Raw genomic sequence first — 55,909 nt, forward strand, 5'->3', positions numbered from 1 at the left:
TCGATCACCCCCAGGGCATGCCCATGCCCTGGGGGTGATCGACGTTCCGGACCGTGCGGCCGCAGCCCCGGTCAGTCGTACAAGAAACCCCTTCAGTCCGCGAGACCCTTGAGCCGCTTCGCGATCCGCGTCAGGCGCGCGCCCTGGTAGCGGGCGGCCTGGAGGACGTTCTCCTCCGGGGCGCCGTTGGCGGCGGGGTGCGAGGTGCCGTAGGGGTTGCCGCCGGCCGCGTAGACGGACGGGTCGGTGAAGCCGGGCGAGACGATGACCGAGCCCCAGTGGTGGAAGGTGTTGTAGAGCGCGAGCAGCGTCGACTCGTTGCCGCCGTGGACGTTGTGGGCGCTGGTGAAGGCGGTCGCGGGCTTGTCCGCCATGACGCCGCGCTGCCACAGGCCGCCCGAGGTGTCGACGTACTGCTTGAGTTGGGCGGCGACGTTCCCGAAACGGGTCGGGGAACCCAGCGCGTACGCGTCGGCCCACTCCAGGTCGTCCAGCGTGGCCGTCTCCACGTCACCGGTGGCGTCGACGTGGGCGCGCCAGGCCGGGTTCGCGTCGATGGCGGCGTCCGGGGCGAGCTCGGGGACCCTGCGCAGGCGCACCTCCGCACCGGCCTTCTCGGCACCCTCGGCGACGGCCTGGGCGAGCTGGTGGACGGCACCGGTGGCCGAGTAGTAGATGACGGCGACCTTCACGGACATGACGAACTCCCTCAACCGGATTACTTTCCGTTTCGATGGTTCGAGGTTAAGCGGATTGCTATCCGCTTTGCAAGGGCGGCAGGTATGCTCACATCGAGGACCTACCGAGGGGGAAACGGGCGACGGTCACACGGGCGTACAGGCGACAGGACAGGAGCCGGCAGATGAGCACGAGAGAACCGCGGACCGGGGACGCGGCCGCGACCCCGCCGCCCCCTGCACCCGCACCCGCACCCGCACCCGCACCCGCACCTTCCGCGTCCGCGCCGACTCCCCCGCCCGCGCCCCTGCCGGCCCTCGGCCTGCTCCCCACCGTCGGCGACGGCCCCGCCCCCGAGCGCGCCGATGCCGCCCGCAACCGGCGGAAGATCCTCGACGCGGCCGCCCGGATCGTCGCCGAGGACGGCCCCCAGGCCGTCACCATGAACCAGGTCGCCCACGCCAGCGGGATCGGCGTCGGCACCGTCTACCGCCGCTTCGGCGACGTCTCCCAGCTCCTGTGGGCCCTGCTCGACGACCGCGAGCGCCGGTTCCAGGAGGCCTACATGAGCGGCCCGCCGCCGCTCGGGCCCGGCGCCCCCGCCGCGGAGCGGCTCGACGCCTTCCTCGACGCGCTCGTCGACCGGGTCCGCGCACAGCGCGAGATCCTGCTCGCCGCCCACTCAGCCGCACCCCGGGCCCGCTACCACAGCGGCGCCTACCGGGTGATGCACACGCACATGACCCTGCTCATCGGCGAGTTGAGGCCCACATCCGACGCCACCCTCCTCGCGCACCTGGCACTCGCACCGTTCTCGCCGGACGTCATGCACCACCTGACGGTCGAGCAGGAGCTGTCGAGCGAGCGCCTCAAGGCCGGGGTACGGGAGCTGCTGACCCTGAGGGCCTGAGACGGGTTCCGACGCGTGGACGGCGCTGGACCCGGAGCGGGCCGCGGGCGCAGGATCGCGGCATGACCACGTACCTGATCCTGCACGGCTTCCAGAACCACCGTCCGCCGGGTCACTGGCAGCACTGGCTCGCCGGGGAGCTGCGGGCGCGCGGGCACGAGGTGCGCTATCCGCAGCTTCCCGAGGCGGACGCGCCCGTGCTCGACGACTGGCTCGCCGCGCTGACGGAGCACGGACAGCGGCCCGCCGACGGGGAGTTCGTGGTGCTCGCGCACAGCCTGTCGGTCCTGCTGTGGCTGCGGGCCGGGGCGCGGCGGCCGGAGGCCGACCGGGTGCTGCTCGTCGCCCCACCCTCGCCGGGCGTGACGGCGTCGATCCCGGAGATCGCGGCCTTCGCCGACGGCCTCGACCTCGCGGAGGAGGGTGTGCGCGCACGGCTCGTGTACGGGGACGGGGACCCGTACTGCCCCGAGGGCGCGGACGTCCACTACGGCACCCCGCTCGGCCTCGACACGGACCACGTCCCGGGCGGCGAGCACCTCAACCCCGGCTCGGGGTACGGGGAGTGGGCCTCGGTCCTGGAGTGGTGCGAGGACCCGGCCGTACGGATCAAGGGCCGGTAGCCCCACCGCAGGAGCGTCGCCGCCCGTAGGCTCGGGCGGATGCACCCCGAGACCGCACCGTACGACCAGGGCCTGCTCGACGTGGGCGACGGCAACCTCGTCCACTGGGAGGTCTCCGGCAACCCGGCGGGCCGGCCCGCGCTCGTCGTGCACGGCGGGCCCGGCTCCGGCTCCAACCCCCGCAGCCGCCGGTTCTTCGACCCGGAGGCCTACCGCGTCGTCCTCTTCGACCAGCGCGGCTGCGGGCGCTCCACCCCGCACGCGAGCGACCCGGCCGCCGACATGTCCGTGAACACCACCGCGCACCTGGTGGCCGACATGGAGCGACTGCGCGAGCACCTGGGCATCGAGCAGTGGCTGCTCTACGGCGGCTCCTGGGGCTCCACGCTGATCCTGGCGTACGCGGAGGCCCACCCCGAGCGCGTCACGGCGATCGTCGTCGCGGCCGTGACGACGACCCGCCGATCCGAGATCGCCTGGCTGTACGAGGGAGCCGGCCGCTTCTTCCCCGAGGCCCACGAACGCTTCCGCGCCGGGGCGCGGGCACGGCACGAAAGCGGTGACGACACCGCGCAAGGCCTGGTGGAGGCGTACTCCGCCCTGATGGGCCACCCCGACCGGGCCGTCCGGGAGAAGGCCGCGGCCGACTGGTGCGCCTGGGAGGACGCGGTCCTGTCCATGGAGGGCCAGGGCACCCCGTACACCGACCGGGTCGACGACACCCGGCTCGGCTTCGTACGGATCTGTGCGCACTACTTCGCCCACGGCGCCTGGCTCGCGGAGGGCGCGCTGCTCCGCGCCGCGCACCGGCTCACGGGCATCCCCGGCGTCCTGATCCAGGGCCGGCTCGACATGGCCGGCCCGCCCACCACCGCCTGGGAGCTGTCCCGCGCCTGGCCGGAGGCGGAACTGCACGTGGTCGAGGACGCGGGGCACCTGGGCGACCTGCGGACCGGCGAGCTGATCCTCGCGGCCCTGGACCGCTTCGCGAAGGAGGTCCCGAGAGGCTCCGAGCGCGCGGGAGGGTGAACCCACCGGGCGCGAGCCCGGCACCGGCGGGATGATCGAAGGATGAGTCCCAAGGCAGCCCCTGAGATCCATCTGGCCCAGCAGCCCGAGGCCGACGAGTTGCTCGGCCGCTCGCCGCTGGCCGCGCTCGTCGGCATGCTCCTGGACCAGCAGGTCCCGATGGAGTGGGCCTTCTCCGGCCCGTACACGATCGCCTCCCGTCTCGGGGCGGACGATCTCGACGCGCACGAGATCGCCGCCCGCGACCCGGAGGAGTTCGCCGCGCTGCTCTCCGAGAAGCCGGCCGTGCACCGCTATCCGGGGTCGATGGCCCAGCGGGTCCAGCAGCTCTGCCGCTTCCTCGTCGAGGAGTACGGGGGCGACGCCGAGGCCGTCTGGGCGGACGCGGCGAGCGGGAAGGAGCTGCTCGCGCGGCTCCAGGCGCTGCCGGGCTTCGGGAAGCAGAAGGCGCAGATCTTCCTGGCGCTGCTCGGCAAGCAGTACGGGGTACGGCCCCCGGGCTGGCGGGAGGCGGCGGGGGCGTACGGCGAGCAGGGCTCGTACCGCTCGGCCGCCGACATCACCGGGCCCGAGTCGCTGGCGAAGGTGCGCGCGCACAAGCAGGAGATGAAGGCGGCGGCAAAGGAGGCAAAAGCCGCCAAGGCGGGAAAATCGTCCGGGAATTGATAATTCCAGATGTCAATCCTGCTCAAGGCGAGAGGAATTACGCAGAACCTGTTCACAGAACCCCCCCGAGATCGCTAACTTCCCCTCAACCTCGTCCGTACCGGGAAGGACTTCTGTGAACGCAACCCAGCGACGCGCCGCAGCCATACTGGCCGCCGCCGCCATCGCCACCCCGCTGGTCCTCGCCTCTCCCGCCACCGCCGGCCAGGACCCCGCGGCCGCTCCGGCCCGCGATGCCGCAAAGCTGGCGAAGAAGCTGGTCCGCGAGACCACCGCACAGGGCGCCTTCAAGCACCTGCAGAAGTTCCAGGCGATAGCCGACTCGGCCGGCGGCCACCGCGCGGCCGGCTCGCTCGGCCACGACGCCTCCGCCGCCTACGTGTACACGCAGCTCAAGAAGGCCGGCTACGACGTCCGGTACCAGAAGTTCGAGTTCGAGTACACGCAGACGCTCGCCGAGAAGGCCTCCGTCGTCTCGCCCGCGCCCCGCACGCTCGACATCAAGGCGATGACGTACACCAAGTCCACCCCGGTCGGCGGCATCACCGCGGCCCTCGCGGCCGTGCCCGTCGACGCCGACGGCACCACCGGCTGCGAGCCGGGCGACTTCGCCTCCGGTACCTTCACCGGCAAGATCGCGCTGATCAAGCGCGGTGGCTGCACCTTCGCGGTCAAGCAGCAGAACGCCGCCGCGGCCGGTGCCGCCGCCGCCGTCATCTACAACAACACCGACGGCGCCCTCTCCGGCACCCTCGGCGACGCGACGGCCGGCAAGATCCCGACCGGTGGTCTCACCCAGGCCGAGGGCGCCCAGCTCGCCGCCGACCTCGCGAACGGCCCGGTCTCCCTCTCCCTGGAGATCCGCCAGCTCCAGGAGAAGCGTTCCACCAACAACGTCATCGCGGAGACCCGGGGCGGCAACGCCGCCAACACCGTGATGCTCGGCTCGCACCTCGACTCCGTCACCGCCGGCCCCGGCATCAACGACAACGGCTCGGGCTCCGCCGGTCTCCTCCAGGCCGCCCTGGAGCTGGCCGAGTCGAAGGACAAGGTCCGCAACAAGGTCCGCTTCGCCTGGTGGTCCGCGGAGGAGAACGGCCTCCTCGGCTCCGAGCACTACGTGAACACCCTCACGGAGCTCGACAAGAAGGAGATCAAGCTCTACCTCAACTTCGACATGATCGCCTCGCCGAACTACGGCCTGTTCGTGTACGACGGCGACAACTCCGACGGCGTCGGCGCGGGCGCGGGCCCCGAGGGCTCGGCCCAGCTGGAACGCGACATCAACGACTTCATGGACAAGCGCGGAGTCCCGCACGAGGGCACCGACTTCACCGGCCGCTCCGACTACGGCCCGTTCATCGAGGTCGGCATCCCCTCCGGCGGCACCTTCACCGGCGCCGAGGGCATCAAGACCGCGGGCCAGGCCGCCAAGTTCGGCGGCCAGGCCGGTGTCGCGTACGACGTGAACTACCACGCCAAGGGCGACGACATCAAGAACGTCAACATGACCGCCTTCGACGTGAACATCGACGTCATCGCCAACGCCGTGGGCACCTACGCCCACGACATCTCGTCCCTGCGCAAGCCGGTCGTCTCCGTCCCGACCACGGGCGACGCGGGCAGCGGCGGCGGCCTGCACGGCGACCACCACGAGGTCACCGAGTAGTCGGCCCCGTAGCCGTCCGGGCAGCCACCCGGCCGTCACCGCCTCCGGCGGGCCGTCCCGAAGATCGAGCGACTGATCTCCCGGCCCAGCTGGGTGCCGACCGACCGGGCCAGGGACCTGAAGATCCCGCTGCCCACCACCTGTTCGGTCAGCGAGGGCTCCTCCTTCTCCCGAGGAGCCCTCGCTGCGTCCCGCCGCCCCGCCTTCTCGGCCCTGGCCGCCTCCTCGGCGGCCACCTTGGCGGCCTCCTTGGCGTCCGCCGCCTCCAACGCCGCCTTCTCCGCCGCGAGCTGCTCGGCCGTCAGCTTCTCGTACGCCGACTCCCGGTCCACCGCCTCCGCGTAACGCCCGTACAGCGGCGACCCCTTCACCGCCGCGTCCAGGGCGGCCGCGTCGACCGGCCCCATCAGCGACTCCGGCGCCCGCAGCCGCGTCGCCGCCACCGGCGTCGGGGCGCCCCTCTCGCTCAGTACGGTGACCACCGCCTCGCCCGTGCCGAGCCCGGTGAGCACCTCCTCCAGGTCGTACGGCGACTTCGGGAAGGTCCGCACGGTCGCCTTGAGCGCCTTGGCGTCGTCCGGGGTGAAGGCGCGCAGCGCGTGCTGCACCCGGTTGCCGAGCTGGCCGAGCACGTCCGAGGGGACGTCCTTCGGGGTCTGCGTCACGAAGAAGACGCCGACGCCCTTCGAGCGGATCAGCCGCACCGTCTGCGTGATCGACTCCAGGAACGCCTTCGACGCCCCGTTGAACAGCAGGTGCGCCTCGTCGAAGAAGAAGACCAGCTTCGGCTTCTCCAGGTCGCCGGCCTCGGGCAGGTCCTGGAAGAGGTCCGCGAGCATCCACATCAGGAACGTCGAGAAGAGCTGCGGCTTGTCCTGCACCGCCGGCAGCTCCAGGACCGAGACGGTCCCCCGCCCGTCCGCCGCCGTCCGCAGGAACGCGGCGGTGTCGAAGTCCGGCTCCCCGAAGAAGTCGCCCGCACCCTGCTGCTCGAAGGCGGTGATCGACCGCAGGATCACCCCGGCCGTCACCGTCGACAGCCCGCCGATCCCCTTCAGCTCGGCCTTCCCGAGGTCCGAGACCAGGAAGGCCACGACCGCCCGCAGGTCCTTGAGATCGACCAGTTCGAGGCCCTTGGCGTCGGCGTAGTGGAAGATCAGGCCGAGCGACTGCTCCTGCGTCCGGTTGAGCTGGAGCACCTTCGACAGGAGCACAGGGCCGAAGCCGGTCACCGTGGCGCGCACCGGGATGCCGGGGCCGAGGCCCCCGAGCGCGTAGAACTCGCAGGGGAAGCCCGTACCCCGCCACTCCTGGCCGACCTGGGCGGCCCGCTCCCGCACCCGCTCGCCGTCCTCACCGGGCGCCGAGATCCCGGAGACGTCGCCCTTGACGTCGGCGAGGAAGACCGGCACCCCGTGCGCCGAGAGCTGCTCCGCGATCAGCTGGAGCGTCTTCGTCTTGCCGGTACCGGTGGCGCCGGCGACCAGACCGTGGCGGTTGAGCATCGGCAGCGGGATGCGGACCGGCGCGTCCGGGTGACAGACGCCGTCCCAGAGAAGCGCCCCCAGATCGAGCGCGGCGCCGTCGAAGGCGTACCCGGCGGCGATCTCGGCTGCGGGCCCCGCAAGGGGGGCGGGCGGCTGTGCGCTCTGCTCGCTGACGCTCATGACGACACCTTGATTTCGCTTTTGTCACGGTTCGCACCAGCATCCCATCGGCCTCGCGTGGCTGCGCCGGGAGCCGCTCGCCCGGTAGGCTTTCCGTGTGATCTTCAAGCGCATCGGAAACGGAAAGCCGTATCCCGACCACGGCCGGGAAAGCACCCGGCAGTGGGCGGACGTCGCGCCGCGCCCGGTCCGCCTCGACCAGCTGGTGACCACCAAGGGCCAGCTGGACCTGGAGACGCTGCTCGCCGAGGACTCCACCTTCTACGGCGACCTCTTCGCGCACGTCGTGAAGTGGCGCGGCGACCTCTACCTCGAGGACGGACTGCACCGCGCCGTCCGCGCGGCACTGCAGCAGCGCCAGGTGCTGCACGCCCGCGTCCTGGAACTCGACTGACGTTCCACCGCCGCTGACCCTTTCGGGGTCAGTTCGCCCCCATCCGGACGCGATCACATGATCATCAAGTAGGCATCGCCGACGGGCGGTATTACGCTGCGTTCATGAGCATGCTCACACCCCCCGGAATGGGCGGAAAGTACCGCATCACGGGGGATGTCTACCCGCGCATGCGCCGCCCCCACCGCCGGCGCAGGATCATCCTCGCGGCCGCGGCCTCCGTGGTCGTGCTCGGCGCGGCCGGCTGGGGCACGCTCCAGCTCGTCGACGTCTTCTCCGGCGACGAGGGCAGGAAGACGACCGCCGGGAAGCAGACCGACTGCAAACCCGCGCCCAAGGCGACGACCCCGCCCGCAGCGGCCCTTCCGAAGCCCGGCCAGATCACGGTCAACGTCTACAACGCGACCCCGCGCAGCGGACTCGCCAAGACGACCGCGGACGAGCTGAAGAAGCGCGGCTTCAAGGTCGGCAAGGTCGGGAACGCCCCCGCGGCCTTCGACAAGAAGGTCCCCGGCGCCGGACTGCTGCTCGGCGCGCCGACGGCCACCAAGGGCGCCTTCCCGGTCCTCGGCACCCAGCTCAAGGGCGCCACGACCAAGACGGACACCCGCGGCACGGCGGACGTGGACCTGATCATCGGGACGGCGTTCAAGACGCTGACCCCGAAAACAGCGGCGGACGCGGCCCTGGTCGCCCTGACCAAGCCCGCGCCCGTACCGACCGGAAAGTGCTGAGGGACTGCGCGTCCGCTGTTCGGCGGAGCCGGCAGCGTGACTACTCGGCGGAGCCGGCAGCGTGACTACTCGGCGGAGCCGGCAGCGTGACTACTCGGCGGAGCCGTACATGCGGTCGCCCGCGTCGCCCAGGCCCGGGACGATGTAGCCGTTCTCGTTGAGCCGCTCGTCGACCGAGGCCGTCACGACGGTCACCGGCGTGCCCGCGAGCTCGCGCTCCATGATCTCGACGCCCTCCGGGGCGGCGAGGAGCACGACCGCGGTCACGTCGTCGGCGCCGCGCTTGATCAGCTCGCGGATCGCCGCGACCAGCGTGCCGCCGGTCGCCAGCATCGGGTCCAGGACGTACACCTGGCGGCCCGAGAGGTCCTCCGGCATCCGCGTGGCGTAGGTCGACGCCTCCAGCGTCTCCTCGTTGCGGATCATGCCCAGGAAGCCGACCTCGGCCGTCGGGAGCAGCCGGACCATGCCGTCGAGCATGCCGAGCCCGGCACGCAGGATCGGCACCACCAGCGGACGCGGGTGCGAGAGCTTCACACCGGTCGTGGGGGTCACGGGGGTCTCGATGTCGACCTGCTCGGTCCGGACGTCCCTGGTGGCCTCGTAGGCGAGCAGGGTGACCAGCTCGTCGGCGAGACGGCGGAAGGTCGCGGAGTCCGTGCGCTTGTCGCGCAGGGTGGTGAGCTTGTGGGCGACCAGAGGGTGGTCGACGACGTGGAGACGCATGACTCAACAGTAGCCCGCCGCGCACTGGCGTCGACCCACGCCACTGGGGGAAGGTGGGGGCACAGGGACCCAGCGATGGGGTGGTGTGGCAGATGCCCGACCTGGAAGAACCGGCCGAGAACGCCGCCGAGGGGGCGGCCGACCGGCAGGCACCGGAGACCGACGCGGAGCGCCGCAGGCGCCGCGCCCAGTTCCTCCGCGAACTGAACGAGGCCAAGGCGCTGCGCGAGCGCGTGCAGCCACGGCGAGCCCGCGCCGCGCGGATGCGCCAGGCGATGCGCATGAGGACGTTCCGCTGGTGAGGCCGCCGGGCGCGGCCCGCCGTGCGCCCCCCGTGTGCGCCGGGGTCGCACGCCCGCCCGATGGCGGTGCCCTTCAGACTGATGCACGACTCAAGAGCCGAAGACCTCTCCTGATCGCCCTGTTTCTGTCACGATGCCGATTGGGCGGGGCATCAGGAGCGCGCCGCCGGAACGTCACACCTCTGATCAGTGGGAGAGAGTCAGGTGTACTTCGCCGCACTGCTCGCGCGCACCGAAGACGGGTGGGAAGCGAGCGACACGGAGCTCGACGACGTGGAGACCCTGTCGGATCTGGCCGAGCTCGCCCGTGAGGCCTCGGACGACGACACGGTGATCGTCTACATCGAGCAGGAGGACGCGTGGTTCGGGATCGTCCGGATCGAGGGTGAGGAAGACCCTCGGATCTACGTCTCGGACGGCGCCGCCGCCGCCCGTTCCTCGTACGGGGAGATCCTCACCCGGGAGATCCTCGGCGACGACCTCGACGCCGAGCTCGACGAGCTGGAGTCGCTGGACCTGGACGGCACGGAGGACGGGGAACCCCTCGCCGACGACGCCGACCACGACGACGAGCCGGCCGGTGCCGCGGCCGAGGCCGTGCCGTCCGCGCCCGTGGGCGACGTGCTGGTCCTCGCGGACCTCGGACTCTCGGAGCGCGAGCTCCGGGCGCTCGACACCGACGCGCTGGCGGTGATCGCGGACGCGCTGGGCGCCGCGGAGGTCCTGGAGGCCGTCCGCTAGTGCCGCACGCCGTACCCGCACACGACCCGTCGACCGCGCACGGGCCCGGACCCGGGCCCGAACCGGTGCGCGATCCCGTACGCGATCCCTGGCGGGACGCCATGCGGCTCGCTCTCGCCGAGGCCGACGCGGCCGTGCCCGCCGGTGACGTACCGGTCGGCGCGGTCGTGCTCGGCCCGGACGGCGCCGTCCTCGCCCGCGCGCACAACGAGCGGGAGGCGGCCGGCGACCCGACCGCCCACGCCGAGGTCCTCGCCCTGCGGCGGGCGGCCGCGGCGACCGGGGAGTGGCGCCTGACGGGCTGCACGCTCGTCGTGACCCTGGAGCCGTGCGTGATGTGCGCCGGCGCCCTCGTCCAGTCGCGCGTCGAGCGGGTGGTGTTCGGCGCGCTCGACGAGAAGGCGGGCGCGGCGGGCTCGCTCTGGGACCTCGTACGGGACCGGCGTCTCAACCACCGCCCCGAGGTGATCCACGGCGTGCTCGGCGAGGAGTGCGCGGAGCAGCTGACGGCCTTCTTCCGCACCCGCTGACCCCCGCTCCGACCTGGTCTTCGATACGGATTTCATCGCAGCGCCAACTTCGGCTAAGCTCTCTCTCGGTAGCGTGTCCGAGCGGCCGAAGGAGCTCGCCTCGAAAGCGAGTGTGGGGAAACTCACCGAGGGTTCAAATCCCTCCGCTACCGCTTCGATCGAAGGGCCCGGTGCATCAGCACCGGGCCCTTCGGCGTACCCCGGGCGCCTGTGGGCGCGGAGCTTCGTGGGCGCGTACGGGAATGGCCCCGGTCCGCGCTCGGGGCGTGGGCCGGGGCCTTCTCCGTAGGACGGGGGGAACGGCATCGGGGGGACAAGCCGCTCCCCCCGACGAGAACCGGTCCTACAAGCCCTGCGCCGCAGTCAGGGGGAAGCTCGCGGCGCGGACCCCGCAGTGCGGGCCGGTTCCGGCAAGCCCTGCGGATTCCTGCCAGATCCGCCGGGCTCGACATCCATCCTGCGCGCCCGTCACTCTTCCGGGGGGCGGCAAAAGGCCTCGATCTCCGGGCCCTTGGTCCATAAAGGCTCGGTTAGAGTGGCGCGGTCGTACGGCGGGGGACAGGGGAGGGCTGAGCAGTGGTGCAAGCGAAGAAGGTCGCGCTGTACGCGGTCGTGGTCTTTGTGCTGTACACGATCGTCACGTCCCCCTCCAGAGCGGCCGATCTCGTCCAGGTAGGGTTCGAGGGCATTTCCAGCGCCGCCCAGGGTGTCGGCGAGTTCATGACCGAACTCATCAACTAGGAGCCCTTCGTGATCCGCCATCTGGTCCTCTTCAAGCTCAACGAAGGAGTCGAGCGCGACGAGCCGCGCGTCGTCGCCGGCGTCGAGGCCTTCCGCGCTCTCGGTGAGCAGATCCCGGAGCTGCGGTTCTGGGAGTGCGACTGGAACATCACCGACCGGCCGATCGCCTACGACTTCGCGATCAACTCCGCCGTCGAGGACAAGGACGCCCTCCAGCGCTACCTGGAGCACCCCGCGCACCAGGCGGGTGTCGCCCAGTGGCGCGAGTTCGCCACCTGGGTGATCGCGGACTACGCCTTCTAGCCACACCTCCACCGGGGCCCCCCGCCGTCATGGCGGGGGGCCTCGCGGGTTTCTGGCCTCCCCTTTTTGCTCCAACATGCCCTCAACACGTGGCTATACGGTGCTTGCACACAGTGGACATGTCTTGTGATGCTATGACCGCTTTTGACGGATGAGTTGACCGTTGTTGACCCAGTCGACCAGCAACACCAGCCAAAGGGGTGGCGTGAACGTGCCGGCCAGTACAGCGCCTCAGGTCCCGCCCCAGCACGAGGCAGGTGCGGCGGAGACCCCGCGCCCCCGCCCACAGAGCACCCGCGGCGCCGACACCCGCGCCCTCACCCAGGTGCTCTTCGGGCAGCTCAAGCACCTGGAACCTGGCACCCCGGAGCACCACCGGGTGCGCGGGGCCCTCATCGAGGCCAACCTGCCGCTCGTGCGGTACGCGGCGGCCCGCTTCCGCTCGCGCAACGAGCCGATGGAGGACGTCGTCCAGGTCGGCACCATCGGTCTGATCAACGCGATCGACCGCTTCGACCCCGACCGGGGCGTGCAGTTCCCGACCTTCGCCATGCCGACCGTCGTCGGCGAGATCAAGCGATACTTCCGCGACAACGTCCGGACCGTGCACGTGCCGCGCCGGCTCCACGAGCTGTGGGTCCAGGTGAACGGCGCCACGGAGGACCTCACGACCGCCCACGGCCGCTCCCCCACGACCGCGGAGATCGCCGAGCGGCTGCGGATCGGCGAGGACGAGGTGCTCGCCTGCATCGAGGCCGGACGGTCGTACCACGCGACCTCCCTGGAGGCGGCGCAGGAGGGCGACGGGCTGCCCGGGCTGCTCGACCGGCTCGGTTACGAGGACCCCGCGCTCGCCGGCGTGGAGCACCGGGACCTCGTACGGCACCTGCTCGTCCAACTGCCCGAGCGCGAGCAGCGGATCCTGATGCTGCGCTACTACAGCAATCTGACCCAGTCTCAGATCAGCCAGGAGCTCGGCGTCTCGCAGATGCATGTGTCAAGGCTCCTCGCCCGCAGCTTCGCGCGTTTGAGATCCGCAAACAGAATCGAGGCGTAACCGGAACGGGTAGACCACTTCGAAACGATTCTGCGGCGCCCCAAATGCCGTACACCCCTTGTTTCCTGCGGAAATGCGCCGTCTTCTTGTCGACAAGTCACTACAGCGTGTTGCCGACATGTGACATTCTGCTGGAACCGAGTTTGCCGCAGCCCCGCCGCCGGTATTCAGGTGGAGGCTGCGTTCCTCAGATGGTCGCGGCCACCGCGACCGTCCGCGACCTCAAGGGGGTGGCATGTCCACAGAACTGGGCAGCTCGAAGGTGCTCACGCTCACGCCCGTTCCCGTGCCCACGCAGACGACGGCTCCGACCGCGGCCGAACGCCCCGCGGCGAGCTCCGCGGAGACCGTCGCGGAGAGCGCCGTCGACACCGTGGCGACCACGGCTCCGCCGCTGCCCGCCACGCCCGGCGCCCTCGACACCCGCACCCTCTCGCGCTCCCTGTTCCTGCGGCTGCGCGCCCTCGACACCGAAGGCGCCGCCGCCGACAGCCCGGAGCGGACGTACGTCCGCGACACCCTCATCGAGCTCAACCTCCCCCTCGTGCGGTACGCGGCGGCCCGCTTCCGCTCCCGTAACGAGCCGATGGAGGACATCGTCCAGGTCGGCACCATCGGCCTGATCAAGGCGATCGACCGCTTCGACTGCGAACGGGGCGTGGAGTTCCCGACGTTCGCCATGCCGACGGTCGTCGGCGAGATCAAGCGCTTCTTCCGCGACACCTCGTGGTCGGTGCGCGTGCCGCGCCGGCTCCAGGAGCTGCGGCTCGCCCTCACCAAGGCCAGCGACGAGCTCGCGCAGAAGCTCGACCGCTCCCCCACGGTGCCCGAACTCGCCGCCGTGCTCGGGGTCTCGGAGGAGGACGTCGTCGACGGCCTCGCCGTCGGCAACGCCTACACGGCCTCGTCCCTCGACTCCCCCTCGCCCGAGGACGACGGCGGCGAGGGCTCGCTCGCCGACCGCCTGGGCTACGAGGACACGGCCCTCGAAGGCGTCGAGTACCGCGAGTCCCTCAAGCCGCTGCTCGCCAAACTGCCGCCCAGGGAGCGGCAGATCATCATGCTGCGCTTCTTCGCCAACATGACCCAGTCGCAGATCGGCGAGGAGGTCGGCATCTCCCAGATGCACGTCTCGCGGCTGCTCACCCGCACGCTCGCCCAGCTGCGCGAGGGCCTCATCTCCGACTGAACTTCTCGAAAGTCCGGCATTGTTGACGGTTCGTCAGCCAGACTTGGCCCATGAGGCGAAGGAAGCCGGGACCGGGACTCGTGACGGTGGCGCTCTGCCTCGGCGGAGCGCTCACCGCCTGCGGCGGCGGCGGAGACGGCGAGGGGTACGCGGCGGTCGGCGCCGGCCCCTCCCCCAAGGGCGCGGTCACCCCCTCGGGCGCGGTCACCCTGGTCCCCCTGGACGGCCCCACGGCGAGCGGGACGACCTCCAGCACCTCGTCGCCGGCGCCGGCGCCCTCGTCGTCGGATGCGGCGGGCGGGGGTGGGACCCCTCCCTTCGGCGGTCCGGGCTCTTCCGGTACGAGGCCGGGTACGGCTCCGACCACCTCGGCACCGGGCCGCCCCGACACCGGCACCGGTTCCGGCTCTGATTCCGGATCCGGGTCCGGCTCTGGTTCCGGCTCTGGTTCCGGCTCCGGTTCCTCCGGTACGGCTCCGGGGTCCGGCGACGGTGCCCCGCCGCGTACCCCCACCACCGCCCCCGGGACCAGGCCCGCCCCCGGCACAGGCGGTCCCGGCCCCGGCCCCACGTCCGCCCCGCCCTCGACGCCGGGCCCGACGTCCCCCACTCCCCCGGCGACCACGCCCGCGCCCGCCTCCCTGACCGTCTCCGAGCCCGTCCTCGCCGACGGCGACCGGCGCTGGTGCGAGCGCGTGACCGTCACCTTCCGCAACACCGGTGGCACGGCGGCCCGTTCGGGCACGGTCACCTTCGACACGCACATCATCGGCGCCCTCGGCGTCGACTGGCGGACGATCACCTCCCACCAGCCCCTGCCCGGCCCGATCGCCGCGGCGGCGGCACGGACGCAGACGTACACCGTGTGCGTGGAGTCCTGGCGGGTGCCGCTGGGCATGCGGATCGACACCCAGCGGGTCACCGTCAGCTGGCAGTGACCGGGAAGCTCACCCCGGTCAGGCTCTCCGACACCTCCCACAGCCGTCGCCCGGTGGCGGCGTCGGCCGCCGCGTCCGAGAGGCGCACGCGGGCCGGGGCGCCGCGCAGCTCGCCCATGCCGCCCGGACCGATGAACTCGCCGCCCACCACGGTCGGGTCGGTGGCCGCGTACAGCTGGGACAGCGCGCCCCGCTCCGGGGACTGGGCGATCAGCGGGTTGCCGATGCCGCCGAAGAGCAGCCGGGTCAGCCCGCTCGTGTCCCGGGTCTGAAGCCTCGTGGCGGTGTAGCCGGGGTGCGCGAGGACGCTGCGGACCGGGCTGGCGTACGCGGTGAGGCGGCGGTGGAGCACCCGGCCGAAGACGGCGTTCGCGAACTTCGACTGGTTGTAGAAGGCCATGGGTGCGTAGCCGCGCTCACCGCCGAGGTCGTCGAAGCGCAGGCTGCCCCGTCGGTGGTTGATCGAGCTGACGGTGACCACCCGGGGGTCGCGGCCGGCGGCGAGCAGATCGAGGAGCAGCCCGGTGAGCGCGAAGTGGCCGAGGTGGTTCGTGGCGAACTGCAGCTCGTGACCCTGTGCGCTCAGGGTCCGGGGCGGCGCCATGACGCCCGCGTTGTTGACGAGCACCTCGAGGTGGCGGTGCTCGTCGCGCGTCCGCGGCGACGGGGAAGCCTGCACGCGTCGGAAAAGCAGAGGTGGGCCGGGTCCGCGTGACGCGGATCCGGCCCACCGGAGTGTGCGGGGGCGGAGAGACGAGCGGTCGGCCCAGGGCCGGAGGCCACGGGCCGAGCGGTCAGCCCAGGGCGAGCCAGGCGACGGCCGCCAGGATGACGATCACCGCGACGACGCCGGCGATCAGGCCGACGCGCGGCCCGGCCGAGGCGGGGGCCGCGGTCTGCGGCTGGCGCTGCTGCGGAGCCTCGTCGACGAAGGCGCGGAACATCTGGGTGCTGCCGGCGGGGTCGTAGCCGCCCTCGGGGCCCTGCCCCTGGGGGGCGTGACCCTGCGGGACGTAACCCTGGGGGCTCTGGTGGTCGTAGCCCTGCGGACCCTGACCCTGGGAGCCGTAGCCCTGAGGGGCCTGGCCCTGGGAGCCGTAACCCTGCGGGGCCTGACCCTGGGGGCCGTAACCCTGGGGGCCCTGGCCCTGGGAGCCGTAACCCTGAGGGCCCTGGCCCTGGCCGTACGGTGCTTGGGGGTTGTGTGCCATGAGCCGGACCCTAGCGAAGTCCAGGTGGGCGGCCCAAGCCCGTCGCCCTCACCCTCGGCCCCGACCGCCCTTTGCCGATTCTTTAGCGCCGTTTGACCGATTTAGTTTGCCTGAAGCAACCATCCATCTCTATCGTTGCCCTAAGCAACAACATCCATGGAGTGTCCGATGGGTCCGATGGACAGAGGCAAGCGCTACGAGAACCTCGCCCGCCAGGTGAGCGCGATCGGAGCGGTGAAGCGCGGACTCGCGCGTACCCTGCCCGCCGAATGCCCCGGCGGGTCCGCCGTCGTCCTCGCCCTGCTCCACCACCACGGGGACATGCGGATCGGCCGCATGTCCGAGCTGATGGCCGTCGACGTGTCGGTCAGCAGCCGCCACGTGGCCCACACCGTGGACCGCGGCTGGGTCGAGCGACTGCCCGACCCCGCCGACAGACGCTCCCGCATCCTCCACCTGACCCCCGCGGGCGAGTCCATGCTCGCCGTCCTCGACCGACGGCTGACGGACATGCTCGCCCACACCCTCGCCGAGTGGTCCGACGACGACGTCGAACTGCTCACCGACCTGCTCGCCCGCCTCCGCGACTCCTTCGGGGACTGCCGGGCCCACCACGCTTGAGAACGAAGGAAGTTGATGGCAACCACCACACCTGCCACCGGTGTGCGCGGCGAGAGCGCCCCACCGGGGGACACCACCACCGGAGCCCCGATGACGCACCGGCAGATCATGGAGGCGCTCTCCGGTCTGCTGCTCGGCATGTTCGTCGCCATCCTGTCCTCGACGATCGTCTCCAACGCCCTCCCCCAGATCATCACCGACCTGGGCGGCGGCCAGTCCGCGTACACCTGGGTGGTCACGGCCGCCCTCCTGGCCATGACCGCGACGACCCCGCTCTGGGGCAAGCTGGCCGACCTCTTCTCCAAGAAGCTGCTCGTCCAGACAGCCCTCGTCATCTACGTCGCGGGCTCGGTCGTCGCCGGACTCTCGCAGAGCACCGGCATGCTCATCGCCTGCCGTGTCGTCCAGGGCATCGGCGTCGGCGGTCTGACCGCCCTCTCCCAGATCATCCTGGCCGCGATGATCGCCCCGCGTGAGCGCGGCCGCTACAGCGGCTACCTCGGCGCGACCTTCGCCGTCGCCACCGTCGGCGGCCCGCTGCTCGGCGGCGTCATCACCGACACCGACTGGCTCGGCTGGCGCTGGTGCTTCTACGTGGGCGTGCCCTTCGCGATCATCGCGCTGATCGTCCTGCAGAAGACCCTGAACCTCCCCGTCGTGAAGCGCCAGGTCAAGGTCGACTGGGCGGGCGCCTTCTTCATCAGCGCCGCCGTCTCCCTGCTCCTCGTCTGGGTCACCTTCGCGGGCGACAAGTACGACTGGATGTCCTGGCAGACCGCCGTCATGGTGCTCGGTTCGCTGGCGCTCGGCGGCATCTTCGTCCTCGTCGAGTCGAAGGCGAGCGAGCCGATCATCCCGCTCCGCCTCTTCCGCAACCGCACGATCACCCTGGCCTCGCTCGCCTCGCTCTTCGTGGGTGTCGCGATGTTCGCCGGCACGGTCTTCTTCAGCCAGTACTTCCAGCTGGCGCGGAACGAGTCGCCGACGATGTCGGGCGTCCTCACCATCCCGATGATCGGCGGCCTGTTCGTCTCCTCCACCGTCTCCGGCCTGATCATCACCAAGACCGGCAGGTGGAAGGCGTGGCTGGTCAGCGGTGGCGCCCTGGCCGCCGGCGGGCTCGGGATGCTCGGCACGATCCGCTACGACACGACGTACTGGCACATCGCCGTCTTCATGGCGGTCCTCGGCCTCGGACTCGGCATGATGATGCAGAACCTCGTGCTCTGCACCCAGAACCAGGTCGACCCCGCCGACCTCGGCGCCGCCTCCTCCGTCGTCACCTTCTTCCGCTCCCTCGGCGGTGCGGTCGGCGTCTCGGCGCTGGGCGCGGTCATGGCCCACCGCGTCACGGACTACGTCAAGGAGGGCATGGCCGAGCTCGGCCCGAAGGCCGCGGCCGCCATGGGCCAGAGCGGCTCGGGCGGCGGGATCCCGGACATGGACAAGCTGCCGGTCCCGATCCGCACGGTCATGGAGAGCGCGTACGGACACGGCGTCGGCGACGTCTTCCTCTACTCGGCACCGTTCGCGCTGCTCGCCTTCGTGGTGACCCTGTTCATCAAGGAGGTCGCCCTGAAGAGCAGCTCGGTGACGGCCGACGAGGCCTGAGGCCCGGAGCCTGAGAGTTCAGGTCTTACAGAGACTCCCGGCCGCGCTTCGAGCGGAGGCGCGGCCGGGTCGGGTACGGAGCGGCGGGCAGGGGACGGCCCGCCGCTCCGTCATCTCTCCGTACGGTCGTCGGCGCGGTGCTCCGCCTCCTCGGCCTCGCGCGCGACCATCACCTCGATCCCGGCGATGAGGACGTCCAGGGCGTAGGCGAAGTCGCGGTCCCAGATGGCGGTGACACTGCCGTGCGAGGCCCGCTCGTCGAGGACCTCCTTCAGGCCCTCGGCCCGCGCCTCGAACTCGGGATCGTCCCGGAAGGCCTTGATGGAGTCCACGTAGAACTCGTCCTGCGACATGCCGGCCTCCGCCGCGCGCCGGCCGAACTGGGACTCGATCGTCCCGTAGCCGTACACGAACTGGAAGACCGCCGACATCGCGCTCGGCCGGCGCTCCAGCGGGAGGCCGGTGTCCCGGATCGCCTCGTGGATCTTCTGCCCGACGGCGACCGAGTTCGGGCCGATGTTCAGGTACTGCCCCGCGCTCGGCGACATCCACGCGTGCCGGACCAGCATCCTCCGGTACTCCATGGCCAGGACGCGGACCCGCTCCCGCCAGTCCCGGGCGGCGTCGACCGCCGCGAGGTCGACCTCGCCGTAGACGCTGTCCATGGCGAACTCGATGATGTCGTCCTTGGTGTCCACGTACCAGTAGAGGGACATGGCGGTGACGCCGAGCTCGGTCGCGAGCTTGCGCATCGACAGCTTGGCGAGGCCCTCCTCGTCGAGCATCCGGATCGACGTGGAGACGATCCTGTCCCGGTCGAGCCCGGCGGGGCCGCCCCCACTGCGGGCGGCCCTCTCCTCCAGCCAGACGCTGGAGCGCGCCGGGTCCTTGGCCCGATCGGCTGCCTTGACCATCGCGTTCCTCCGTCTGTCAGCTGTCCGTGACCATGCTAGGCAGCGATGGGCTGCTCGGCGGCCGGGTTCCCCTCGGCCTGCTCGGCCCGTTCGGCCCGCCTCAGGAGGGCCGCGGCGAGCAGTCCGCCGGCGAGCACGGCGATCGCGCCGACCAGCTGGCTGGTCTGGAGGCCGGAGGCGAAGGCCTCGGAGATCTCCTGGCGCTCGGCCTCGCTGCCCGCGGCGGCGAGCGCGGCCGGGAGGGAACTCGCGGTGACGGCGACCAGCGCGGCGAAGCGGGCGTTGAGCACGGCTCCGAGGACGGCGACGCCGAGGCCGTTGCCGAACTCGGCGAGGGTGCCGTTCACCCCGGCGCCGACGCCCGCCTTCTCCGGCGGGATCGAGCTCATGATCGCGTTGGCCATGGCGGGGTTGGAGACGGCGAGGCCGGTGCCCATCAGGACCAGGCCGAGGAGCATGCCCCAGTAGGTGCCCTCGGTGCCGCCGCCGATCAGCGCGATCGAGCCGAGTCCGGCCGCCACCAGGGTCATGCCGACGACCACGGTGACCGGGGTGCCGAGCTTCATCACGATCCGCGGACCGACACCGGTGAGGTTGAGCGCCACGACGGTCAGCGCGAGCGGCGCCATGCGGAGGCCGGCTTCGAGCGGCTCGTAGCCGAGGACGAACTGCAGGTGCTGGGTGAGCAGGAAGAGCGAGCCCCCCATGCCGAACATGACCAGGATCGCGCCGGCGACCGCGCCCACGAACTTCTGGTTGCGGAAGAAGTGCATGTCGAGCATCGGGTACGGGGTCCGCAGCTCCCACAGGGCGAAGGCGGCCAGGACGACGACGCCGATCGCGGCCGGGACCAGCACCTCGGTGGAGGTCCAGCCGTGCTCCGGTCCGGTGATGATCGCGTACACGGCGGCGGTCATGCCGATGGTGGAGAGCAGCGCGCCGAGCAGGTCGGGGCGGTCGCCCTGCGGGTTCTTCGACTCCGGTACGAGCTTGAGGACGGCGACCAGGCCGACGAGCGCGACCGGGATGTTGATGAGGAAGATCATTCCCCACCAGAAGTGCTCGATGATGACGCCGCCGATCAGCGGTCCCGCGGCGAAGCCGAGCGAACCGACGGTGGCCCAGAGCGCGATGGCCTTGACCCGCTCGGAGTCGTCGAAGATCTGCATGACGACGGCGAGGGTGGTGGTCATGAGGAGCGCGCCGCCGACGCCCATGCCCGCGCGGGCCGCGATGAGCTGGGTGGTGGAGTCGGCGAGGCCGGCGGCGAGCGAGCCGAGGCCGAAGAGCGCGAGGCCGGCGGCGAGGAGCTTCTTGCGGCCGTAGCGGTCGGCGGCGTTGCCCGCGCTGAGCAGGAGGCCGGACTGGACGAGCGAGTACGCGTTGATCATCCACTGGATGTCGGTGGTGCTTGCGTCGAGCTCGGAGGTCAGCGAGGGGATCGCGACGCTGAGCACGGTGTTGTCGAGCAGCACGGTGAGCTGGGCCAGGCAGATGACGCCGAGGATCAGCCAGCGCTGAGGGTGGCCGCCGGTGGGCTTGGCCGGGGCGTTCGACGCCGTCATGGGCAGGACTCCTTGTACGGTGTACGGGGCTTGTGTCGTACACCGTACAAGGACTCTCGTACGGTGTATAGCGATTACTTCGACTTGGTCAGGTCGTAGAAGGTGGCGCCGCCGACGGTGACCTTCTCGAAGGACTCCGAGACCCAGGCGGCGATCTCCGAGTTGCCGCCGCCGGGGCCGCCGCCCATGCGGCCGGCGCCCGTCCGGGCGCCGGTCTGGTCACCGCCCGTCTGGCCGGCGCCTTCGCCGGTGCCGCCCTCGCTGCCGCCGATGAAGTAGTGGATCTTGCCTTCGGCGACGTACTGCTGGAACTGGGCGAGCGTCGGGGACGGGTCGCTGCCGTTGAAGCCGCCGATCGCCATCACGGGCTTCTCGGTGGCGAGCTGGTAGCTGGCCGCGTTCTGGGCGCCGACGGTGGCCGCGACCCAGGTGTAGTCGCCGGCGTCCGCGAGGAGCGCGGCCCTCGCCTCCGCGCCGACGGAGGCGCCGTTGAGGAGACCGCCCATGCCGCCACCGCCGGGACGGCCTTCACCGCGGGAGGCGCCCTGGGGCATGCCGGGCATGCCCTGGGGGACGCCCTGGGGCGGGGTGCCGCCGCCCGTACCGCCGGGCATCCACCCTTGGCCCTGACCCTGCCCGCCGGGCATCTGCCCCTGCCCACCGGGCAGCTGACCGCCTTGGCCTTGGCCTTGGCCTTGGCCTTGGCCGTCCTGTGGCATCGCCCCCATCTGGAACATCCGGCCGCCGCCCGGACCGCCCCGGCCGCCCATCGCGCCGCCCGCCGGGCCGGCCGTGACGATCGAGCCCTGGTGTCCGGAGCCCAGCGTCTCCCAGGTGTACGCGAACGGGCCCGCGAGTCCCGCCGCGAGGCCGAGGCCCGCCAGTGCGAGCCCGAACCGGCGGTCGGTCCGTCCCGCGAACAGCAGCCCGAGCGCGGCCACCGCGCCCGCCACCAGAACCGTCCAGCGCAGCCACGGCAGCCAGTCGGGCGTCCGGCCGAGGAGCGACCACGACCACCAGGCCGTCACCGCCACCGTCAGCGCGAGGGCCGCCGAGGCGGGCCACCGCGTGCGCTCCTCCCAGAGCACCGCCGCGCCCATGCCGACGAGCGCCGCGAGGTACGGGGCCAGGGCCACCGTGTAGTACTCGTGGAAGATGCCGGCCATGAAGCTGAAGACGGCGAGCGTGATCAGCAGCGAGCCGCCCCACACGAGGAACGCCGAGCGGGCCGTGTCCGTCCGGGGCGCCCGCCGGGTGACGACGAGCCCCGCGACGAGCAGGATCAGCGCCGCCGGGAGCAGCCAGGAGATCTGACCGCCGACCGCGTCGTTGAACATCCGGCCGATCCCGGTCTCGCCCCAGCCGCCGCCCTGGCCGCCGCGACCGCCGCCGCCGACGCTGCCGGTCTCGTTGCCGTTGATCCGGCCGAGGCCGTTGTAGCCGAAGGTCAGCTCAAGGAAGCTGTTGTTCTGCGAGCCTCCGACGTACGGGCGGGAGGCCGCCGGCCACAGCTCGACCAGGGCCACCCACCAGCCCGCCGACACGAGCATCGCGAGCCCGCCGAGGGCTAGCCGGCCGAGCCGCTTCCCGAGCCCGCCGGGCGCGCAGACCAGGTACACGAGCGTGAGCGGCGGCAGGATCAGGAAGGCCTGGAGGGTCTTCGCGAGGAACGCGAACCCGAAGGCCACGCCCGCCCACAGCAGCCACTTCGCCGCGCCCTCGTCCTGCTCCAGGGCGCGCAGCACGCAGTACACCGCGACCGTCATGAGCAGCGCGAGCAGCGCGTCCGGGTTGTTGAAGCGGAACATCAGCGCGGCGACGGGGGTCAGCGCGAGGACCGCGCCCGCGACGAGCCCGGCGCCCGCGCCGAACCGGCGCCGGACGGCCGCGTAGAGCACGGCGACCGTGGCCACGCCCATCAGCACCTCGGGCACGAGGATCTGCCAGGAGCCGAGGCCGAAGAGGCGGACGGAGAGCGCCATCGGCCAGAGGGCGGCCGGGGGCTTGTCGACGGTGATGGCGTTGGCCGCGTCGAGGGAGCCGAAGAAGAAGGCCTTCCAGCTCTCGCCGCCGGCCTGGACGGCTGCGGAGTAGAAGGAGTTGGCGTAGCCGGAGGCGCTCAGGTTCCCGAGGTAGAGCGCGGTGGTCACGGCGAGCAGGCCGAGGAAGGCGGGCCGGACCCAGGGGGCGTCCTCGGGGCGGCCGCGCCACAGCCGGGTGAGCCGGCCGGTGCGGGGCGCCGAGTGGACGGCGGTCGACAGGGTGGTCATCGTTCGTTCCTTGCTGAGGCGCGGTCCGGGAAGACCCAGAGCCGGAAGAGGAGGAAGCGCAGGACCGTCGCGGCGAGGTTGGCGACGATCAGGACGGCGAGCTCCGTGGAGTGCGCCGGATCGCCGGTCGCCGCGCCGAGGGCCGCGAGCGAACCGCTCGTCAGGGCCAGGCCGACGGCGAAGACCACGAGCCCCTGCGCCTGATGGCGGACGGCCCGGTCCCGGCCCCGTACGCCGAAGGTGAGGCGCCGGTTGGCCGCCGTGTTGGCGACGGCCGAGACCAGCAGGGCGGCGGCGTTGGCGAGCTGCGGGCCCAGACCGAGCCGGAAGGCCGAGTACAGGGCGAGGTAGAAGAGCGTGGACAGCGCGCCGACCACGCAGAAGCCGACCAGCTGCCGTGCGAGCCCGCCCGGCACCCCGCTCAGCTCGCGGTCCCGCGGGTCGTCGCCGAAGGGGCGGGCGAGCCGGTCGAGCGGCAGCGAACCGGTCGCGAGCGCCCGGCCGACCCGGAGGACGCCCTTCAGGTCGTCCGTCGCCGTCCGCACGATGTGCACGGTCGAGTCGGGGTCGTCGACCCAGTCGACCGGCACCTCGTGGATGCGGAGCCCGGCCCTCTCGGCGAGGACCAGCAGCTCGGTGTCGAAGAACCAGCCGGTGTCCTCGACCATCGGGAGGAGCCGCTCGGCGACGTCCCGCCGTATCGCCTTGAAGCCGCACTGGGCGTCGGAGAAGCGGGCGGCGAGCGAGCCGCGCAGGATCAGGTTGTACGCCCGCGAGATGAACTCCCGCTTCGGCCCGCGCACCACCCGCGAGGAGCGGGCGAGGCGGGAGCCGATCGCCAGGTCCGAGTGGCCCGAGATGAGCGGCGCGACCAGCGGGAGCAGCGCGTTCAGGTCGGTCGACAGGTCGACGTCCATGTAGGCGAGGACGGGTGCCTCGGAGCCCGACCAGACCGTCCGCAGCGCCCGGCCGCGGCCCTTCTGCTCCAGCCGTACGGAGCGCACCTCGGGCACCTCGGCGGCGAGGGCGGCCGCGACGGCGGGTGTCGTGTCGGTGGAGGCGTTGTCGGCGACCGTGATGCGGAAGCCGTACGGGAAGGTCCGGACGAGGTGTTCGTGGAGCCGGCGGACGCACGGCTCCAGGTCCTTCTCCTCGTTGTAGACGGGAATCACCACGTCCAGGACGGGCCTTCCGGCGACGCTCACCGGCAGGTGCTCCCGGGCGGGAAGGGCGCCGGGGGTCCGGGACGCGGGGCCCGCGATCGTTGGGGTTCGCATACCCAGGACACTCGCCGGGGCCGCTGTCACGGCTGTGTGACGAGCCTGTGCCCCGCCTGTGAGTGGGCCGCCGGCGCGGGGATCGGGCGGGAGCGGGACGCCTACACGAGGGCCGGGTGGGAGTGGGCCTCCTGCGCAGGGGCCGCGTGCGGCAGCCGGACGGTGAAGACGGTCCGGCCGGCGGTGCTGTCGACGGTCACGTCACCGCCGTGCGCGAGCACGACCGCCCGGACGATGGCGAGCCCCAGGCCGGTGGATCCCGCGTTCCGGGAGCGGGAGGCGTCGCCGCGCGCGAACCGTTCGAAGACGGCGGGCAGGAGCGCGGGCGGGATGCCGGGCCCGTCGTCCTCGATGTCGACGAGCACCGCACCGGGCTCAGTCCGGACGCGGGCGGTGACCTCGGTCCCGGCCGGGGTGTGGGTACGGGCGTTGGCGAGGAGGTTGACGAGCACCTGCTGGAGCCGGGCGCCGTCGGCCCGTGCGGTCACGGCCTCGCCGTCCGCGGGAAGTTCGAGGCGCCAGTGGTGCTCCGGTCCCGCGGCGCGGGCATCGCTCACGGCGTCCACGACGAGCGGGACGACGTCGGTGCTCTCGTACGAGAGCGGGCGCCCGGCGTCGAGCCGCGCGAGCAGCAGGAGGTCCTCCACCAGGCCCGTCATCCGGGTCGCCTCGGACTCGATCCGGCCGAGCGCGTGCCGGGTGTCGGGCCCGCACTCCTCCCGGCCCCGCCGGGTCAGCTCCGCGTACCCCCGGATCGAGGCGAGCGGGGTGCGCAGCTCGTGGCTGGCGTCGGCGACGAACTGCCGGACGCGGGTCTCGCTCTGCTGGCGGGCGTCGAGGGCCGAGTGGACGTGGTCGAGCATCCGGTTGATGGCCGCGCCGACCTGGCCGACCTCGGTCCGTGGATCGGCCTCCGTCTCCGGGACCCGCTGATGGAGCGCCACCTCGCCGCTGTGCAGCGGGAGCCGGGCGACCTGCCCCGCGGTGGCGGCGACCCGCCGCAGCGGCCGCAGCGCCACCCGGACCAGCACGGTCCCGGCGATCGAGGCCGCGACGAGCCCGGCGCCGGTGACGCTCAGCTCGACCAGGACGAGGGTGGAGAGGGAGTCCTCGACCTCGGCGAGCGGAAGGCCGATGAGGAACGTGCCGCGGCTGCCCTCCGCGTACGCGACCCGGTAGGAGCCGAGGCCGCCGGGCAGTTCGACGGTGTGCGGACGGCTGTCGCGGGGGACGGCGGCGAGGGCGGCCCGCTGGGCGGCGTCGAGGTCCTGGTACTCCGGCCCGTCGAACCCGCCGTCCTCGGTCTTCTCCTCCACCGAGTGCCCGGCCGAGGTGATCTCCCCGCCCACCAGTTCCGCGCCGAGCGTGCCGACCGGGGTGCCGCCGCGCAGGACGAACGCGAGCCGGTCCTTGCCGGGGCCGGGGTCGGGCCCGAGGGGCATGTCGGCCGGTGGCCCGGCGGCCCGCTTCGACACGTCCCGCACCTGCTCGTCGGCCTGGTCGTACAGGTACGAGCGGAAGGCGATGGTCGTCACCGTCCCGATCACGGCCGCGACGACCGCGATCAGCGCGACCGCAGAGACGACCAGCCGGGTGCGCAGCGACCACGGCCGCCTGCCACGTCCACGCACGGGGGCTACTCCCCCGGCTTGATGAGGTACCCGGCCCCGCGCCGGGTGTGGATCATCGGGGCGCGGCCCGCGTCGATCTTCCGGCGCAGGTAGGAGATGTAGAGCTCGACGACGTTGGCCTGGCCGCCGAAGTCGTACGACCAGACGCGGTCGAGGATCTGCGCCTTGCTGAGCACCCGGCGCGGGTTGCGCATGAGGTAGCGCAGCAGCTCGAACTCGGTCGCGGTGAGGTGGATCGAGTCCCCACCCCGGGTGACCTCGTGGCTGTCCTCGTCGAGGGTCAGGTCCCCGACGACGAGCTGCGACTCGCTGCGCGCCTGCGCCGCGCCGGACCGGCGGATGAGACCGCGCAGCCGGGCGACGACCTCCTCCAGGCTGAAGGGCTTGGTGACGTAGTCGTCGCCGCCGGCGGTGAGACCGGCGATCCGGTCCTCGACCGCGTCCTTCGCGGTGAGGAAGAGGACCGGGACCTCCGGCTGCTCACGCCGGATCGAGCCCAGCAGGCTGAGCCCGTCGGCGTCGGGGAGCATCACGTCGAGGATCACGGCGTCGGGCCGGAACTCGCGTACGGAGCGCAGGGCGGCGGCGCCGTCCCCGGCACTCCGCACCTGCCAGCCCTCGTAGCGGAGTGCCATGGAGAGGAGCTCGGCGAGCGAGGCCTCGTCGTCGACGACGAGGACGCGGACGGCGGTGCCGTCGGCACGGAGCATGTCGGCGCGGGTGCCGGGGCGGCGTGTGGTGACGGTCATGCGCCCACGCTCGCCGCCTCCGCTGAGATCCCTCTTTCCCTTTCCTGTGAATTCCCTGAGAAAGCCCTCGAAGGTCCCGCGAGGACCCGACGGTCCTCGGAGGCCTCTCGAAGGTCAGGGGGAGAGGGTCGGTTTCACGTGAAACAGCGCGGCGCCGTTCTCGTACAGGACTCGCCGCAGCCAGTCGTCCCCGAGCCCGAGGCGTTCGAGGGCGTGGAGCTGGTGGGCGTACGGGTAGGGGATGTTCGGGAAGTCGGAGCCGAGGAGGATCCGGTCTCCGAGCTCGGCGAGCCGTCCGAACTCCGTCTTCGGGAAGGGCGCGAGCCGCTCGCTGAAGTCGGTGAACGCCATGGTGGTGTCGAGGCGCACGCCCTCGTACCGCTCGGCGAGGGTGAGGAAGTCGCCGTACTCGGGCATCCCCATGTGCGCGACGATCACCCGCAGCCTCGGGTGCCGCGCGAGCAGCCGGCCCATGGGTCCGGGTCCGGTGAACTTCCCCGGGGTGGGCCCCGAGCCGCAGTGGACGACGGCGGGAGTACCGCTGTCCGCGAGGGTTCCCCACACGGTGTCGAGCAGCGGGTCCGTCGGGTCGAAACCGCCGACCTGGAGATGGACCTTGAAGACACGGGCACCGGCGTCGAGCGCCTCGCGGACGTACGTGTCGGCGCCCGGCTCGGGGAAGAAGGTCGCGGTGTGCAGGCAGTCGGGGGTGCGGGCGGCGAAGTCGGCGGCCCAGGCGTTCAGCCAGGCGGCCATGCCGGGCCTGTGCGGGTAGAGCATCGCGGTGAACGCGACGGCCCCGAACCCCCGGAGGATCGCCAGCCGGCGGTCCTCCTCCTCGCGGTAGGTGATGGGCCACTCCAGGCCCGTCAGGGGGCCGGCGGAGTCGAAGTAGGCCCAGACCTTGTCGAGGACGTTCTGCGGCATGAAGTGCGTGTGCACATCGACGAGCCCGGGAATCCCGAGCCGCTCGATCAGCGCCGGGACGTCGCTCTCGCTACTCCCGCTCAAAGCTGTAGCTCCGCTCGACCCTGCCGATGTGGAGGCTGTAGCTGTCGTACCACTGCTCCCGCCCGCGCGCCTTGGCGGCCATGTGCTCGGAGTCGAGGCGCCAGGCGTCGAGGGCTTCCAGGTCACGGAAGTAGGCGACGGTGATGCCGATTCCGCCGGGATTGCGGGCGGACTCGGAGCCGAGGTACCCGGGGACCTTCTCGACGAGCTCCTCCATGCGGTCCGAGGTCTCGGCGTAACCCTCGGGGTCCTCGGGGCGGAGGGAGGTGAACACGGCGGTGTAGTAGGGCGGTTCCAGGCCCGCCACCAGCTTCGGAGTCATGTGATCACCCTCGCCGGGGCCGGACCGAGATGTCCACGGTCGCAGGCCAAAGGGATCCAGAACTTTACGAAGTGGCCGACGGGCGAGGGACGTCCGACGGGTCCTGCGAACCGTCAGAAGAGCTCCCCCTGAGCACTCTCCGGCTCCGCCGCCGCGACGGCCGCCACAGGCACCGTGAACCCGGCCCCTTCCCCCTCCCCCGCTCCCTGGAGAGCCCAGCCGCCCATGAGCCGGGTGTCGAGGACGACGCAGCGCCCGTCGGAATCGAGCAGGTGCAGGTCGGGACCGGCGGCGGCGAGCAGCCGCCCGGTGACGACGCCGCCGTCGACGAGTTCGGTGACCGTGCCGTCGAGCGGCGGCAGCCCGTCGAGGTGGAAGGCGCCGACATGGTCGCGGGGGACGAAGTCCAGCGGTTCCAGGGTCTCCGTCCACCCCCCGACCGCACGCGCGCGCCGGTGCAGCTCCGCCACTTCACGGGCACGGTCCTCGGTGTCCGGCAGGACGTGCCGTACGGCCCGCTTCCGCTCGTACGCGATCCGGTCGGGCACGCCGAGGGCCTGCCGCAGCACCTCCTCGGTCCGGCGCGCGGCCATGAGGGGCCCCCGCCCGAGCCAGCTGAACGCGACGGCGCCCTGCTCCAGGAGCCGGGCCTCACCCCGGGCCTCGGCGGTGATCCCGACCTTGGTCATACCGGGCCCGAACCAGGCGAGGTAGACGCGGTACGGCTGCGGGTCGTCGAGCAGGGTGTCCGCGGCGACCGAGTGGGCCCGGTCGAGCCGCGCGCACTCGGCGCACCGCCCGCCGGTGGCCCGCCCGGACACGGCGGCCTCCAGGGGGCAGGGGTTGCCCCGGGCCCCGGGGCAACGCCGCACGCCGACGGCTCGGAACCCGAGCTCCTGCCCGTACGCGAGGGTGCTCACGCGACCACCGCGCCATCGCAGCCCGGGCACGCCACCGGCCCAGCCGAGCCCCCGACACCACCACTCCACCGGCCCACGCCTCCCTGCCCCGCTCCTCCGACCAGTCTCGGCCAAGAGGCGCGCCGCCCCGACCACCCCCCTCAGGGCAGTACGTAGATCCGGGCACCGTCGGGGTCCGGGATGCCCACCTCCCGCATGCAGCCGCGCTCCAGGAGGATCCGGACGCAGTCGCTGACGCGCTCGCCGGACAGACCGGTGCGGAGGGTGACGTCCTGCGCCCGATAGCGGACCCCGCCCCGCACGAGCGCGGGCGCGAGGCAGCAGGCGACGGTGCGGGTGTCGCCGGTGATGGCCCAGGACTCGACGAGCTGCTGCGGGGTGAGCGCGGTGTAGGCGACGCCGGTGCGCTGCTGCGGCACCGCGAGGCGCGCGAGGGAGTCGGCGGCCCTCGCGAGGTTCTCGCGTGTCTCCCGGAGCAGCTCCGCGCGGTCGGTGTGCTCCTCGTAGGCGGCGTGCGCGGCGGCCTGCTCGTCGAACTCGCCCTCCAGCCGTACGAGGGCGTCGAGAAGGTCCGGCGGGAGGAGGAAGCCCGTGTGGACGGGCGAGGGTTCGAGCGCGTAGCCGCCGTCCCGCTGGACCGCCGCCACGACCTCCGCGACCCACGCGCGGAACGGCCCGGCCTCGGGCCTCCGGCAGGCGGAGACGAGCTGGACGAGCCCGGGAAGGTTCACCATGCGCGCCGAGGCTCTGACGCCGCTGAGGGCGAGTATCGCGGTGCTCCCTGCGAGCTCCCCGGCCCTCGCGAGGCAGCCCTCGGGCAGCACGACCGTCCGCAGCGCCGCCCGCGTCCCGGGGTACCCGAGCCGCTTCGCCACGTCCACGACCGGGAACCAGTGCGTCCCGTCCGGCGCGGTCAGCCGCCTCAGACGCGCCCCGGTGGCGACGTGCACCATGTCATCGATGTCGATCGCGTCCATCGATCATCACCTCCACCTCGCAAGCTAGGCCGAGGGCATATTCAACTGACATTCAAATCAGACAGGTTCACCCAAAATGGGGAAAGCCCCCGGAAACCCGGGGGCTTTCCGCTCCGTCCCCTACTTGGCGACGAACTGCGTGAGGATCGCCTGCACCTCGTAGATGTCGACGCCCTTGGTGAAGGTCTTCTGGACGGGCACGGCGTTGCCCGAGATCCAGATCTTCAGCTCGGCGTCGAGGTCGAAGGTGCCGGCGGTCTCGACGGCGAAGTGCGTGATGCTGCGGTACGGGATCGAGTGGTACTCGACCTTCTTGCCGGTGATGCCCTGCTTGTCGACGAGCACGAGACGCCGGTCGGTGAAGAAGATCGTGTCGCGGATCAGCAGGTACGCGGCGTGCACCTGCTCCCCCTGCCCGAGCAGCCGCGCGTAGTCCTGCTGCGCCTGAGCCGGGTCGATCGCGTGCGCGTTCCCGAAGAGTGCCATGTCCGAACCCCCACTGATGATGAGAAAACACGATCATCAGACCTCGCCGCACCATGACGCAAGGGACCGCAGATGAACACTGCATCGACCGGTCACCGCCCCGGACTCGACGTCATGCCACCGCCGTCCGCCGCCGCAGGGCCACGCAACGCAAGAGGCCCGGACTCTCGTCCGGGCCTCTCACCTGTGTGCACTCGGCAGGATTCGAACCTGCAACCTTCTGATCCGTAGTCAGATGCTCTATCCGTTAAGCTACGAGTGCTTGTTCTGTTTTCTGTCTTCGCTCCCCGGCCTTTCGGCCCGCTCGCGGCGACAGGAAGAACATTACATGACTGCCGCCGTCATGTGAAATCCATTCACCCCACCCCTTGTGACCTGCGAAAACGTCGCTCAGCGGCGTGGTGGGGAGCCTGCGGACGGAGCGGGCGCAGCGGGGTTCGCGGGGCAGAAACAGGCAGAAAGAGACCGGGGTCACACGCGCCCCGTGTGCAGGGCCGGAAACGGCCGAAGCCCCGGCCGTGGGGCCAGGGCTTCGGTAGGGGCGGAGGCGGAGGGATTTGAACCCTCGATGGGCTTTAAGACCCAAACCGCATTAGCAGTGCGGCGCCATAGACCGGACTAGGCGACGCCTCCATGCACCTCGCGCATACGCGGTTGGTGCGTGCAGATGATGACACAGGCGAACCGGCTGTCACCAATCGATTCTCACCGTACTAGGCCTCCGGGGTCCAGGGCAAAGCACTGCGCGCCCCGGCCACGCCGCGCGCCCCGTGGTCCACGACCGCGCCGCCCACCCGGCGCACCCCGCTTGCGCAACGCCCCGGCGCCCGGAGCGTTAGAGGGGGAGGGCCGTGTCCTACGCCTCGCACCGCCGTTCCAGGAGATCCGCATGCTGCGCCGCCTCGTCCTCGCGACCCTCGCCACCGCCGCCGCCACCGCCGGGACCTCCGGGTTCGGCCCCCTGCCGCCGCTGCCCCTGCTCTCCCCGCCCGACACGCTGACCGTGACCGTCGCCGAGAGCGGGCATCCCGGCGCCGACGGCACCTTCGAGCTGACCTGCGACGACCCGGCCGGCGGGACACACCCGGCCGCCGAGGACGCCTGCGCGCGGCTGGAGGACCACGCGAAGGCGGGCACGAACCCGTTCGAGGCCGTCCCGCAGGACGCCCTCTGCACCCAGGTGTACGGCGGCCCCGCCGTCGCACACGTCACCGGAACCTGGCAGGGCCGCAAGATCGACGCCCGGTTCTCCCGCGTCAACGGCTGCGAGATCAACCGCTGGACCGAGCTCCAGCCGGTGCTCCCCATCCTGGGGCGATGACTCCGGGGACAACTCCGGAGATGTCTCCGGCATCGGCTCTCGCAACGAACGGCGGGCGGCGGCTCCCTTAGACTCCCTCAGTGACAGGCTGCGGCCCGAGAGGCAAGATGGGGCCCGCCTGCCGACAGGCAAGCACGTGCAGTGGGTCAGGGAGGAACCGTCGTCGTGAGCAGCAGGCCATCCCGAGGCGCTGCTCGCCTCGCAGCCATACTCGACGCCCTCCCCGACGGCCTCGTGCTCGTCAATTGCAACGGCACGGTCGTCAACGCCAACACGATCGCCCTCGGCATGTTCGAGACGCCCGGCACCGCACTCGTCGGCCGTGGTCTCCTCGACCTGCTGCCCGACTTCGACTCCCGCCTCATTCCCGGCTCCATGCGCCGCCCCGAAGGCACCGACGAGCGCGGCCGCACCAAGCCGACCCGGATGATCGCCCGCCGGACGGACGGCGGCGAGTTCCCCGTCGAGGTCACCAGCGCCAGCCTGGAGGACGGCCGCGAGGCCTACGACTCCTACAGCGGCTACACCGGCGACGAACTCCTCATGCTCGTCGTCCGGGACCTCACCGGAACCCTCGACACCGAGGCCGAACTCGCCCGCTCGCAGCGCCAGACCGAGATGATCCTGCGCGCCGCCGCCGAGGGCGTCGTCGGCACGGACACCGACGGCCGGGTCGTCCTCGTCAACCCCGCCGCCGCGCAGATCCTCGGCTACCGCGCCGGTGAGCTCGGCGGCCAGGAGCTGCACCCGCTGATCCTCGCCACCCGCGCCGACGGCGAGCCCTTCCCGTACGAGGAGTCCCCGCTCGCCGACACCCTCAAGTCCGGGCGCAAGCACCGCGTCCGCGGACAGGTGCTGTGGGCGAAGAAGGGCGACCGGGTGCCGGTCGACCTCACGACCGCGCCCGTGCGGGACGGCGACCAGCTCGTCGGCGCCGTGATGACCTTCACCGACCGCAGGCCGTACGAGCAGCTCGTCGAGGAGCACACCGCCGAGCTCGCCGAGCGGACCGAGCGCCACGCCGCCGAGCTCGCCGACCGCGCCGAGCGGCACGCCGTCGAGCGGGAGGAGCAGCAGGAGCGGTACGCCTCGCTGGCCGCCCGGCACGAGCAGCTGACCGCCGTCCTGGCCGAGTCGCTGCGCGGCCCGCTGGAGGAGCTGCGCGGCCGGCTGGGCGCGCTCGCCGCCGACGACGCCGGGCAGCTGTGGCCCGAGGCCAACCAGGTGCTGCACCACCTGACCGCCGGGTACGCCCGGATGACGGCTCTCGTGGACAACGTCCTGGCCTACCAGCGCCTCGACGCGGGCACGGAGGAGCTCGACCGGCGCGTCGCGCTGCTCGACGGGGTCGTGACCGCCGGCATCGACGCGGCCGTCGAGCTGATCGGGCCCGGCCGCGCGCAGTTCGCCGTGCACGCGCCGCCGATCGAGGCCGAGGTCGACCCCGAGCGGCTCGCGACCGCGCTCGCGCACCTCGTCGCGGACGTCGCCGGCGTCGACGCGACCGGCCAGAACCGGGCCGCCGCGCCGGGCGCCGGGCCGGCCGACTCCACGATCGTCGTCGCGGCCGCCCAGCGCGGAGACGTCGTACGCATCGAGGTCCGCGGTCCGTACACGGGCGGCGACCCGGTCCACGGGCCCGTCGTGCGCGGGATCGTGGCGGCGCACGGCGGTGTCGTGCAGACCCACGAGGTGCCGGGGACGAGCGGCGGCGCGTATGTCCTGGAGGTCCCGGTCGGGGCCGGGCGGGGCACGGTTCCCGCGGCCGCCCGTACGCCCGACGCTCCCTCGTCCGACGTTCCGCCCTCCGACGCCGCCTCGCCCGCTTCCTCCTCGTCCGCTCCCGGTGCGGAAGCACAGGACTCCGGTGCACGGGAACTGCCCGCCCTGCCCGCGCAGGCCACGGGTGCGGAGGCCGAGACCTCGGGCGGCGGACGGCGGCGTGCGCGGCGCGCCTCCACCGACGCCTTCCTGGAGAGCCCGGTCGCCCCTGAGGGCGCCGAGCAGCCGGGCGGGCGCCGCCGTGCCCGTACGAGCGAGGCGTCCGGCAGCGCCGAGCTGATCCCGGCCCAGCAGAACGCCGGTGCCGACGGCTCCGCCGTGCCAGCGCTCCCGGCCGCCGCCCTGCCCTCCGGGGGGCCCGTCGCCCTGCCCTCCGCCCCGCCCGTCGAGCCCACCGGCCGGCGCCGGGGCCGGCCCGCCGAGGGCTCCGTGGTGACCGCCGCCGAGGGCGCTCAGGGGCGGGCCGCACTGGGCGCCGCCGTGCCTCCGCAGGGCGTCGCCGCCGCCGAGCACCTGGTCGCCGCCGTGCCCGCGCCCGCGCACGGCCCTGCCCTGGCCCTGCCGGCCGTCGCCTCCGAAGCGGACGCACCGGTCGCCCCGCCGAGCGGGCGCCGGCGCCGGGCCCTCGCCGCCGCCCAGGAGCGGGCCGCCGCGGCCGACGCCGGTCCCCGCACGCCCTTCGCGCTCCCGCCGGCCGACGCGGACCGCCCCGAGTCCGCCGACCCGGGCATGGTTCCCGTACCCGCTCCGATGCCGGCGCCCGCGCCGCTTCCGGCTCCGGTTCCGGGTGCCGTCGCGCTGCCCGTCTCCGACGAGGCGCAGCACGAGGCCGTACGCGGCGTCCCGGGCTCCGACCACACGCCCCCGCAGCCCCATCCGCACCTCGCGCAGCAGCCTCAGCCGCTGCCCGAGCCGAGCGGCCGGCGTCGCGCGATGGCACCGCCGGCGCCCGTACCGGCGTCGTCGACCCCGCTGCCGGGCGCGGTCCCGGCCGCGCTCCCCGCGCCCGCACCGCAGTCCGGCACCGGTTCCGTACCGCTGCCGCCCGAACTGCCCATGCCACAGGAGTCCCGGGACACGAAGGACTCGACCCAGGGGCGGGCGTTCAGCGTGCGCACCCTCGGGCAGGGCGTTCCCTTCGTCCCGCCGACGGCCACGCCCGCCACGCCCGCCGCTCCCGTCGCGTCCGTCGTGTCCGCCGCGCCCGTCACTCCGGTTGCTCCGGCCGCGGCCCCCGCCGCACCGGCCGCCCCCGCCCCCTCCGGGCGGCGGCGCAAGCTGGCGACCCCGCCGGAGGTCGACCCGCCGGTGCCGGCGGCGATCCCCGTACCGGCGGCCGCCGACACCACGGCCAAGCCGCACCCGCAGTCCGCACCCGAGGCGGCGCTCGGGCTCGCCCCGGCCGCGCCCGAGGGCCGCGCCTACGCCATAGGGGCGCCCGCCGAGGGCTCTGCCGAAGGGCCCGAGCCGCTCGACGGTCCCGGCGGCGCGATCGAGGTCGCCAACCGGCCCGCGCCGCGGCCCGTCGACGACGAGCTGCCGCCCGAGCCGCTCGACAACCCGCGCCGGCTGCTCGTCTGGCCCGCGCCCGACGTCTCCACCCAGCAGGCGCTCAGCGACCGCGGCTACCGCCCGGTGATCGTGCACTCGCGCGAGGAGGTCGACGCCCAGATCGCCGCCTTCCCCGCCGCGCTCTTCGTCGACCCGCTGACCGGGCCCATCACCCGTACCGCGCTCCAGTCGCTGCGTCAGGCCGCCGTCGCGGCCGAGGTGCCCGTGCTGCTGGCGGCCGGCCTCGGGCAGGCGACCCGGGAGGCCGCGTACGGCGCCGACCCCGCCGTGCTCCTCAAGGCGCTCGCGCCCCGCGACAGCGAGCAGCACCCGTCCCGGGTCCTGCTGATCGAGGAGCACGACGACATCGCGGCGGCGCTCGCCGCCACCCTGGAGCGGCGCGGGATGCAGGTCGCGCGGGCGGCGACGGACACCGAAGCGGTCGCGCTGGCCACGGAGACCCGGCCGAACCTCGTCGTCATGGACCTGATGCAGGTCCGTCGCCGACGGGCCGGGATCATCGACTGGCTGCGCGCGAACGGGCAGTTGAACCGTACGCCGCTCGTCGTCTACACCTCGGCCGACCTCGACGAGGAGGAGCTGCCGAAGCTGTCCTCCGGCGAGACGGTCCTCTTCCTCGCCGAGCGGTCGAACAGCACCGAGGTCCAGGCCCGGATCGTCGACCTGCTCGCGAAGATCGGCACCAACTAGGGCCTGTCTTTTGGATCAGGCCGGATCAGGGAGCGGGTCTGGTGCGTGCGATCGCAAGGCGGAGGAGGGAGTCAACGCGGTGGGGGCACCCCCGTGCCCGAAGGGCTGCGGGGGACGTGGACGACCGACGACAACGCGGCGAGCGTGCGTGCCAGACCCCGCGAGCCCGGCCTGATCCGAAAGACAGGCCCTAGCGGTACGGCGGCAGAGGAGCGGGGGAGGGCAGCCGCCCTCCCCCGCTCCTCGTCCGCTGCCGGCCTCGGCTACAGCTCCGTCACTTCCAGCTCGCCCTCCGCGTACTGCCTGCGGATGACCTTCTTGTCGAACTTGCCGACGCTCGTCTTCGGCACCGCCGGCACGATCGCCCAGCGCTCCGGAAGCTGCCACTTGGCGATGCCGCCCTCGGCGGCGAGGAAGGACCGCAGCGTCTCGTAGTCGGCCGTGGCGCCGTCCTTGAGGACGACCGTCGCGAGCGGGCGCTCGCCCCACTTCTCGTCCGGCACGGCGACGACGGCGGCCTCGGCGACCTCCGGGTGCGCCATGAGCGCGTTCTCCAGGTCGACGCTCGAAATCCACTCGCCGCCGGACTTGATGACGTCCTTCGCGCGGTCGGTGAGGGTGAGGAAGCCGTCGGGGCTGATCACACCGACGTCACCCGTCTTCAGCCAGCCGTCCTCGCTGAACTTGTCGGCCGGGCGGATCTCCTCGCCGTCGACGCCGCCGAAGTACGAGCCCGCGATCCACGTGCCGCGGACCTCCAGCTCGCCCGCCGACTCTCCGTCCCAGGGCAGGTGGTCGCCGCCGGGGCCGACGAGCCGCGCCTCGACGCCGGCGGGGAAACGCCCCTGCGTGACGCGGTACGGCCACTCCTCCTCGGCGCTCAGCCCGGCCGGCGGGTGGGCCATCGTGCCCAGCGGGGAGGTCTCGGTCATGCCCCAGGCGTGGCAGAGGCGGACGCCGAGCCGGTCGTACGCCTCCATGAGGGAGGGCGGGCAGGCCGCGCCGCCGATGGTCACCTGGGTCATCGAGGAGAGGTCGCGGGGGTTCGCGGTGACCTCGGCGAGCAGGCCCTGCCAGATGGTCGGGACGGCCGCGGCGTGGCTCGGCCGCTCGCGCTCGATCATCTCGGCGAGCGGGGCCGGCTGGAGGAACCGGTCCGGCATCAGCATGTTGATGCCGGTCATGAAGGTGGCGTGCGGCAGGCCCCAGGCGTTGACGTGGAACTGCGGCACGACGACGAGGGTCGTGTCCCGGTCGGTCAGGGCCATCGACTCGGCCATGTTCACCTGCATGGAGTGCAGGTAGATCGACCGGTGGGAGTACACGACGCCCTTGGGGTCGCCGGTGGTGCCCGAGGTGTAGCACATGGCCGCGGCCGAACGCTCGTCGAGCTCGGGCCAGTCGTACGTGGTCGGACGGCCGGCGATCAGCTCCTCGTAGTCGTGGACGCGCGGCGCGACGCCCTCCAGGCCGGAGCGGTCCCCGGGGCCCGCGACGACGATGTGCTCGACCGTCGGAAGGTGCGGGAGCAGCGGGACGAGGAGCGGCAGCAGGGAGCCGTTGACGAGGACGACCCGGTCGGCGGCGTGGTTGACGATCCACACGAGCTGCTCGGGGGGAAGGCGCAGGTTGAGGGTGTGGAGGACCGCGCCCATGGAGGGGATCGCGAAGTAGGCCTCGACGTGCTCGGAGTTGTTCCACATCAGGGTCGCGACGCGCTGGTCGCCGGTCACCCCGAGTTCGTCGCGCAGGGCGTTGGCCAGCTGGTGCGCGCGGGCGCCGGCCTCCGCGAAGGAGCGGCGGTGCGGTTCGGGCTCACCCGTCCAGGTGGTGATGGTGGACTTTCCGTGGATCGTCATCCCGTGCTTGAGGATGCGGCTCACGGTCAGCTGTACGTCCTGCATGGTGCTGTACACGGGGCGTCCTCCCGGTGGGCGCTACGTGGCGTGGCAGAAAGGGTGTGGAGATTCTGCGCACGTACCGCGCGGTATGTCACTACCCGGGAGTACGTGAATTGCCAGTGATCACTGGCGGAAGCGGCTCTTCCCTCCGCTTCCCCTGGTCCGGCGCCGTCTCTTACGCCGCTTCGTACCGTACGGGGGTCAGTTCCGGGTCCTCACGGAGCTTGCCGAGCGCCCGGGACACCGCGCTCTTGACCGTGCCGACCGAGACCCCGAGGACCTCGGCGGTCTGTGCCTCGCTGAGGTCCTCGTAGTACCGCAGGACCACCATCTGGCGCTGGCGCTCCGGCAACTTCATCACCGCGCGCCACATCGCGTCGTGCAGCACCTGCCGTTCGGCCGGGTCGGGCTCCGGAAGGCCGGCCGGCTCCGGCAGCTCCTCGCAGACGAACTCGTCGACCTTCCGCTTGCGCCACTGCGACGTACGGGTGTTCAGCAGCGCGCGGCGGACGTAGCCGTCCAGCGCGCGGTGGTCCTCGATGCGCTCCCAGGCCATGAACGTCTTGGCGAGCGCCGTCTGGAGAAGGTCCTCGGCGTCACAGGGGTTGGCGGTCAGGGAGCGCGCCGTCCGCAGCAGCACGGGACCGCGCGCCCGGACGTACGAGGAGAACGACGGGTACGGCACATGGCCGAGGGCGGCCTTCGAGGCGCCGGTGCAGACGGGGCCAGAGGGTGGCGGAGTCATGACTCCACGCTAGAAGCGGACCGTGCCCGGCAAATCGGCCCCAGGTCCCGAACCGGGGTCCGCCTCAGGTTGGAGGAGGGACGACGGCCGGACCTCCTCTGGGTGGAGTCGCCCCGCACCGGAGTCAGGGTCGAGGCCAGGCCGATACCGGGCCGAACCGGTGGTTTCCGCCGCCGTCACGCGGGCGACCGGAGCGTCCACCGCGTTCCGGTCGATCAGGACGCGGTGTCCTCCGTACGACTCGGCGACGTTTCCCGCGTACTGGTGGATGCGGGCGTGCGGCATCCAGGCCTCCGGGTGCAGCGAGGTCTCCGCGTACAGCGCGGGCGCGCCCCGCCAGCGCGCGAACCACATCACGGACGGCAGGTCCTGCGTGCCCGCCTTCCGCTCCTCCTCGATCTGCCGGATCCCGGTGTCGGCGCTGCTGTAGTAGCCGGGCACGTAGCCGAGGCGCCGCACCTCCCGGTTCCAGCCGCGGACGAAGGAGAGGGTCGTGGCGGCACAGCGCGTGTCCTCCAGCCGGAACGCCTCGATGTCCAGGTACAGCGGGCTGCTCGTGCCGATCCCCAGGGCCCCCGCCGCCCGCACCGCCTCGCCCGCCTCCTGCACGCCCTGGGTCCAGGGACGGCTGCCGATGGCGTACGGCCGCTTCGCCGCGGAGTGGACGCACGGCGCCTGGGAGCCGACGAAGAGCGGCAGCAGCCGCCAGCCCATGGCGTGGGCCGAGGCGACCCAGGCGGGCGTCAGCTCCTTCTGCCGGGGGCACCCTCGGCCCCGGCCGCCGAAGTAGACCCCGACGGCCCGGTACGGGGACCTGAGCCACGCCCTCATCACCGCGAGGGACGGCGCCTCACAGGTGTCGAAGGCCTTGCCCGCGAAGCGCGGCGCGGCCGGGGGCGGCACGGGCGCGTCGGCGGGGGCGGCCGCACCGGGGGCGGGGGCGACGGGCGCGGGGGCGGGGGCTGCGTCGGGCCTGGTGGTGTCGGGTCCGGCGGGGGCGGCAGGCGCGGCGGCCTCGGGTCCGGTCGGGGGGAGGGCCGGGGACGCCGGGGCGGGCGGCGCCACGGCCGAGGCCCCGGCCGGACCGGTGAGGAGCGCCACGCCGGCCATCGCCGCCAGCAGGGCGGCGGCCACGGCCCGCGCCCCGGGAGGCGGCGCGGACCGTGCGCACGGCGGCCGGACGGACGAGGACGACGGCGGGTGCGGGGTCGAGGACGAAGGCGACGGCGGGTGCGGGTGCGGGGTCGAGGACGAAGGCTCGGGCGAGGGCGGTGCGTTTGTGCTCATGGCGCGAGTGAAGAGCCGCCCGCCCCGCCCGGCCACCGCTGGGGCCGTCGGGTCAGCCGTCCGTGCCCAGGATCAACCCGGACGTGGGAACCCCGGTGCCCGCCGTGACCAAGGTCCGGGCCGCGCCGGGTATCTGGTTCACGGACGTCCCGCGCAGTTGCCGCACCGCCTCCGCGATGCCGTTCATGCCGTGCAGATAGGCCTCCCCGAGCTGCCCGCCGTGGGTGTTCAGCGGGACCGCGTCGGCCGCGACGAAGTCCGCCGCCTCCCCCGGACCGCAGAAGCCGAACTCCTCCAGCTGCATCAGCACGAACGGCGTGAAGTGGTCGTAGAGGACGGCCACGTCGATGTCGGCCGGCGCGAGGCCGGAGGTCCGCCAGAGCTGCCGGGCGACGACGCCCATCTCCGGCAGCCCGGTCAACTCGTCCCGGTAGAAGCTGGTCATGGCCTCCTGCTTGCGTCCGGCGCCCTGCGCGGCCGCCAGGATCACGGCGGGCGGCTTGGGCAGGTCGCGGGCGCGCTCGACGGAGGTGACCACGATCGCCTGGCCGCCGTCGGTCTCCTGGCAGCAGTCGAGGAGCCGCAGCGGCTCGACGATCCAGCGCGAGGCGGCATGGTCGGCGAGGGTGATCGGCTTCCCGTGGAAGTACGCGGCGGGGTTGCTCGCCGCGTGCCGCCGGTCGGTGACGGCGACGTGCCCGAAGGCATCCGGGGTCAGCCCGTAGGTGTGGAGGTACCGCTGGGCGGCCATCGCGACCCAGGAGGCCGGGGTGAGCAGCCCGAAGGGAAGCTGCCAGCCGAGCGCGGCGCCCTCGGCGGAGGGCTCACGCTGCTGGACGCCGGATCCGAAGCGGCGACCGGACCGCTCGTTGAACGCCCGGTAGCAGACGACGACTTCGGCGACCCCGCCGGCCACGGCGAGCGCGGCCTGCTGGACGGTGGCGCAGGCGGCCCCGCCTCCGTAGTGCACGCGGGAGAAGAAGGACAGCTCGCCGATCCCGGCGGCCTGGGCGACGGTGATCTCGGGGTTGGTGTCCATGGTGAAGGTGACCATGCCGTCGACGTCGCCGGGGGTGAGTCCGGCGTCGTCGAGGGCGGCCCGTACCGCCTCGGCGGCGAGGGAGAGCTCGCTGCGGCCCGAGTCCTTGGAGAACTCCGTCGCCCCGATGCCGACGACGGCCGCCCGCCCGCCGAGGCCGTCCCTGGTGCGGACGCTCATCGCGCCACCTCCACGGTGACGGTGACCGTCCCGGTGACGTGGTTGCCCAGGTCGTTCGCCCCGACGACCCGGACCGTGGCCGTGTCCCCGGCCACCTCGGCGACCGTCCCGGTCAGGGTCATGGTGTCCCCGGGGTAGTTGGGGGCGCCGAGCCGGATGGCGACCCTGCGGAGGACCGCGCCGGGGCCGAAGTGGTCCGTGATGTACCGACCGACGAGTCCGTTGGTCGTGAGGATGTTCATGAAGATGTCCGGGGAGCCCTTCTCCCGGGCCAGCTCGGCGTCGTGGTGCACGTCCTGGAAGTCGCGTGAGGCCACGGCCCCGGCGACGATCAGGGTGCGGGTGATCGGGATCGTGAGCGGCGGCAGCTCTTCCCCGGGCTTCATGACGGGTCTCCCTTCGCGAGCAGGTCGCCGAGTTCGGCGAGGAGTTCGGTGCCGCAGCCCAGGTACGCGTCGAGCTGCCGGCCCCACAGGAAGTGCCGGTGGACGGGGTGGTCGAGGTCGGCGCCCATGCCGCCGTGGAGGTGCTGCCCGGTGTGCACGACCCGCTTGCCCGCCTCGGACGCCCACCAGGCGGCGGTCAGCGCGGCCTCGCCGGCGTCCAGGCCCTCGTCGTGGCGCCAGGCCGCCTCGTAGGCCGTGACCCGGATGGCCTCGATGTCCATGTGGGCGTCGGCGGCGCGCAGCTGGACCGCCTGGTGGGTGGAGAGCGGGCGCCCGAACTGCTCGCGGACGGAGGTGTACTCCACGGCCCTGGCGAGCGACCCCGCGCACACCCCGGCCTGGAGCCCGGCGAAGGCGACCCGCGCGGCGGCCAGCACGTCCGCATAGGCCCCGGAGCCGGCACCCGCCCCCGGGTCGGGGCCCAGCCGCTCCGCCGTCGTGCCGTCGAGCACGAGCCGCCCCGCGGACCAGGGCGCGGTCAGCTCGACGGTCCCGGTGCCGGCCGCGTCCTCCGTCCGGACGAGCCACAGCCCGTGCTCCGCGTCCGCCACGAGGACGTGGGTGGCGTCCCTGAGCCACGGCACCCACGGCACGGCCCCGCTCAGCCTCCCCTCGTGCGCCACGACCCCACCGGTCGCGGGGAAGGCGCCCGTCGTCACCGCCGTGCCGTCGCGAAGACCCGGCAGGAGCCGGGCGCGCTGCTCCTCGGTGCCGTGCCGGGCGACGGCGAGGATCCCGTACACACAGGTCGCGGCGAGCGGGACCTGCGCGGTCCTGCGCCCCTGCTCCTCCAGGAGGAGCACGAGCCCGAGGAGCCCGGTCTCCTCGACGGCTCCGGGGAGTCCGGCGGCGCAGAGCGCCTTCCACAGCTCGGGGTCGCTGCCGGTGCCGGCCGCCGCGAGCCGCTCGTGGGTGGCGAGGTCGCCGAAGATCCGCGCGGCCAGGTCCCGGGCGGCCTCCTGCTCCTCGGTCGGGGTGAAGTCCATGTCAGCCCTCCCCTCCCGCACGGAAGACGGGAAGCTCCAGCTCCTCGTCGACCCGCAGGAACTCCAGCCGCACCGGCATCCCGATCCGGACCTTGTCGTACGGCACGCCCACCACGTTGCTGATCATCCGTACGCCCTCGGCCAGTTCGATCAGCCCCACCGCGTAGGGAGGGTCGAAGGCCGGGAAGGGAGGGTGGTGCATGACCACGTACGAGTAGACGGTCCCGGCGCCGCTCGCCTCGACCGTGTCCCACTCCGGCGAGCCGCACTCGGCGCATCCCGGCAGCCAGGGCAGGCGCAGGCTCGCGCAGCCTCCGCAGCGCTGGATGAGCAGCCGGTGCGCGGCCACGCCCTCCCAGAATCCGGCGTTGTCCCGGTTGACGACCGGGCGGGGCCGTCGGGGCGCCGCGGCGGCGGGCTCCTGGGGGAGCGGGGCGGGCTTCGAAGGGCGCCGCGCGGGCGCGTACTTGAGGATGCGGAAGCGGTGCGTGCCCGCGAGCTCGCCGTCCGCCCGGACGTCCATGCGGGTCGTGACGAAGTGCCCGGTCCCGAGCCTGGTCGTCTTGCGCGGCGACACGGACTCGATGACGGCGTCAAAGGTGATCGCGTCCCCCGGTCGCAGCGGCCGGAGGTACTCCTGCTCGCAGTCGGTCGCGACGACCGAGGTGTACCCGGCGCCGTCGAGGAGCGCGAAGAGCTCGTCGTACGCCTCGGAGCGGTCGCCGTGCCCGGAGAGCCCGCCCATCGTCCAGGCCTGGAGCATGGTCGGCGGCGCGACCGCCCCCGGCCCCTCGTACGCCGGGTGGACATCACCCATGGCCTCGCACCAGTGCCGGATCATGGGCAGGTTGACCGGGTCCTTGCCGACCCCCGCGGTGGCGGCGGGCCGCCCCTCGAAGGCGACGATCCGCTCGTACAACGCGTCCGCCGCGGAACCCCCGCCGGTCCGCGCCGTCCGCTCCCCCTCGTTCATCGCCGCCCCCTCCCCTTCATGCCGAGCCGCATCCTCGCGACGATCTCGCGCTGCACCTCGCTCACCCCTCCCCCGAAGGTGTTGATCTGCGCGGCCCGGTTCATGCGCTCCAGCTCGCCGCCGTCGAACTCCCCCGGCGAACCCGCTCGCACCGTCCCCGCCCCGCCCGCGATCTCCTGACATATTCGATACACCTCGACCGCCGATTCGGTTCCCGCGAACTTCACGCCGCTCGCGTCCCCCGGGGCCAGCCGGCCGGCCCCCACGTCCCCCACCAAACGCCAGTTGAGCAGGCGTGTCGCCGCCAGCCGGGCATGCGCTTCGGCGGCCCGGATCCGTATCCACGGCTCGTCAATGCGACGCCTGCCCGTCACCGGATCGGGGGTACTCGCCCGGTCGAGCGCCGCCGCGAAGAAGTCCTCGGCCTGCATGCCGATCGCGGCGAGGGCGACCCGCTCGTGGTTGAGCTGCTCGGTGATCAGTCCCCAGCCGCCGTGCTCCGGCCCGACGAGGTTCCCGGCGGGGACGCGTATCCCGTCGTAGTAGGTAGCGGTCGTCGTCAGCCCGCCGACCGTCACGATCGGCGTCCAGGAGAAGCCCGGCGAGCCGGTGGGGACGAGGACGATGGAGATGCCGCGGTGCGGCGGCGCGTCCGGGTCGGTGCGGCAGGCGAGCCAGATCCAGTCGGCGTTCTGGGCGTTGGAGGTGAAGATCTTCTGCCCGTCGATCAGCCACCCCTCGTCCTCCCGGACCGCCCGGGTCCGCAGCGAGGCGAGGTCCGTACCGGCCTCGGGCTCGCTGTAGCCGATGGCGAAGACGGTCTCGCCGCGCAGGATCCGGGGCAGGAAGTAGGCCTTCTGCTCGTCGGTCCCGTACTTCATGAGGGTGGGTCCGACGGTGTTGAGGGTGACCATGGAGACGGGTGCGCCGGCCCGGTAGGCCTCGTCGAAGAAGACGAACTGCTCGTCGGGGCCGCGGCCCTGGCCGCCGTACTCCTCGGGCCAGCCGAGGCCGAGCAGGCCGTCGTCCCCGATCCGGCGGAGCAGCCGGCGCTGGGCGGCGGCGTCGTCGGGGGGAGGGGGGCCGTCGGGCATCACCTCGCGGAAGTAAGCGCGGAGTTCGGCGCGCAGCCGCAGCTGCCGCTCGGTCGGGGCGAGGTGCACGGCGACGGCCTCCCGTGGGACGACTGAGGTTTCTGACTGTCCGTCAGATTCAGGACCCCTGTCAAGGTCGGCGACCGCACGCCCCCCGGGTGCGCGGGGCGCGAAAACGCGGACGGCCCGCACGCCCGGTACCGAAGTACCGGCGTACGGGCCGTCGTTCACACCGCGGTCACACCCCCCTGCGGGCCGGCTCCCGTGCTGCTGCCGGCTACCACCACGGGAAGAAGTTCACCACCGCGTTCGACTGGTCGATGTGGGTGAACGCGGAGCCGTTCACGCTCGCGGTGTTGTTCTGGTTGGAGGCACCGGAACCGGTCGCCACCTGCTGCGTGGTGGTCGAGTTGCCGAAGTTGTCCCCGCCCACACCACTGCCGATGATCGTGGCGACGCTCGTGTTCGATCCGTCGTCCGCGAACCCACCGTTGTCGGCCTGGGCCACCCCGGTGAAGAGCGCGGCGGCGAGGGGCAGGGCGGCGGCAGCGGCGAGGACGCGGGCGGTACGGATGCTTGCCATGTCTGTTCCTCCGGGAACTGAAACTGGTGCTTTGCACGGAACTGCTTCGAGAACTTCTCTGAACTACAGCCATTACCAAGGCAGTTGGCCGACCGCCTCGGTCGTTGTGCTCGACGTCGCGAATCCAGAGTTGCCCACCGAATCCCCGGCGAACCACCCCGGAGCGGGTTATTCCCCCGCAAGCGTGAGGACAGCTTGATAAACCCCGGCGAAGTGAGAAAGGCGCAGCTCAGCCGGTTGCGGAGGGGCCTGCGGCCGAGGGAGTCCGGGCGCGGCAAGGGAGGAAGCGTTCCGGCAGATTTTCCGCCAATCTTTCTCTCGGAAAGACGCCCCGGCGCGTCCCGGAATCGCGGAATTCGAACTCACGGTCCGCCATGGCGGAAATGTTCTGCGATCTTCCCTACGGAAGGTCGGGCATGCCCACCGCCGCCTCGAAGGCCGCGTACGCCACCGCGTCGAACAGCACGAAGCGCACCTCCTCCACCTCGGTACGGGCGGCCCGCACGGTCTCCACGGCGATCCTGGCCCCGTCGTCCATGGGCCAGCCGTAGATCCCGGTGGAGATGGCAGGGAAGGCGACCGTCCGGTCACCCAGCTCGTCGGCGATCCGCAGCGATTCGCGGTAGCAGGATGCCAGCAGGGCCGAACGGTCCTCGTCCCGGGACCAGACCGGCCCCACGGTGTGGATCACATGCCGGGCCGGCAGCCGTCCCGCGGTCGTCGCCACGGCCCGCCCGGTCGGCAGGCCCTTGCCGTAGTGCGAGCGCCTGAGTTCCTGACAGGCGGCAAGGATCTCCGGCCCGCCCTTCCGGTGGATGGCCCCGTCGACGCCTCCGCCACCGAGCAGCGACGAGTTCGCGGCGTTGACCACCGCGTCGGCCGCCTCGGCGGTGATGTCCCCCTGAACCAGCACGATCCGCACCATGCCGAGAACCCTCTCACCCGGCGAGGCGTCCCGCGCATCGGGCGTCCGCGCATCGCCCCCCGGCAGGCCGAGCGGAAAGGGGCGCCTCTGACGAGAGGCGCCCCTTCCGGTCGACGCGCGCGCCGACCTGCTGCGGTGGGTGTGGGATTTGAACCCACGGTGACATCGCTGCCACGACGGTTTTCAAGACCGTTCCCTTAGGCCGCTCGGGCAACCCACCTTCGCCCCGGCCCACCTGGGGCGGAGCGGGCTACAGCGTACCGGCTGGGGAGCGGGGTGGGGCGGGGTCGACCGGGGAGGCGGCTGGGTTAGAGTCCCTTGTTCACAAGATCTCCACATATATGGGATTCGCGGCATTCGCCGTGTGATTCCCGAAGGGTTGCAGGGTGCACGGCACGATCGACGGCTTCAGCTACGGCATGGTCACGCCCTTGGTGGGTTATGTGATGGCCTGTCTGGGAAGCGCCCTGGGACTGCGCTGCACGGTCCGGTCCCTCAGTACCCGCCGGGCGCGGAAGCCCGGTTGGCTGGCGCTCGGCGCGGCGTCGATCGGATGCGGGATCTGGACGATGCACTTCATCGCCATGCTCGGCTTCCAGGTGCGGGAGACGCCGATCTCGTACGACTCCTCCCTGACGTTCCTCAGCCTCCTCGTGGCCGTGGCCGTCGTGGGCATCGGCGTCTTCATCGTGGGCTACCTCGGCACCAGGCCGGCCCCGCTGCTCATCGCGGGCCTGCTCACCGGGCTCGGCGTCGCCGGCATGCACTACCTCGGCATGGGGGCCATGCGCATGAACGGGCAGCTCGACTACTCCCCCGCCGTCGTCGCCGTCTCCGTGGTCATCGCCGTCGTCGCGGCGACCGCCGCGCTGTGGGCGGCCGTCTCGGTCCGCGGCTTCCTGGCCAGTCTCGGTGCCAGTGCCGTCATGGGCGTCGCCGTGACCGGCATGCACTACACGGGGATGGCCGCGGTCAGCGTGCGGGTCGACGGCACCGCCCACACCGCCGAGGGCTCCTCGCTCCTGAACGTGCTGCCGATGCTCGTCGGCCCGCTGATCTTCCTCGTCCTGGCCGCGGCCGTCGTGATGTTCGACCCGCTGCTGATCATGGGCGACGACGAGCCGCGCCGCCGCCCCGCGCACCGGAACGGGCCTCAGGGAGGCGAGTTCGGGGAGTTCCGCGGGAACGAGCTCCGCGAGTACGGCACCTCGCGGATCGACATCGCGGACGTCGCGAGCGACGAGGTGTGGGACGCGCGGGAGTCGCGCACCGAGACCCTCGCCTCTCACGGCGGCCGACGGTCGTAGACCCCGAGGACGAGACCGAGACCGAGACACGAGATGGGGGAGGGGAGCGCCTGGTGTCGGCGCTCCCCTCCCCCCGTTCCCGTTCCCGTTCCCGTTCCCGCCCTCGTTCTCGTCCTCGTCCTCGTCCTCGTCCGGGCAGGTTCTGGCTTTCTAGCTGTCGCCCGTGCGCTCGCCGAGGGTGACCGTGGCCGTCGCCGTCTTCCCGTCGCGCTCGTAGGTGATCTTGACCGAGTCTCCGGGCTTGTGGGTCCAGATCTCGCTGATGAGCGTGGGACCGCTGTCGATCACATGGCCACCGAAGCCCGTGATCACGTCGCCGGCCTTGAGGCCCGCCTTCGCCGCCGGGCCGTTCGGGGTGACCGAAGCGGTGCCGCCGGTGCCCTGGGTCGCGATCGTCGCGCCCTCGCCCTGCTCGGTCATGTTCACGGTCGCGCCGATCACCGGGTAGACCGGCTTGCCCGTCTTGATCAGCTGCTGGGCCACGTTCTTCGCCTGGTTGACCGGGATCGCGAAGCCGAGGCCGATCGAGCCCGCCTGGGACTGGCCGAAGCCGTTTCCGGTGGACTGGATGGCGGAGTTGATGCCGATGACCGCGCCGCTCGCGTCGAGCAGCGGGCCGCCGGAGTTGCCCGGGTTGATCGAGGCGTCCGTCTGCAGGGCGCTCATGTACGAGTTGCCGCCGCCCTGACCGTCGCCGGAGGCCACCGGGCGGTTCTTGGCGCTGATGATGCCCGTCGTCACCGTGTTCGAGAGGCCGAAGGGCGCGCCGATCGCGATCGTCGAGTCGCCGACCGCCACCTGGTCGGAGTTGCCGAGCGGCAGCGGCTTCAGCCCCTTCGGGGCGTTCGTGAGCTTCAGGACGGCCACGTCGTAGCCCTGGGCGCGGCCGACGACCTCCGCGTCGTACGTCTTGCCGTCGGGGAACGTCACGGAGAGCGTGCCACCCTCCGCCGCCGAGGCCACCACGTGGTTGTTCGTGACGATGTGGCCTTCCTGGTCGTACACGAAGCCGGTGCCCGTGCCGCCCTCGCTCTCGCCGCGCGCTCCGCCGGACTTCGCCTGGATCGTGACCACGCTCGGCAGCGCCTTCGCCGCGACCGCGGCGACCGTGCCCGGGTCGCGCTTGAACGAGGCCGGGGCCTCGCCCGAGGAGACCGTCGTCGAGCCCGTGCTCTCGCTGTCGCCCCGCTGGGCCGCCCAGTAGCCGATGCCGCCGCCGACACCGCCCGCGACGAGCGCCGCGACCAGGACGGCCGCCACGAGGCCTCCGGTCCGCTTGCGGGGCGCCTCGGGAGCGGCGGGTACGGGCGCACCCCAGGCCGGTACGGCCGGCGGGGGCGGGGGCCAGCCACCGGCTCCGCCGACCGCGGCGGGCGCGGGGGCGGGGTGAGCGGGCGCCGGGACGGCTGCGGGCGCCGGGGCCGGGGCCGCAGGGGCAGGGGCAGGGGCCGGGGCGGGCTCGGGAGCGGGCACCTGGGCCTGCTCCGTCGTCGGTGCCTCCGCCGCCGGCGGAGTCGAAGGTACGGGAGGGGTCGGAGGCGTCGGAGGGACGGACGGGGCAGTCGGGTCCGCCGGAACCGCCGTGCCCTCGTTCTCGGTGCTCACAGCTCGCTCTCCTCGTCGACTGCTCGTTGGCTGCGTGTGACTGTCTATGACCGTCTAGGACTGTCTTTGGCTGCGCTTGCCTGCGCTCGCTTGTCTGCGTGTCATTGCCCAGGGTGCTGTGACCAGCTTTTCCCACAGCACGTCAGGCCGCTGTAAGGCGGAGCTGTGCATCTGCACTCCATCCTTTATATACGGACAGAACGGACAGCCCCGTGTGCTCGCCCGGCCCCGCCAATGGCACCATGACGCCGTGACTCACGCACGGCAGCACCCGAACAGCGCCCCGGTCCAGGTCGTCGCCCACCGCGGAGCCTCCGAGGACGCCCCGGAACACACCCTGGCCGCCTATGTGAAGGCCATCGAGGACGGCGCCGACGCCCTGGAGTGCGACGTCCGGCTCACCGCCGACGGCCACCTCGTCTGCGTGCACGACCGTCGCGTCAACCGTACGTCGAACGGTCGCGGTGCCGTCTCCGCCCTCGAACTCGCCGACCTCGCCGCGCTCGACTTCGGCGTCTGGAAGGAGCGCGAGGAGCGGGACGACGCCTCGGAGAGCCCCGACTGGGGAGACCCCGAGTACACCTCCGTCCTCACCCTGGAGCGCCTCCTGGAGCTGGTCTCCGACGCCGGCCGCCGGGTCGAGCTGGCCATCGAGACCAAGCACCCCACCCGCTGGGCCGGCCAGGTCGAGGAGCGGCTCCTCCAGCTCCTGAAGCGGTTCGGGCTCGACGCGCCCGCGTCCCGCGAGGACTCCCCCGTGCGGATCATGAGCTTCTCGGCCCGTTCCCTGCACCGGATCGCCGCCGCCTCCCCGACCCTGCCGACCGTCTCCCTCACCCAGTTCGTCACCCCGCGACTGCGCGACGGGCGCCTCCCCGCGGGCGCGCGCGTGGCGGGGCCCTCGATCCGGATCGTCCGCCACCACCCCGCCGTGATCCTGCGGCTCAAGAAGGCCGGGCACCAGGTCCACGTCTGGACGGTCGACGAGCCCGAGGACGTCGAGCTCTGCGTGCGCCTGGGGGTGGACGCGATCATCACCAACCGTCCCAAGCTGGTGCTCGACCAGCTGGGCCGCGGCTGATCCCTGCTCTCCCGCCCCACTCGTCACACCTTCATCAGGGCTTACGGGGAGTGCACCGGCGCGTTCAGCGCGTACTCGATCGTCACGAGTGCGACACGCCACGCACCTTGGCCGGTTTCCGGTGCAGTTCAGTGGGGCATCCACACGGTGGCGTGGGGCAAAGGAGGTCTCGGGGGTGGCGTTGGTGGTGGCACAAGAGGTGCCCACGTCGTCGAGCATGGCCGTTCCCCATGGCCCTGCCGGCGTGGGTGAGGCGCGACACCGGATGCGGGACGAGCTGTACCGTAGCGGGGTGTCGGAATCGGTCGTCGACGACGCGGTACTGATCCTTTCGGAGCTGCTCAGCAATGCCTGTCGCCACGGCAGGCCGCTGGGGCGGGAGGAGCGGGGCGAGGGCGACGTACTGGCGGCCTGGCGGGTGGACTCGGCGGGCGGTCTGCGGGTGGAGGTGACGGACGGCGGTGGTCCCACGAGACCCGTACCGTCGACTCCCTCGGTCACCGCGCGCGGCGGACGCGGGCTGAACATCATCAGCGCGCTGGCCCAGGACTGGGGTGTACGGGACAGCGCGACCGGCGAGGTCACGGTCTGGGTCGTGGTCACCGAGGGACACCGCCGCGAGGATTTCGCGGCGCGCGTCGGCGGCGGCTCCGGCTTCGACTTCCTCGACGCGTACGACGATCTGGACTGACATCGGCGGACCGGACCGGCACCGGAGCACGGGGGCACCGGAGCACAGAGACACCGGAGTCCGAGGGCACCGGGGTGCGTGAGGGCAGGGCCCGCGCCCCGCCTGAGGAGTGGTGGCGCGCTGTGCGGCTAGGCTCGCGCCCGATACAGCTGCACACAGCACCGCCGCGATCGGGAGAAAGCCACACCATGGCCAAGAAGCGCCCCCAGACGAAGGCCGGCAAGGCCGGCCAGGCACAGGTCACGAGCGGGGAGATCCCGGTCGTCGGCGCGCGCGAGCCCTGCCCCTGCGGCTCGGGCCGCCGCTACAAGGCCTGTCACGGCCGGTCCGCCGCGCACGCCGTGACCGAGCTCGTCCAGCGCCCCTTCGAGGGTCTGCCCGGCGAGTGCGACTGGGTCGCGCTCCGCGAGCTCGTGCCCGCCGCCACCGTGCCGCTCACCCTGAAGGGCGGGCTGCCCGAGGGCGTGCCGTCCGTGACGCTCGCGACCGTGCTGCCGATGGCGTGGCCGGCGCTGCGCCGCGACGACGGCTCCGTCCTCCTCGCCCTGCAGAACGACTCCTCCTCCGGCGACCTCGCGCGCGACCTCGCGGACACCCTCCAGCGCGCTCTGGAGACCGAGCCGGGCAACCCGGTCCCGCCGCGCCGCGTGCCGGCCGAGGGCCCGCGCCTGCAGGAGCTGCTCGACGCGGACGCGCCGTTCGAGCCCGAGGTCCACACGGGCTTCGAGTTCTGGATCCCGGCCTCCGCCGACGGCGCCGACCCCGAGGTCTCCGCCTCCCTGGAGCGCGCCAACGCCGCCGCGATCCCGACGGTCAAGCTGACCGGTGTGGACTCCGCGTACTGGTGCGAGACCCCGGACAAGAACCACCTGCGCTGGGTCATGCCGCACCCGGAGGAGAAGCTCCTCGACGCGCTCGCCCGCCTCCAGGCCGGCGAGGGCACGTCCCTCGGCGAGAACACCCGCCTCGTCGGCTCCTTCCGCGCCCACGGCCTCATGGTGCCGGTGTGGGACCTGCCGACCTCCATGACCGCCGAGGAGTGCGAGAAGCCGGCCGCCGAGTTCGCCGAGCGGCTCGCCGGGGCGCTCGCCTCGGACGCCCCGCTCACGGCCGAAGAGCGCCGGGCGCGTGGCGGCCTCACGAACCGTCAGGTGACTCTCAGCTGATACCCCAGGTGGTATCGGTGACTGACAGACCGACCAGTCGGTGACTTCCGCCACAACCCGGTCTGCGGGCGGGTAAATCCCTGTCCGAATAACCGAGATCGAATTTGCGAACAGCAGATCTCTTGTTACCGTTCTGGAAGCCCGGTCGCTGGTGCATCCCCCGTCGCCAGCGATCGGGCGTTTCTATGCCCGCCCCGGCCACGTCGGCGCGTTCGGCACTCAACTTCCTTCGGTGTCCGCCGTGTTGCTGCCCGCCCGCAGCAGCAGCGGGGTGTCGCCCCCTTCGCCGCTACCCGCGAATTCCGCGACCGCCGTATACGCGGTGGCCTTGCCCTGAGCGCGTTCCCTGGGTGTTTCGCAGGTTCCCGGTTCGTCCTGCGCCTCGACCGGGCAACGCACTTGTACGGTCCGCCCGCCGGGCGCCATCAGGGTCAGAAACGCGTCGAGATCCTGCCTCGACGCGTTCCGGTAGTACGTACGCGCCCAGGTGTCGGGCCCCTCGGTCAGGACGCAGGTCTGCGCCTCGACGCCCTCGGGAGAGGCGAGTTCCGGCCCACACTTCGTGATCCGTTCCGGAGACACCGGAGTGACCGATGGGACCGATGTGGCGGAGGAGGCGGCCGGGGCATCGGAGGGGGAGCCGGGGGAGGACTCCGCAGGGGCGGAAGCGCGGGGCCGCGCCGCACCGGCGGCGGGCGGCCCCTCCGTACGAGGCCCGTTCCCGACCCCCAGGTCCGTCAGCAGGCCCCCGTCCCCGGCTCGCGCCGCGGAGCCGGCACCGCGCCCGCCCCCGGACTTCGCGTCGCCCGCGCCGGCAGGCCGTACGGGATCGGCCGTCGGGCCGGCCACCGCGACGATCGGCACGAGGACGGCGACCACGACGGCCGCCCCGAGCCCGACCGTGCGGAGTTTCGCCGGGCTCATCACCGGACTCATGCGACCCACCTGCTCCTTCGCCCGGGATCTTCGACGGGTGGGGCGAACATATCGGCGGCCGGCGGGCGCCCGGTCGGCCGCGCGCCCGTTTCCCCTGCAAGTCGGGCCAGGACACACCCGTTCGGGTGAATGTCCCCTGCGCGCACCTCCGCGTACGCGTGCACTCACCGCTCAGTGCGTGAGCAGTCACCGCTCAGTGCGTGAGCACCCGCCTCAGTGCGTGAACACTCACCTCAGTGCGTGAGCACCCACCTCGTCCCGTGAGCACTCATCGCTCAGTACGTGAGCCGGCTCCCGCCGCCCGGTGCGCTCGTGCTCGCCTCGACCAGGGCGTCCACCACGGCCTCCACGTCCGGCAGCCACGGCCGGGCCGAGCCGACGAGCGGCGCCCGCTCCCACCGCACCTGTCCGCTCCCGGCGACCGAGGGCGGCAGCAGCAGATAGCCGCCCTCGCCGTGGAACCGCAGCGAGCTGGGCACGCTGTCCTTCGCGTACAGCAGCTCCCCGAGCCGTTCCAGGCCGTAGGGCGCGACGAGGATCGACCAGCGCGTCGGCGTCGCCACCACCGGGCCGAGCCGCATGCCCATCGCGTCGAGCGCCGCCAGCGCCCGCGCTCCCGCCACCGCGGGCAGGCTCACCGCGCAGGGCGCGCCACCGCCCGTGGCGAGCACCACCGGCGCCTCCGGGCGCCTGGTCCACCACCAGCGGATCATCCGCTCGTCGGTGGTGGCCGCGAGGAGGCCGGGGTCGAAGGGGTGCGCGCCGGGCACGGCGCACTCGGGGTCGGGGCAGGCACAGGCGGGCCCCGCGGCCGTACGGGTCTTCGCGCTCAGGCCCACGCCAGGCAGCACGGGCCAGTCCCACTCGACGGCGAAGGCGACCGCCGCGTCGAGCCGGGCGGTCGTCACCTCGCGACGCCGGAGCCGGAGCCTGCGTCGCCTGCCTCGCCTCAGGAGGGGTCCCAGGATTCCGAGGATCTCGCGCATGAGCGCTCGTTCCTTTCCGTTGAACGCCGAATCCACATCACACCATGTGCAGATCTCTTCACCGTGCGTATCAGCGCGTACAAGGTCGGTGGCGCTCCGCCCCACGCCGGAAGCGGGGTCGACGGGCCAGGTATGAACCGGTGGAGCCAGGTCGAGCCGGGGAGGAACCGGTGGAGCAGGTCAGAACCAGGTGGAGCCAGGTCGGAACCGGGTGAAGCCAGGTCGGAACCAGGTCGAGCCAGGTCGATCCGTATCGGTGCCAGATCCAAGCCGGGTCAGAACACGTTCCCCGCCACTGGGGGACGGGCCGAGGCCTGCGGCATGTAGGACGCCGGGGTTCCACGGCACGTTCCGGGGCAGCTCCAACTGCCCCTGCCTGTCATCGAGTACGTACCCAGCACGCTCGGAATGACGCGCTTTCAAACGACGCCAGTCGACCGCAAAAGGTGCACACCGGGGGCAATTTTCGGCCAACTTCTCGCGTACTTCAACCCTTGCGCACGAGCTCACGGACACCACAAGTGCCATGGGGACAATGCTGGACATCGCTCCTCCCGTGCGTGTAGATGTGGATGCATCGAGCGGCGCAGAATGACATGGGGGTTTGCGATGCTATGGCGTCAAACGCACCGGTCGGAAAGCCGACTGACATGAGCGCCCCACACATGCCGAAAGTGGCCGGAATCGATTCCACGGTTCCCCACTCCCCGCACACTACGGCGCCCCTCTCCGGGGTCCCCGCGGCGGCGACACCCGCCGACGCGGCCCTCCCGCCCGGCGCGCTGATCCAGGACCGGCTGGCCGGCTGGGTCTCCGACCTCACCACCCTCCACGAACTCACCGAGCGCCTCATCAGGACCTCGTCCCTCGACGAGGCCCTGCCCGAGGTCCTCGGTGCCGGGGCCGCCCTCGTCGGCGCGCGCCGGGGCATGGCCGTCCTCGAACCCGCCGACGGCCTCGGCCCCGCCACCACGATCGGCCTCGGGCTCGCCCACGCCGAGCTCGGCACGATCGAGACCGTCCCGCGGGGCGCCACCAGCTACGGCCGCCTCCTCGACGGCCTCCCCGATCCCGCCGACCCGGCCCGCGTCCCCGATCCGATCGCCATCCCCGACGTCCGTACGGAGGAGGGCCTCGACCCGCGCCACCGCGAGGTCGCCGCCCGCCTCGGCTACGCCGCCAGCTACGCCCTGCCCCTCGCCACCGAGGAGGCCGGCCGGCTGGGCGCGGCCGTCTGGCTCTACGACGAGCCCGCCGAGCCCTCCGAGCGCCAGCGGCACCTCATCGGGCTGTACGGCCGCTTCGCCACCGAGCACCTCGCCCGCCTGCTCCAGGTCGAGCGCGCCCACGCGCAGGTCTCCACCGTCGCCGAGGAGCTGCTCCCGAGCCGCCTCCCCCGCGTCCCCGGCGTCCAGCTCGCCGCCCGCCACCGCACCGGCCCCCGGGGTGGCGGCGACTGGTACGACGCGCTGCCGCTGCCCGAGGGCGCCCTGGGGCTCGCCGTCGGCTCCGTCTCCGGCACCGGCCCGAGCGCGCTGGCCGCCATGGGACGGCTGCGCGCCTCCCTCCGGGCGTACGCGGTGATGGAGGGCGAGGATCCCGTCGCCGTCCTCTCCGACCTGGAGCTCCTGCTCCGGCTCACCGAGCCCGCGCGCTCGGCGACCGCGCTCTTCGCCTACGCCGAGCCCGCGCAGCGCCGGATCGTCCTGGCCGGGGCCGGGCACGCCCCGCCGCTGGTCATCGGCGAGCACCGCACCGAGTTCGTCGAGACCTCGCTCTCGGCTCCGCTCGGGATGCTCTCCTGCTGGGAGGCGCCGAGCGTCGAGCTGTCCCCCGCCCCGGGAGAAACGGTGCTTCTCTACACGGACGGGCTGCTGCGCCGTACCGGCGACGCCATGGACCGGGCCTTCGCACGCCTCCACGCGGCCGCCGCGAGCGTGCCGAAGGCGGACCGGGGCGACCCGGGCGCGATCGCCGACCACGTCCTGCGGACGCTGCTGCCCGAGGGCCTCGGACGCGGCGCCGCTGACGACGAGGAGGACATGGTCCTGCTGGCCGCCCGCTTCGAGTGACCGGAATGTGACGCTCCGGTAATGGGTCTTCCGGCCCTGGGCCCCCTTCCGTACGACCGTACGATGGTGGGGGTTCAGT

General features: G+C 72.5%; 52 protein-coding genes, 4 tRNA genes and 1 pseudogene. 25 read left to right on the forward strand and 32 right to left on the reverse strand.

What is annotated here, in order from left to right:
• Positions 1 to 92 precede the first annotated feature (92 nt).
• Positions 93 to 698 (reverse strand): NAD(P)H:quinone oxidoreductase, encoded by a 606-nt coding sequence (gene wrbA, locus ACF08F_RS00450; protein ID WP_392296297.1) that lies wholly within the window; start codon positions 696 to 698, stop codon positions 93 to 95.
• Positions 699 to 862: 164 nt separating this feature from the next.
• On the opposite strand from wrbA, the gene ACF08F_RS00455 reads away from it, so the two are divergent.
• The 5 genes from ACF08F_RS00455 to ACF08F_RS00475 all read left to right on the forward strand — a co-directional run bounded on the left by ACF08F_RS00455 (position 863) and on the right by ACF08F_RS00475 (position 5,575).
• On the forward strand, positions 863 to 1,588 hold the full coding sequence (locus ACF08F_RS00455; RefSeq protein ID WP_392296298.1) for a TetR/AcrR family transcriptional regulator: 726 nt from the start codon (positions 863 to 865) through the stop codon (positions 1,586 to 1,588).
• 62 nt (positions 1,589 to 1,650) lie between these two features.
• Positions 1,651 to 2,211 (forward strand): RBBP9/YdeN family alpha/beta hydrolase, encoded by a 561-nt coding sequence (locus ACF08F_RS00460; protein WP_392296299.1) that lies wholly within the window; start codon positions 1,651 to 1,653, stop codon positions 2,209 to 2,211.
• A gap of 39 nt (positions 2,212 to 2,250) precedes the next feature.
• The gene (gene pip, locus ACF08F_RS00465) at positions 2,251 to 3,240 is read left to right on the forward strand and encodes a prolyl aminopeptidase (RefSeq protein WP_392296300.1); all 990 of its coding nucleotides are present in this window, start codon (positions 2,251 to 2,253) and stop codon (positions 3,238 to 3,240) included.
• 42 nt (positions 3,241 to 3,282) lie between these two features.
• Positions 3,283 to 3,906 carry an HhH-GPD-type base excision DNA repair protein gene (locus ACF08F_RS00470; RefSeq protein ID WP_392296301.1) on the forward strand — a complete coding sequence of 208 codons (624 nt, stop codon included), beginning with the start codon at positions 3,283 to 3,285 and terminating at the stop codon, positions 3,904 to 3,906.
• A 115-nt stretch (positions 3,907 to 4,021) separates the two neighbouring features.
• Positions 4,022 to 5,575: a M28 family metallopeptidase gene (locus ACF08F_RS00475; protein ID WP_392296302.1), complete on the forward strand. Its 1,554-nt coding sequence runs from the start codon at positions 4,022 to 4,024 to the stop codon at positions 5,573 to 5,575.
• A 35-nt stretch (positions 5,576 to 5,610) separates the two neighbouring features.
• Here the strand turns inward: ACF08F_RS00475 and ACF08F_RS00480 are convergent, their stop codons facing one another.
• Positions 5,611 to 7,242: a helicase HerA-like domain-containing protein gene (locus ACF08F_RS00480; protein WP_392296303.1), complete on the reverse strand. Its 1,632-nt coding sequence runs from the start codon at positions 7,240 to 7,242 to the stop codon at positions 5,611 to 5,613.
• 97 nt (positions 7,243 to 7,339) lie between these two features.
• Here ACF08F_RS00480 and ACF08F_RS00485 point away from each other — a divergent pair, with 97 nt between their 5' ends.
• Together ACF08F_RS00485 and ACF08F_RS00490 are read left to right on the forward strand one after the other, a co-directional pair.
• Positions 7,340 to 7,636, forward strand: coding sequence for a type II toxin-antitoxin system VapB family antitoxin (locus tag ACF08F_RS00485; RefSeq protein WP_055642348.1), 297 nt, complete (start codon positions 7,340 to 7,342; stop codon positions 7,634 to 7,636).
• Positions 7,637 to 7,740: 104 nt separating this feature from the next.
• Positions 7,741 to 8,370: a LytR C-terminal domain-containing protein gene (locus ACF08F_RS00490; RefSeq protein ID WP_392296304.1), complete on the forward strand. Its 630-nt coding sequence runs from the start codon at positions 7,741 to 7,743 to the stop codon at positions 8,368 to 8,370.
• 90 nt (positions 8,371 to 8,460) lie between these two features.
• Here ACF08F_RS00490 and upp read toward each other — a convergent pair whose 3' ends face one another.
• Positions 8,461 to 9,096 carry a uracil phosphoribosyltransferase gene (gene upp / locus ACF08F_RS00495; protein ID WP_392296305.1) on the reverse strand — a complete coding sequence of 212 codons (636 nt, stop codon included), beginning with the start codon at positions 9,094 to 9,096 and terminating at the stop codon, positions 8,461 to 8,463.
• Between the two features lie 92 nt (positions 9,097 to 9,188).
• Here upp and ACF08F_RS00500 point away from each other — a divergent pair, with 92 nt between their 5' ends.
• The 9 genes from ACF08F_RS00500 to ACF08F_RS00540 all read left to right on the forward strand — a co-directional run bounded on the left by ACF08F_RS00500 (position 9,189) and on the right by ACF08F_RS00540 (position 14,897).
• Complete coding sequence (locus tag ACF08F_RS00500; RefSeq protein ID WP_392296306.1) at positions 9,189 to 9,398, forward strand: hypothetical protein; 210 nt, start codon at positions 9,189 to 9,191, stop codon at positions 9,396 to 9,398.
• A 204-nt stretch (positions 9,399 to 9,602) separates the two neighbouring features.
• The gene (locus ACF08F_RS00505; RefSeq protein ID WP_392296307.1) at positions 9,603 to 10,139 is read left to right on the forward strand and encodes a hypothetical protein; all 537 of its coding nucleotides are present in this window, start codon (positions 9,603 to 9,605) and stop codon (positions 10,137 to 10,139) included.
• A 101-nt stretch (positions 10,140 to 10,240) separates the two neighbouring features.
• The gene (gene tadA, locus ACF08F_RS00510; protein WP_392296308.1) at positions 10,241 to 10,669 is read left to right on the forward strand and encodes a tRNA adenosine(34) deaminase TadA; all 429 of its coding nucleotides are present in this window, start codon (positions 10,241 to 10,243) and stop codon (positions 10,667 to 10,669) included.
• Between the two features lie 67 nt (positions 10,670 to 10,736).
• Positions 10,737 to 10,821, forward strand: a tRNA-Ser gene (locus ACF08F_RS00515).
• 424 nt (positions 10,822 to 11,245) lie between these two features.
• Positions 11,246 to 11,410, forward strand: a complete 165-nt coding sequence (locus ACF08F_RS00520; RefSeq protein WP_167534187.1) for a hypothetical protein — start codon at positions 11,246 to 11,248, stop codon at positions 11,408 to 11,410.
• Positions 11,411 to 11,419: 9 nt separating this feature from the next.
• Positions 11,420 to 11,713, forward strand: a complete 294-nt coding sequence (locus ACF08F_RS00525; RefSeq protein ID WP_055642352.1) for a Dabb family protein — start codon at positions 11,420 to 11,422, stop codon at positions 11,711 to 11,713.
• A gap of 211 nt (positions 11,714 to 11,924) precedes the next feature.
• Complete coding sequence (locus tag ACF08F_RS00530) at positions 11,925 to 12,770, forward strand: RNA polymerase sigma factor SigF (protein ID WP_392296309.1); 846 nt, start codon at positions 11,925 to 11,927, stop codon at positions 12,768 to 12,770.
• A gap of 235 nt (positions 12,771 to 13,005) precedes the next feature.
• The gene (locus ACF08F_RS00535) at positions 13,006 to 13,959 is read left to right on the forward strand and encodes an RNA polymerase sigma factor SigF (protein ID WP_392296310.1); all 954 of its coding nucleotides are present in this window, start codon (positions 13,006 to 13,008) and stop codon (positions 13,957 to 13,959) included.
• Positions 13,960 to 14,009: 50 nt separating this feature from the next.
• Positions 14,010 to 14,897, forward strand: a complete 888-nt coding sequence (locus ACF08F_RS00540; RefSeq protein WP_392296311.1) for a hypothetical protein — start codon at positions 14,010 to 14,012, stop codon at positions 14,895 to 14,897.
• On the opposite strand, the pseudogene ACF08F_RS00545 reads toward ACF08F_RS00540, so the two are convergent.
• Positions 14,884 to 15,540, reverse strand: a pseudogene (locus ACF08F_RS00545) (SDR family NAD(P)-dependent oxidoreductase); the annotation flags it as partial. The gene ACF08F_RS00540 and the pseudogene ACF08F_RS00545 sit on opposite strands and share 14 nt — an antisense overlap.
• Before the next feature lie 151 nt (positions 15,541 to 15,691).
• Positions 15,692 to 16,108 (reverse strand): hypothetical protein, encoded by a 417-nt coding sequence (locus ACF08F_RS00550; protein ID WP_392296810.1) that lies wholly within the window; start codon positions 16,106 to 16,108, stop codon positions 15,692 to 15,694.
• A gap of 177 nt (positions 16,109 to 16,285) precedes the next feature.
• Here ACF08F_RS00550 and ACF08F_RS00555 point away from each other — a divergent pair, with 177 nt between their 5' ends.
• The gene (locus ACF08F_RS00555) at positions 16,286 to 16,729 is read left to right on the forward strand and encodes a MarR family winged helix-turn-helix transcriptional regulator (RefSeq protein ID WP_392296312.1); all 444 of its coding nucleotides are present in this window, start codon (positions 16,286 to 16,288) and stop codon (positions 16,727 to 16,729) included.
• Between the two features lie 15 nt (positions 16,730 to 16,744).
• Positions 16,745 to 18,340, forward strand: coding sequence for an MDR family MFS transporter (locus tag ACF08F_RS00560; RefSeq protein ID WP_392296313.1), 1,596 nt, complete (start codon positions 16,745 to 16,747; stop codon positions 18,338 to 18,340).
• Positions 18,341 to 18,450: 110 nt separating this feature from the next.
• Here the strand turns inward: ACF08F_RS00560 and ACF08F_RS00565 are convergent, their stop codons facing one another.
• The 13 genes from ACF08F_RS00565 to ACF08F_RS00625 all read right to left on the reverse strand — a co-directional run bounded on the left by ACF08F_RS00565 (position 18,451) and on the right by ACF08F_RS00625 (position 31,095).
• Positions 18,451 to 19,254 carry a TetR/AcrR family transcriptional regulator C-terminal domain-containing protein gene (locus ACF08F_RS00565; protein WP_392296314.1) on the reverse strand — a complete coding sequence of 268 codons (804 nt, stop codon included), beginning with the start codon at positions 19,252 to 19,254 and terminating at the stop codon, positions 18,451 to 18,453.
• 35 nt (positions 19,255 to 19,289) lie between these two features.
• On the reverse strand, positions 19,290 to 20,819 hold the full coding sequence (locus ACF08F_RS00570; RefSeq protein ID WP_392296315.1) for a DHA2 family efflux MFS transporter permease subunit: 1,530 nt from the start codon (positions 20,817 to 20,819) through the stop codon (positions 19,290 to 19,292).
• 74 nt (positions 20,820 to 20,893) lie between these two features.
• Positions 20,894 to 23,089, reverse strand: coding sequence for an ArnT family glycosyltransferase (locus ACF08F_RS00575; protein ID WP_392296316.1), 2,196 nt, complete (start codon positions 23,087 to 23,089; stop codon positions 20,894 to 20,896).
• Positions 23,086 to 24,366, reverse strand: a complete 1,281-nt coding sequence (locus tag ACF08F_RS00580; protein WP_392296317.1) for a glycosyltransferase — start codon at positions 24,364 to 24,366, stop codon at positions 23,086 to 23,088. Before ACF08F_RS00580 ends, ACF08F_RS00575 begins: the two co-directional genes overlap by 4 nt.
• A 101-nt stretch (positions 24,367 to 24,467) precedes the next feature.
• On the reverse strand, positions 24,468 to 25,997 hold the full coding sequence (locus ACF08F_RS00585) for a sensor histidine kinase (protein WP_392296318.1): 1,530 nt from the start codon (positions 25,995 to 25,997) through the stop codon (positions 24,468 to 24,470).
• A 5-nt stretch (positions 25,998 to 26,002) separates the two neighbouring features.
• Positions 26,003 to 26,746 carry a response regulator transcription factor gene (locus ACF08F_RS00590; RefSeq protein WP_392296319.1) on the reverse strand — a complete coding sequence of 248 codons (744 nt, stop codon included), beginning with the start codon at positions 26,744 to 26,746 and terminating at the stop codon, positions 26,003 to 26,005.
• Positions 26,747 to 26,860: 114 nt separating this feature from the next.
• Positions 26,861 to 27,757 carry an amidohydrolase family protein gene (locus tag ACF08F_RS00595; protein WP_392296320.1) on the reverse strand — a complete coding sequence of 299 codons (897 nt, stop codon included), beginning with the start codon at positions 27,755 to 27,757 and terminating at the stop codon, positions 26,861 to 26,863.
• Complete coding sequence (locus ACF08F_RS00600; RefSeq protein ID WP_392296321.1) at positions 27,744 to 28,079, reverse strand: antibiotic biosynthesis monooxygenase family protein; 336 nt, start codon at positions 28,077 to 28,079, stop codon at positions 27,744 to 27,746. The genes ACF08F_RS00595 and ACF08F_RS00600 overlap by 14 nt, the downstream gene beginning before the upstream one ends.
• A 113-nt stretch (positions 28,080 to 28,192) precedes the next feature.
• Positions 28,193 to 29,068, reverse strand: coding sequence for a DUF2797 domain-containing protein (locus ACF08F_RS00605; protein WP_392296322.1), 876 nt, complete (start codon positions 29,066 to 29,068; stop codon positions 28,193 to 28,195).
• A gap of 71 nt (positions 29,069 to 29,139) precedes the next feature.
• Positions 29,140 to 29,976 (reverse strand): BRO family protein, encoded by an 837-nt coding sequence (locus ACF08F_RS00610; RefSeq protein ID WP_392296323.1) that lies wholly within the window; start codon positions 29,974 to 29,976, stop codon positions 29,140 to 29,142.
• A 120-nt stretch (positions 29,977 to 30,096) separates the two neighbouring features.
• The gene (locus ACF08F_RS00615) at positions 30,097 to 30,462 is read right to left on the reverse strand and encodes a PH domain-containing protein (protein ID WP_056653911.1); all 366 of its coding nucleotides are present in this window, start codon (positions 30,460 to 30,462) and stop codon (positions 30,097 to 30,099) included.
• Between the two features lie 189 nt (positions 30,463 to 30,651).
• Positions 30,652 to 30,724 (reverse strand) — tRNA-Arg (locus ACF08F_RS00620).
• Between the two features lie 280 nt (positions 30,725 to 31,004).
• Positions 31,005 to 31,095 (reverse strand) — tRNA-Ser (locus tag ACF08F_RS00625).
• 256 nt (positions 31,096 to 31,351) lie between these two features.
• On the opposite strand from ACF08F_RS00625, the gene ACF08F_RS00630 reads away from it, so the two are divergent.
• Both ACF08F_RS00630 and ACF08F_RS00635 read left to right on the forward strand, forming a co-directional pair.
• The gene (locus tag ACF08F_RS00630) at positions 31,352 to 31,783 is read left to right on the forward strand and encodes an SSI family serine proteinase inhibitor (RefSeq protein WP_392296324.1); all 432 of its coding nucleotides are present in this window, start codon (positions 31,352 to 31,354) and stop codon (positions 31,781 to 31,783) included.
• A gap of 165 nt (positions 31,784 to 31,948) precedes the next feature.
• Positions 31,949 to 35,827 carry a PAS domain-containing protein gene (locus ACF08F_RS00635; protein WP_392296325.1) on the forward strand — a complete coding sequence of 1,293 codons (3,879 nt, stop codon included), beginning with the start codon at positions 31,949 to 31,951 and terminating at the stop codon, positions 35,825 to 35,827.
• Between the two features lie 263 nt (positions 35,828 to 36,090).
• Here ACF08F_RS00635 and ACF08F_RS00640 read toward each other — a convergent pair whose 3' ends face one another.
• The 11 genes from ACF08F_RS00640 to ACF08F_RS00690 form a co-directional block, all read right to left on the reverse strand.
• Positions 36,091 to 37,743, reverse strand: coding sequence for a long-chain fatty acid--CoA ligase (locus ACF08F_RS00640; RefSeq protein ID WP_392296326.1), 1,653 nt, complete (start codon positions 37,741 to 37,743; stop codon positions 36,091 to 36,093).
• Between the two features lie 160 nt (positions 37,744 to 37,903).
• A complete protein-coding gene (locus tag ACF08F_RS00645) occupies positions 37,904 to 38,473 on the reverse strand; it encodes a SigE family RNA polymerase sigma factor (RefSeq protein WP_392296327.1) in 570 nt (189 codons plus the stop codon).
• 9 nt (positions 38,474 to 38,482) lie between these two features.
• Positions 38,483 to 39,607, reverse strand: coding sequence for a DUF1906 domain-containing protein (locus ACF08F_RS00650; RefSeq protein WP_392296328.1), 1,125 nt, complete (start codon positions 39,605 to 39,607; stop codon positions 38,483 to 38,485).
• Between the two features lie 205 nt (positions 39,608 to 39,812).
• Complete coding sequence (locus ACF08F_RS00655; protein WP_392296329.1) at positions 39,813 to 40,979, reverse strand: lipid-transfer protein; 1,167 nt, start codon at positions 40,977 to 40,979, stop codon at positions 39,813 to 39,815.
• Positions 40,976 to 41,365 carry a MaoC family dehydratase gene (locus tag ACF08F_RS00660; RefSeq protein WP_392296330.1) on the reverse strand — a complete coding sequence of 130 codons (390 nt, stop codon included), beginning with the start codon at positions 41,363 to 41,365 and terminating at the stop codon, positions 40,976 to 40,978. The genes ACF08F_RS00655 and ACF08F_RS00660 overlap by 4 nt, the downstream gene beginning before the upstream one ends.
• Complete coding sequence (locus ACF08F_RS00665; RefSeq protein ID WP_392296331.1) at positions 41,362 to 42,411, reverse strand: acyl-CoA dehydrogenase family protein; 1,050 nt, start codon at positions 42,409 to 42,411, stop codon at positions 41,362 to 41,364. The genes ACF08F_RS00660 and ACF08F_RS00665 overlap by 4 nt, the downstream gene beginning before the upstream one ends.
• A 1-nt stretch (position 42,412) precedes the next feature.
• Positions 42,413 to 43,384 carry a bifunctional MaoC family dehydratase N-terminal/OB-fold nucleic acid binding domain-containing protein gene (locus tag ACF08F_RS00670; RefSeq protein ID WP_392296332.1) on the reverse strand — a complete coding sequence of 324 codons (972 nt, stop codon included), beginning with the start codon at positions 43,382 to 43,384 and terminating at the stop codon, positions 42,413 to 42,415.
• A complete protein-coding gene (locus tag ACF08F_RS00675; RefSeq protein ID WP_392296333.1) occupies positions 43,381 to 44,547 on the reverse strand; it encodes an acyl-CoA dehydrogenase family protein in 1,167 nt (388 codons plus the stop codon). The genes ACF08F_RS00670 and ACF08F_RS00675 overlap by 4 nt, the downstream gene beginning before the upstream one ends.
• A gap of 208 nt (positions 44,548 to 44,755) precedes the next feature.
• Entirely contained in the window at positions 44,756 to 45,061 is a 306-nt protein-coding gene (locus ACF08F_RS00680) for a hypothetical protein (RefSeq protein WP_392296334.1), read from the reverse strand.
• 400 nt (positions 45,062 to 45,461) lie between these two features.
• Positions 45,462 to 45,986 (reverse strand): O-acetyl-ADP-ribose deacetylase, encoded by a 525-nt coding sequence (locus ACF08F_RS00685; RefSeq protein ID WP_392296335.1) that lies wholly within the window; start codon positions 45,984 to 45,986, stop codon positions 45,462 to 45,464.
• A 133-nt stretch (positions 45,987 to 46,119) separates the two neighbouring features.
• Positions 46,120 to 46,206 (reverse strand) — tRNA-Ser (locus ACF08F_RS00690).
• A 166-nt stretch (positions 46,207 to 46,372) separates the two neighbouring features.
• Here ACF08F_RS00690 and ACF08F_RS00695 point away from each other — a divergent pair.
• Positions 46,373 to 47,293, forward strand: a complete 921-nt coding sequence (locus ACF08F_RS00695) for an MHYT domain-containing protein (RefSeq protein WP_392296336.1) — start codon at positions 46,373 to 46,375, stop codon at positions 47,291 to 47,293.
• Between the two features lie 150 nt (positions 47,294 to 47,443).
• Here the strand turns inward: ACF08F_RS00695 and ACF08F_RS00700 are convergent, their stop codons facing one another.
• Complete coding sequence (locus ACF08F_RS00700) at positions 47,444 to 48,898, reverse strand: S1C family serine protease (RefSeq protein WP_392296337.1); 1,455 nt, start codon at positions 48,896 to 48,898, stop codon at positions 47,444 to 47,446.
• Positions 48,899 to 49,148: 250 nt separating this feature from the next.
• On the opposite strand from ACF08F_RS00700, the gene ACF08F_RS00705 reads away from it, so the two are divergent.
• From ACF08F_RS00705 to ACF08F_RS00715, 3 genes are all read left to right on the forward strand, one after another.
• On the forward strand, positions 49,149 to 49,979 hold the full coding sequence (locus ACF08F_RS00705; protein ID WP_392296338.1) for a glycerophosphodiester phosphodiesterase: 831 nt from the start codon (positions 49,149 to 49,151) through the stop codon (positions 49,977 to 49,979).
• Between the two features lie 88 nt (positions 49,980 to 50,067).
• Entirely contained in the window at positions 50,068 to 50,670 is a 603-nt protein-coding gene (locus ACF08F_RS00710) for an ATP-binding protein (RefSeq protein ID WP_392296339.1), read from the forward strand.
• A gap of 188 nt (positions 50,671 to 50,858) precedes the next feature.
• Positions 50,859 to 51,836 (forward strand): DUF5926 family protein, encoded by a 978-nt coding sequence (locus ACF08F_RS00715; protein WP_392296340.1) that lies wholly within the window; start codon positions 50,859 to 50,861, stop codon positions 51,834 to 51,836.
• A gap of 219 nt (positions 51,837 to 52,055) precedes the next feature.
• Here ACF08F_RS00715 and ACF08F_RS00720 read toward each other — a convergent pair whose 3' ends face one another.
• Both ACF08F_RS00720 and ACF08F_RS00725 read right to left on the reverse strand, forming a co-directional pair.
• The gene (locus ACF08F_RS00720; RefSeq protein WP_392296341.1) at positions 52,056 to 52,418 is read right to left on the reverse strand and encodes a hypothetical protein; all 363 of its coding nucleotides are present in this window, start codon (positions 52,416 to 52,418) and stop codon (positions 52,056 to 52,058) included.
• 629 nt (positions 52,419 to 53,047) lie between these two features.
• Positions 53,048 to 53,758: a bifunctional DNA primase/polymerase gene (locus tag ACF08F_RS00725; protein ID WP_392296342.1), complete on the reverse strand. Its 711-nt coding sequence runs from the start codon at positions 53,756 to 53,758 to the stop codon at positions 53,048 to 53,050.
• Positions 53,759 to 54,372: 614 nt separating this feature from the next.
• Here ACF08F_RS00725 and ACF08F_RS00730 point away from each other — a divergent pair.
• Positions 54,373 to 55,830, forward strand: coding sequence for a PP2C family protein-serine/threonine phosphatase (locus ACF08F_RS00730; protein ID WP_392296343.1), 1,458 nt, complete (start codon positions 54,373 to 54,375; stop codon positions 55,828 to 55,830).
• Positions 55,831 to 55,909 lie beyond the last annotated feature (79 nt).

It is taken from the genome of Streptomyces sp. NPDC015130 (assembly GCF_043080005.1).
Taxonomy (GTDB): Bacteria; Actinomycetota; Actinomycetes; order Streptomycetales; family Streptomycetaceae; genus Streptomyces.

Coding starts and splice junctions, on each gene's coding strand:
- wrbA (WP_392296297.1), bottom strand. CDS start 698: ATGTCCGTGAAGGTCGCCGTCATCTACTACTCGGCCACCGGTGCCGTC.
- ACF08F_RS00455 (WP_392296298.1), top strand. CDS start 863: ATGAGCACGAGAGAACCGCGGACCGGGGACGCGGCCGCGACCCCGCCG.
- ACF08F_RS00460 (WP_392296299.1), top strand. CDS start 1,651: ATGACCACGTACCTGATCCTGCACGGCTTCCAGAACCACCGTCCGCCG.
- pip (WP_392296300.1), top strand. CDS start 2,251: ATGCACCCCGAGACCGCACCGTACGACCAGGGCCTGCTCGACGTGGGC.
- ACF08F_RS00470 (WP_392296301.1), top strand. CDS start 3,283: ATGAGTCCCAAGGCAGCCCCTGAGATCCATCTGGCCCAGCAGCCCGAG.
- ACF08F_RS00480 (WP_392296303.1), bottom strand. CDS start 7,242: ATGAGCGTCAGCGAGCAGAGCGCACAGCCGCCCGCCCCCCTTGCGGGG.
- ACF08F_RS00490 (WP_392296304.1), top strand. CDS start 7,741: ATGAGCATGCTCACACCCCCCGGAATGGGCGGAAAGTACCGCATCACG.
- upp (WP_392296305.1), bottom strand. CDS start 9,096: ATGCGTCTCCACGTCGTCGACCACCCTCTGGTCGCCCACAAGCTCACC.
- ACF08F_RS00500 (WP_392296306.1), top strand. CDS start 9,189: ATGCCCGACCTGGAAGAACCGGCCGAGAACGCCGCCGAGGGGGCGGCC.
- tadA (WP_392296308.1), top strand. CDS start 10,241: ATGCGGCTCGCTCTCGCCGAGGCCGACGCGGCCGTGCCCGCCGGTGAC.
- ACF08F_RS00535 (WP_392296310.1), top strand. CDS start 13,006: ATGTCCACAGAACTGGGCAGCTCGAAGGTGCTCACGCTCACGCCCGTT.
- ACF08F_RS00540 (WP_392296311.1), top strand. CDS start 14,010: ATGAGGCGAAGGAAGCCGGGACCGGGACTCGTGACGGTGGCGCTCTGC.
- ACF08F_RS00550 (WP_392296810.1), bottom strand. CDS start 16,108: ATGGCACACAACCCCCAAGCACCGTACGGCCAGGGCCAGGGCCCTCAG.
- ACF08F_RS00555 (WP_392296312.1), top strand. CDS start 16,286: ATGGACAGAGGCAAGCGCTACGAGAACCTCGCCCGCCAGGTGAGCGCG.
- ACF08F_RS00560 (WP_392296313.1), top strand. CDS start 16,745: ATGGCAACCACCACACCTGCCACCGGTGTGCGCGGCGAGAGCGCCCCA.
- ACF08F_RS00565 (WP_392296314.1), bottom strand. CDS start 19,254: ATGGTCAAGGCAGCCGATCGGGCCAAGGACCCGGCGCGCTCCAGCGTC.
- ACF08F_RS00570 (WP_392296315.1), bottom strand. CDS start 20,819: ATGACGGCGTCGAACGCCCCGGCCAAGCCCACCGGCGGCCACCCTCAG.
- ACF08F_RS00575 (WP_392296316.1), bottom strand. CDS start 23,089: ATGACCACCCTGTCGACCGCCGTCCACTCGGCGCCCCGCACCGGCCGG.
- ACF08F_RS00580 (WP_392296317.1), bottom strand. CDS start 24,366: ATGCGAACCCCAACGATCGCGGGCCCCGCGTCCCGGACCCCCGGCGCC.
- ACF08F_RS00590 (WP_392296319.1), bottom strand. CDS start 26,746: ATGACCGTCACCACACGCCGCCCCGGCACCCGCGCCGACATGCTCCGT.
- ACF08F_RS00600 (WP_392296321.1), bottom strand. CDS start 28,079: ATGACTCCGAAGCTGGTGGCGGGCCTGGAACCGCCCTACTACACCGCC.
- ACF08F_RS00610 (WP_392296323.1), bottom strand. CDS start 29,976: ATGGACGCGATCGACATCGATGACATGGTGCACGTCGCCACCGGGGCG.
- ACF08F_RS00615 (WP_056653911.1), bottom strand. CDS start 30,462: ATGGCACTCTTCGGGAACGCGCACGCGATCGACCCGGCTCAGGCGCAG.
- ACF08F_RS00630 (WP_392296324.1), top strand. CDS start 31,352: ATGCTGCGCCGCCTCGTCCTCGCGACCCTCGCCACCGCCGCCGCCACC.
- ACF08F_RS00645 (WP_392296327.1), bottom strand. CDS start 38,473: ATGACTCCGCCACCCTCTGGCCCCGTCTGCACCGGCGCCTCGAAGGCC.
- ACF08F_RS00655 (WP_392296329.1), bottom strand. CDS start 40,979: ATGAGCGTCCGCACCAGGGACGGCCTCGGCGGGCGGGCGGCCGTCGTC.
- ACF08F_RS00660 (WP_392296330.1), bottom strand. CDS start 41,365: ATGAAGCCCGGGGAAGAGCTGCCGCCGCTCACGATCCCGATCACCCGC.
- ACF08F_RS00665 (WP_392296331.1), bottom strand. CDS start 42,411: ATGGACTTCACCCCGACCGAGGAGCAGGAGGCCGCCCGGGACCTGGCC.
- ACF08F_RS00670 (WP_392296332.1), bottom strand. CDS start 43,384: ATGAACGAGGGGGAGCGGACGGCGCGGACCGGCGGGGGTTCCGCGGCG.
- ACF08F_RS00680 (WP_392296334.1), bottom strand. CDS start 45,061: ATGGCAAGCATCCGTACCGCCCGCGTCCTCGCCGCTGCCGCCGCCCTG.
- ACF08F_RS00685 (WP_392296335.1), bottom strand. CDS start 45,986: ATGGTGCGGATCGTGCTGGTTCAGGGGGACATCACCGCCGAGGCGGCC.
- ACF08F_RS00715 (WP_392296340.1), top strand. CDS start 50,859: ATGGCCAAGAAGCGCCCCCAGACGAAGGCCGGCAAGGCCGGCCAGGCA.
- ACF08F_RS00725 (WP_392296342.1), bottom strand. CDS start 53,758: ATGCGCGAGATCCTCGGAATCCTGGGACCCCTCCTGAGGCGAGGCAGG.
- ACF08F_RS00730 (WP_392296343.1), top strand. CDS start 54,373: ATGGCGTCAAACGCACCGGTCGGAAAGCCGACTGACATGAGCGCCCCA.